The sequence below is a fragment of the Flavobacterium sp. NLM genome, from assembly GCF_002210235.1.
In the GTDB taxonomy this organism is placed as follows: domain Bacteria; phylum Bacteroidota; class Bacteroidia; order Flavobacteriales; family Flavobacteriaceae; genus Flavobacterium; species Flavobacterium panici.
Window position 1 is genome coordinate 1 of sequence record NZ_LIAC01000026.1, and the last position, 49,072, is coordinate 49,072.

At 33.7% G+C, this 49,072-nt stretch carries 43 protein-coding genes and 2 tRNA genes; 27 read left to right on the forward strand and 18 right to left on the reverse strand.

Features of this window, described 5'->3' with window-relative positions; genetic code table 11:
- Positions 1-209: 209 nt before the first annotated feature.
- The gene (rlmN, locus tag APR43_RS23260) at positions 210-1,262 is read right to left on the reverse strand and encodes a 23S rRNA (adenine(2503)-C(2))-methyltransferase RlmN (RefSeq protein WP_053472076.1); all 1,053 of its coding nucleotides are present in this window, start codon (positions 1,260-1,262) and stop codon (positions 210-212) included.
- Between the two features lie 256 nt (positions 1,263-1,518).
- On the opposite strand from rlmN, the gene APR43_RS23265 reads away from it, so the two are divergent.
- From APR43_RS23265 to APR43_RS23295, 7 genes are all read left to right on the forward strand, one after another.
- The gene (locus APR43_RS23265) at positions 1,519-2,106 is read left to right on the forward strand and encodes a YceI family protein (protein WP_053472075.1); all 588 of its coding nucleotides are present in this window, start codon (positions 1,519-1,521) and stop codon (positions 2,104-2,106) included.
- Between the two features lie 256 nt (positions 2,107-2,362).
- Positions 2,363-2,932, forward strand: coding sequence for a YceI family protein (locus tag APR43_RS23270; RefSeq protein WP_240514988.1), 570 nt, complete (start codon positions 2,363-2,365; stop codon positions 2,930-2,932).
- A 5-nt stretch (positions 2,933-2,937) separates the two neighbouring features.
- Positions 2,938-4,341, forward strand: a complete 1,404-nt coding sequence (locus tag APR43_RS23275; RefSeq protein ID WP_053472073.1) for a hypothetical protein — start codon at positions 2,938-2,940, stop codon at positions 4,339-4,341.
- 31 nt (positions 4,342-4,372) lie between these two features.
- Entirely contained in the window at positions 4,373-4,897 is a 525-nt protein-coding gene (locus APR43_RS23280) for a YceI family protein (RefSeq protein WP_235992018.1), read from the forward strand.
- Positions 4,898-5,087: 190 nt separating this feature from the next.
- Positions 5,088-5,486, forward strand: coding sequence for a hypothetical protein (locus APR43_RS23285; RefSeq protein WP_053472071.1), 399 nt, complete (start codon positions 5,088-5,090; stop codon positions 5,484-5,486).
- A 114-nt stretch (positions 5,487-5,600) separates the two neighbouring features.
- On the forward strand, positions 5,601-6,242 hold the full coding sequence (locus tag APR43_RS23290) for an O-methyltransferase (protein ID WP_053472070.1): 642 nt from the start codon (positions 5,601-5,603) through the stop codon (positions 6,240-6,242).
- Between the two features lie 158 nt (positions 6,243-6,400).
- Entirely contained in the window at positions 6,401-7,015 is a 615-nt protein-coding gene (locus tag APR43_RS23295; protein ID WP_371079493.1) for a phytanoyl-CoA dioxygenase family protein, read from the forward strand.
- A gap of 336 nt (positions 7,016-7,351) precedes the next feature.
- Here the strand turns inward: APR43_RS23295 and APR43_RS23300 are convergent, their stop codons facing one another.
- The 7 genes from APR43_RS23300 to APR43_RS23330 all read right to left on the reverse strand — a co-directional run bounded on the left by APR43_RS23300 (position 7,352) and on the right by APR43_RS23330 (position 13,413).
- Positions 7,352-7,915: a phosphatase PAP2 family protein gene (locus APR43_RS23300; RefSeq protein ID WP_053472069.1), complete on the reverse strand. Its 564-nt coding sequence runs from the start codon at positions 7,913-7,915 to the stop codon at positions 7,352-7,354.
- Position 7,916: 1 nt separating this feature from the next.
- A complete protein-coding gene (locus APR43_RS23305; RefSeq protein WP_053472068.1) occupies positions 7,917-8,276 on the reverse strand; it encodes a twin-arginine translocase TatA/TatE family subunit in 360 nt (119 codons plus the stop codon).
- Positions 8,277-8,380: 104 nt separating this feature from the next.
- Positions 8,381-10,618 (reverse strand): M1 family metallopeptidase, encoded by a 2,238-nt coding sequence (locus APR43_RS23310; protein ID WP_053472067.1) that lies wholly within the window; start codon positions 10,616-10,618, stop codon positions 8,381-8,383.
- Between the two features lie 67 nt (positions 10,619-10,685).
- On the reverse strand, positions 10,686-11,192 hold the full coding sequence (locus APR43_RS23315) for a DUF6702 family protein (protein ID WP_053472066.1): 507 nt from the start codon (positions 11,190-11,192) through the stop codon (positions 10,686-10,688).
- Positions 11,192-11,941: a hypothetical protein gene (locus APR43_RS23320; RefSeq protein ID WP_053472065.1), complete on the reverse strand. Its 750-nt coding sequence runs from the start codon at positions 11,939-11,941 to the stop codon at positions 11,192-11,194. Before APR43_RS23320 ends, APR43_RS23315 begins: the two co-directional genes overlap by 1 nt.
- The gene (locus APR43_RS23325; protein WP_053472064.1) at positions 11,931-12,659 is read right to left on the reverse strand and encodes a carboxypeptidase-like regulatory domain-containing protein; all 729 of its coding nucleotides are present in this window, start codon (positions 12,657-12,659) and stop codon (positions 11,931-11,933) included. The genes APR43_RS23320 and APR43_RS23325 overlap by 11 nt, the downstream gene beginning before the upstream one ends.
- Entirely contained in the window at positions 12,646-13,413 is a 768-nt protein-coding gene (locus tag APR43_RS23330; RefSeq protein ID WP_053472063.1) for a carboxypeptidase-like regulatory domain-containing protein, read from the reverse strand. The genes APR43_RS23325 and APR43_RS23330 overlap by 14 nt, the downstream gene beginning before the upstream one ends.
- A gap of 164 nt (positions 13,414-13,577) precedes the next feature.
- Here APR43_RS23330 and pepE point away from each other — a divergent pair, with 164 nt between their 5' ends.
- The gene (gene pepE, locus APR43_RS23335) at positions 13,578-14,285 is read left to right on the forward strand and encodes a dipeptidase PepE (RefSeq protein ID WP_053472062.1); all 708 of its coding nucleotides are present in this window, start codon (positions 13,578-13,580) and stop codon (positions 14,283-14,285) included.
- Positions 14,286-14,417: 132 nt separating this feature from the next.
- On the opposite strand, the gene APR43_RS23340 is transcribed toward pepE, so the two are convergent.
- Positions 14,418-14,490 (reverse strand) — tRNA-Gly (locus APR43_RS23340).
- A gap of 106 nt (positions 14,491-14,596) precedes the next feature.
- Positions 14,597-14,669: transfer RNA gene (locus tag APR43_RS23345), tRNA-Gly, on the reverse strand.
- A gap of 134 nt (positions 14,670-14,803) precedes the next feature.
- Here APR43_RS23345 and APR43_RS23350 point away from each other — a divergent pair.
- Together APR43_RS23350 and APR43_RS23355 are read left to right on the forward strand one after the other, a co-directional pair.
- Positions 14,804-15,241: a GNAT family N-acetyltransferase gene (locus APR43_RS23350; RefSeq protein WP_053472061.1), complete on the forward strand. Its 438-nt coding sequence runs from the start codon at positions 14,804-14,806 to the stop codon at positions 15,239-15,241.
- 1 nt (position 15,242) lies between these two features.
- A complete protein-coding gene (locus tag APR43_RS23355) occupies positions 15,243-16,826 on the forward strand; it encodes a murein L,D-transpeptidase (protein WP_053472060.1) in 1,584 nt (527 codons plus the stop codon).
- On the opposite strand, the gene APR43_RS23360 is transcribed toward APR43_RS23355, so the two are convergent.
- Positions 16,815-17,540, reverse strand: a complete 726-nt coding sequence (locus APR43_RS23360; protein WP_053472059.1) for a murein L,D-transpeptidase catalytic domain family protein — start codon at positions 17,538-17,540, stop codon at positions 16,815-16,817. The two genes, APR43_RS23355 and APR43_RS23360, sit on opposite strands and share 12 nt — an antisense overlap.
- 300 nt (positions 17,541-17,840) lie before the next feature.
- On the opposite strand from APR43_RS23360, the gene APR43_RS23365 reads away from it, so the two are divergent.
- Entirely contained in the window at positions 17,841-20,270 is a 2,430-nt protein-coding gene (locus tag APR43_RS23365; RefSeq protein ID WP_053472058.1) for a DUF5916 domain-containing protein, read from the forward strand.
- 141 nt (positions 20,271-20,411) lie between these two features.
- On the forward strand, positions 20,412-21,929 hold the full coding sequence (gene gpmI, locus APR43_RS23370; RefSeq protein ID WP_053472057.1) for a 2,3-bisphosphoglycerate-independent phosphoglycerate mutase: 1,518 nt from the start codon (positions 20,412-20,414) through the stop codon (positions 21,927-21,929).
- A gap of 180 nt (positions 21,930-22,109) precedes the next feature.
- Here gpmI and APR43_RS23375 read toward each other — a convergent pair whose 3' ends face one another.
- Positions 22,110-23,363, reverse strand: a complete 1,254-nt coding sequence (locus APR43_RS23375; RefSeq protein ID WP_053472056.1) for a DUF445 domain-containing protein — start codon at positions 23,361-23,363, stop codon at positions 22,110-22,112.
- A gap of 255 nt (positions 23,364-23,618) precedes the next feature.
- Here APR43_RS23375 and map point away from each other — a divergent pair, with 255 nt between their 5' ends.
- From map to apaG, 6 genes are all read left to right on the forward strand, one after another.
- Positions 23,619-24,437, forward strand: coding sequence for a type I methionyl aminopeptidase (gene map / locus APR43_RS23380; RefSeq protein WP_053472055.1), 819 nt, complete (start codon positions 23,619-23,621; stop codon positions 24,435-24,437).
- 68 nt (positions 24,438-24,505) lie between these two features.
- The gene (locus tag APR43_RS23385) at positions 24,506-24,910 is read left to right on the forward strand and encodes a GxxExxY protein (RefSeq protein ID WP_053472054.1); all 405 of its coding nucleotides are present in this window, start codon (positions 24,506-24,508) and stop codon (positions 24,908-24,910) included.
- Positions 24,911-24,950: 40 nt separating this feature from the next.
- A complete protein-coding gene (locus tag APR43_RS23390) occupies positions 24,951-25,724 on the forward strand; it encodes a class I SAM-dependent methyltransferase (protein WP_053472053.1) in 774 nt (257 codons plus the stop codon).
- Positions 25,725-25,845: 121 nt separating this feature from the next.
- On the forward strand, positions 25,846-28,746 hold the full coding sequence (locus APR43_RS23395; protein ID WP_053472052.1) for a DEAD/DEAH box helicase: 2,901 nt from the start codon (positions 25,846-25,848) through the stop codon (positions 28,744-28,746).
- A 78-nt stretch (positions 28,747-28,824) separates the two neighbouring features.
- Positions 28,825-30,084, forward strand: a complete 1,260-nt coding sequence (locus APR43_RS23400) for a DUF5103 domain-containing protein (protein WP_053472051.1) — start codon at positions 28,825-28,827, stop codon at positions 30,082-30,084.
- A gap of 79 nt (positions 30,085-30,163) precedes the next feature.
- The gene (apaG, locus tag APR43_RS23405; RefSeq protein ID WP_053472050.1) at positions 30,164-30,550 is read left to right on the forward strand and encodes a Co2+/Mg2+ efflux protein ApaG; all 387 of its coding nucleotides are present in this window, start codon (positions 30,164-30,166) and stop codon (positions 30,548-30,550) included.
- Position 30,551: 1 nt separating this feature from the next.
- On the opposite strand, the gene pdeM is transcribed toward apaG, so the two are convergent.
- The 4 genes from pdeM to APR43_RS23425 all read right to left on the reverse strand — a co-directional run bounded on the left by pdeM (position 30,552) and on the right by APR43_RS23425 (position 36,786).
- Positions 30,552-31,184 carry a ligase-associated DNA damage response endonuclease PdeM gene (gene pdeM / locus APR43_RS23410; protein WP_053472049.1) on the reverse strand — a complete coding sequence of 211 codons (633 nt, stop codon included), beginning with the start codon at positions 31,182-31,184 and terminating at the stop codon, positions 30,552-30,554.
- Between the two features lie 7 nt (positions 31,185-31,191).
- On the reverse strand, positions 31,192-33,651 hold the full coding sequence (locus APR43_RS23415; RefSeq protein WP_053472048.1) for a ligase-associated DNA damage response DEXH box helicase: 2,460 nt from the start codon (positions 33,649-33,651) through the stop codon (positions 31,192-31,194).
- 291 nt (positions 33,652-33,942) lie between these two features.
- On the reverse strand, positions 33,943-35,544 hold the full coding sequence (locus APR43_RS23420) for an ATP-dependent DNA ligase (protein ID WP_053472047.1): 1,602 nt from the start codon (positions 35,542-35,544) through the stop codon (positions 33,943-33,945).
- Positions 35,545-35,724: 180 nt separating this feature from the next.
- Positions 35,725-36,786 (reverse strand): ligase-associated DNA damage response exonuclease, encoded by a 1,062-nt coding sequence (locus tag APR43_RS23425; RefSeq protein ID WP_053472046.1) that lies wholly within the window; start codon positions 36,784-36,786, stop codon positions 35,725-35,727.
- Positions 36,787-36,978: 192 nt separating this feature from the next.
- Between APR43_RS23425 and pruA the strand changes: the two genes are divergently transcribed.
- Together pruA and APR43_RS23435 are read left to right on the forward strand one after the other, a co-directional pair.
- Positions 36,979-38,604 (forward strand): L-glutamate gamma-semialdehyde dehydrogenase, encoded by a 1,626-nt coding sequence (pruA, locus tag APR43_RS23430; protein WP_053472045.1) that lies wholly within the window; start codon positions 36,979-36,981, stop codon positions 38,602-38,604.
- A 320-nt stretch (positions 38,605-38,924) separates the two neighbouring features.
- The gene (locus tag APR43_RS23435; RefSeq protein ID WP_053472044.1) at positions 38,925-39,656 is read left to right on the forward strand and encodes a hypothetical protein; all 732 of its coding nucleotides are present in this window, start codon (positions 38,925-38,927) and stop codon (positions 39,654-39,656) included.
- A 71-nt stretch (positions 39,657-39,727) separates the two neighbouring features.
- Here the strand turns inward: APR43_RS23435 and rsmG are convergent, their stop codons facing one another.
- Complete coding sequence (rsmG, locus tag APR43_RS23440) at positions 39,728-40,357, reverse strand: 16S rRNA (guanine(527)-N(7))-methyltransferase RsmG (protein WP_053472043.1); 630 nt, start codon at positions 40,355-40,357, stop codon at positions 39,728-39,730.
- 107 nt (positions 40,358-40,464) lie between these two features.
- On the opposite strand from rsmG, the gene APR43_RS23445 reads away from it, so the two are divergent.
- Complete coding sequence (locus APR43_RS23445; RefSeq protein ID WP_053472042.1) at positions 40,465-41,562, forward strand: fatty acid desaturase family protein; 1,098 nt, start codon at positions 40,465-40,467, stop codon at positions 41,560-41,562.
- A 72-nt stretch (positions 41,563-41,634) separates the two neighbouring features.
- Positions 41,635-42,825: a pyridoxal phosphate-dependent aminotransferase gene (locus tag APR43_RS23450; RefSeq protein WP_053472041.1), complete on the forward strand. Its 1,191-nt coding sequence runs from the start codon at positions 41,635-41,637 to the stop codon at positions 42,823-42,825.
- A 55-nt stretch (positions 42,826-42,880) separates the two neighbouring features.
- On the opposite strand, the gene APR43_RS23455 is transcribed toward APR43_RS23450, so the two are convergent.
- On the reverse strand, positions 42,881-43,939 hold the full coding sequence (locus APR43_RS23455; protein ID WP_053472127.1) for a serine hydrolase domain-containing protein: 1,059 nt from the start codon (positions 43,937-43,939) through the stop codon (positions 42,881-42,883).
- A 362-nt stretch (positions 43,940-44,301) separates the two neighbouring features.
- On the opposite strand from APR43_RS23455, the gene APR43_RS23460 reads away from it, so the two are divergent.
- From APR43_RS23460 to APR43_RS23480, 5 genes are all read left to right on the forward strand, one after another.
- The gene (locus APR43_RS23460; protein WP_053472040.1) at positions 44,302-44,757 is read left to right on the forward strand and encodes a ferritin-like domain-containing protein; all 456 of its coding nucleotides are present in this window, start codon (positions 44,302-44,304) and stop codon (positions 44,755-44,757) included.
- 120 nt (positions 44,758-44,877) lie between these two features.
- Positions 44,878-45,468 (forward strand): hypothetical protein, encoded by a 591-nt coding sequence (locus APR43_RS23465; RefSeq protein ID WP_053472039.1) that lies wholly within the window; start codon positions 44,878-44,880, stop codon positions 45,466-45,468.
- A 51-nt stretch (positions 45,469-45,519) separates the two neighbouring features.
- Positions 45,520-46,296 carry a hypothetical protein gene (locus APR43_RS23470; RefSeq protein WP_053472038.1) on the forward strand — a complete coding sequence of 259 codons (777 nt, stop codon included), beginning with the start codon at positions 45,520-45,522 and terminating at the stop codon, positions 46,294-46,296.
- A gap of 144 nt (positions 46,297-46,440) precedes the next feature.
- A complete protein-coding gene (locus APR43_RS23475; RefSeq protein WP_053472037.1) occupies positions 46,441-48,315 on the forward strand; it encodes a peptidase U32 family protein in 1,875 nt (624 codons plus the stop codon).
- Positions 48,316-48,804: 489 nt separating this feature from the next.
- On the forward strand, positions 48,805-49,072 hold a 268-nt coding region (locus APR43_RS23480), incomplete at its 3' end, for an IS110 family transposase (protein WP_165767682.1).

Sequence of the window (49,072 nt, forward strand, 5' to 3'; positions counted from 1 at the left end):
TAGCAAAAAATAGCATAATTCGCACCTTTGTCCCGTAGGGACTATACTGCATCCGCTTCTTTATTGGCCAATTGCCCGCAGGCAGCGTCAATATCTTTTCCGCGGCTGCGACGCATCTACCGATCTGTAACTCCTAACGGAGTATATCTCGGAGAGATTAAATATCGATAGCAAAAAATAGCATAATTCGCACCTTTGTCCCGTAGGGACTATACTGCATCCGCTTCTTTATTGGCCAATTGCCCGCAGGCAGCGTCAATATCTTTTCCGCGGCTGCGACGTACTTTTACCACAACTCCAATATTTTCTAACGCTTTTATATAAGCTAAAATAGATTCTTCTGAAGCTTGTTGAAATTCACCGTCATCAATTGGATTGTATTCAATTAAATTGACTTTACACGGCACATATTTACAGAATTTCACTAATGCATCAACCGAAGCTTTATCATCGTTGATTCCTTTCCAAACTACATATTCGTATGAAATTTTGCTTTTGGTTTTTCTGTACCAATATTCTAATGCTTCTCGTAAATCTTTCAAAGGAAAATTTTTACTGAAAGGCATAATCTTCGCGCGAATTTCATCAATTGCCGAATGAAGTGAAACTGCCAGTTTGAATTTCACATCATCATCGGCCATTTTCTTGATCATCTTCGGAATTCCTGATGTCGAAAGCATAATACGCTTTGGCGACATTCCTAATCCTTCTGGCGATGTAACCATATCAATTGCTTTAATGACATTATTATAATTCATTAAAGGTTCGCCCATTCCCATAAAAACAATATTCGAAAGAGGATGATTGTGATACAAACGGCTTTCTTTATCAATTGCTAAAATCTGATCGTAGATTTCTCCCGGTTCCAGATTTCGCATTCTTTTTAAACGTGCAGTTGCGCAGAAATTACAATCTAAACTACACCCAACCTGACTTGAAACACAAGCTGTTGTTCTGGTTTCTGTTGGAATTAAAACAGATTCTACTACTAATCCGTCGTGCAGGCGAACGGCATTTTTTACTGTTCCGTCGCTGCTTCTCTGCATGGTATCAACCTTAATATGATTGATAACAAAATTTTCTTCAAGCATAGAACGTGTTGTTTTGGCAACATTCGTCATATCCTCAAAACTGTGTGCTCCTTTGCTCCAAAGCCATTCATATACTTGATTTCCACGAAAAGCTTTGTCATTATTTGCGACAAAAAAATCTCGTAACTGATCTTTTGATAAGGCTCTTATGTCTTTTTTCTCGATTTGCATGCTGCAAAGTTAATCACTTTTGTTCTTTTTTTCGATTTTTAGATGCATTCTTCGTTTATCCTTTCTTGAATTTTATGCAAAATCCCAACTCAATTTAGCTGTTAAACTCTTACTATAATGATTTAATTAAAGTTTGGGCATGATTTTTATCATTTAATTTCGATTGTCTGCTTGATAATTTTGATCTAAGAAATAAGGTCAGTTCACAACCACTTACAGAAACTTTCCTGATTAAAATTAACAAATACCTATCAAGATGAAAACAATTAAATCAATCCTATTAACAGCAATTTTCACAACAATATCAATACAGCTAAACGCGCAAAGAACTTATACGGTTGTAGATACTAAATCAACTTTTGAAGTTGCCGGAACTTCTACAGTTCACGATTGGACCATGAGATCTACAGAAGGAACTGGTATCGCCAACTTAACGATAAAAGATTCTAAACTTACAGCTATAAACAGCCTAACTATTACCTTATTAGCAGAAAGTTTAAAAAGCAGTAAAACAAGCATGGATCAGGTGGCTTATGAAGCCTTAGATACTGAAACACATAAAACTATTGAATACGTTTTAAAATCTGCTGAAAAAATAAATGAATCAACCTGGATTCTAACCGGGACTTATACTATTGCCGGTGTAAGCAAAGAATACAAAACTCAGATAAAAATAACGGCTGATAATGAAACTTTTATTCTACAGGGTTCTAACCAAATTACTTTTGGCGATTTTGAAATGACGCCTCCAAAAGCGGCTCTTGGTGTTGTTAAAACAGGTAAAGATTTAACTGTGATTTTCAACATCATGTTAAGCCAGATAAATCAGATTTCTGATCTGTAAACGACAATTACATTCTTGAAAATTTAATTTTTGATAAAACCCCGAATCACATTTTTGGGTTATAAATATGCTTTGCAAAAAAATGAAAACGTTGTAGTTTTTAAATACCATTTTAATAAAATTTTAACAATGATTTTTATCATGTATCTCGGTAAAATATAGGAAGATCTTTGATACAAGTTAAAACAGCATTCTTAGTACTAAAGAAAATCGGACGATTTGTTAACTTATTTTTCACAATAAAAACATGACAAAAATGAAAACCAATAAAATAGAATTATTCGCATTTGTAATTGCCCTTTTCGGAATTACTTCAATTGCTACAGCACAAAAATCATATTCTTTAGATGACAAAGCTGCATTTTCAGTTGCAGGAACTTCAACATTGCACGATTGGGAAATGAAGTCGGCTTCAGGAACCGGAACAGCAAACTTTTCAATAGCAAATTCAAAACTTACTGAAATAGAATCCCTATCGGTTACTCTATTGGCAGAAAGTGTGAAAAGCGAGAAAAAAAGCATGGATAAAGTGGCTTACGAAGCTTTAAAAACAGATAAAAACAAAAACATCAAATATGTTTTAAAATCTGCCGAAAAAGTAAATGAAACCACTTGGGAATTGACCGGAACTTACACCATTGCAGGAGTTAGTAAAGTTTATAAAACGACTGTAAAAACAACTGTTACAAAAGATGGTTTAAACATGCAGGGGTCTAACAAAATCACTTTTGCGGAGTTTGGAATGAAAGCGCCAACTGCCATGCTTGGAACTATTAGAACAGGACAGGATTTAACCATAAAATTCAATTTAAACTTTAATTTATAAACGCCATGAAAAAAATTTATATCCTATGTATAACATTAGTCAGCACGTTTGCTGTTAATGCTCAGGTAAGTTTTGGCCATATTCAAAACCAGATTCCACGAAGCCAAAAAGGTATTAATCAATTTGATGTAAAAAAAGATACTGTTGCTTATAAAGGATTAAGTGTCGATATGGGAGCCGCTTTTGCACTTCAATTTCAAGCTTTAAACTCGTTTAACGATCAAAAAAACTTAGCCACGGCGCCAGGTTACAGATTAAATAACTTAGAGAATAATTTCAATTTACCAAATGCAAATTTCACGATTGGGGCTCAATTATATGATGGTGTACGTGTAAACTTAGATGTATATCTGGCTTCCAGACACCACAACGAAACTTGGGTAAAAGGTGGTTATTTGCAAATTGACAAACTTGATTTCATTAAAAAAGATTTCCTTGCTGATTTCATGCAGTATACAACGATCAAAATTGGTCAAATGGAAAACAACTACGGTGATGCACATTTTAGAAGATCTGATAACGGAAATGCGTTTATGAATCCGTTTGTTGGGAATAATATAATGGATGCATTCATTACAGAAATGGGAGCTGAAGTTTATTATAACAGATCAGGCTTTGTAAGCATGATTGGAATAACAAATTCTAAATTAAATCAAAATGTTCAGGAAGTTGTAGCGGCAAATCCTACAGCAGCAAAACCGGATAATAATACAACCATAAGCCCTTCTATTCTTGCAAAATTAGGCTGGGATAAACAAATCAACGACGATTTGAGAATTAGATTAACAGGTTCTTATTATCATACAGCAAATTCTAGCGGAAATTTATATTCTTCTGATAGAGCAGGAAGCCGTTTTTATGGCGTAATGAGTCATTCTGAATATAACATTTATACGCCAAATCCTCTTAATCCTGCAGAGCCTTTTGCAACTCCTATTGCAAACAATTTCGATCCAACTGCCAATAAAGACACTGGAAGGTTTAATCCGGGATACGGAAACTGGGCAACATCATATATGATAAACCCATTTATCAAATATAGAGGTCTTGAGTTTTTTGGAACGTTAGAATTTACTTCTGGAGGAGATTACAAAGGAACAGATGACACTCGTAAAGTAAATCAATATGTTGGTGATTTAGTTTATCGTTTTGGAGAGAATGAAAGATTTTATGTGGGTGGAAAATACAATTTAGTTGACGGAAAATTAGCTAATGCAAATGCTAAAGCAATTCAAATAAACAGGTTTGAGGCTGCTGCAGGATGGTTTATGACCAGAAACGTTTTGGCAAAATTAGAATATGTAGATCAAAACTATAAAAACTTCGCTCAATTTAACGGAGCAACTCCAAACGATCTTTTCGGCGGAAGCTTTAAAGGACTTATGTTCGAAGCAGTAATTTCATTTTGATAAAATGTACAAAAGATTTATTTTTTTAATTATGGGTTTAGCGGCTTTCTTTTTATCAGGAAGTGCTAAACCCACTTTTTTAACAGAAGAGACAACCTTAGTAATAAACAAAATTAAAATAGAAATTACAGGAGCATCAACTGTTGGTAAATACAATTGTTCTAATACTTTTTCAATAAAAGATACGGTTTATATAAATTCAGCTAAAAAAGAAGCTTTTAATACCGAAATCAAAATGTCAAACTTTGACTGCGGCAATAAAATAATGACGAAAGATTTACAGGGAACCGTAAAAGTGAAACAATTTCCAAATAGTACGGTTTGCATTACAGATGTAAAACCAAATGGTAAAAATTACAAATGCAGATTAACCTTTTATATCACCGATAAAACTTTAAAATACAAAGATTTCATTCTGTATAATTCTGATGATAAAATTCAGGGAACGCTAAATTTAAAATTTTCTGATATTGATTTAGAACCGCCCGTAAAAATGGCCGGATTAATTAAAGTAAAAGATGATATTGTGATAAATTTCAGCCTTTACAAAAACTAAAGCTTACTTTTAAAAAGCTTCAGCAAAAAAATTTCTTCAACTTTTCAAAACTGCAAAAATTTGGCACAAGAATTGTCTTGCACTCAAAAGAAAAGTAATCTTACAAAGCGCGCCATAATTTTAAAATTTGTATTTTTATTATTCCACTTTATAACCTTTTAAATTTTATAACCTAAAAAGACAATTTATTATGAAAAAACATTTTTTAAGTTTAGCTGTTGTTGCATTATTAGCTTTGGGATTACAATCTTGCGAGAAGAAAGAACCTAAACCTGCAGATGAAGAATTAACTCTTGGAAACAAAGTTGACTCCTTAACAACAGATATTGAAGAAGTGAAAGACAGCGCTGTAAGCAAAACAGAAGAGGCTGCTGCAAAAGCTAAAGATGCTACTCAAAATGCTGTACAAGATGTAAAAGATGGAGCTAAAAAAGCAGCATCTGATGTTGAAAGTGCAGCTAAGAAAACAGCAACTGATGTAAAAGACGCTACGAAAAAAGGAGCTGAAAAAGTTGAAAATGCTGCAAAAGCTGCAAAAGACGGAACTGTGAAAACAGCTAAAGATGTAAATGAAGCTTTGAAAAAATAATTTTCAAATTAAAACTAAAAACAGAAAGCCATTCGCCTAAACGAATGGTTTTTTTATGCAAAATAGTCAGCGGATATTTTTTGTATTTTTGCATTCAATTACAACAACTACAAGATGCATTTTATATCACAAGAATTAGAAGATTATATCGAGCAGCATTCTGAAAACGAACCAGAATTATTAGCGAAACTTAATAAAGAAACCTACCAAAAAATACTTTTACCGAGAATGTTAAGCGGTCATTTTCAAGGCCGTGTTTTAAGTATGCTTTCTAAATTAATTCGTCCCGTAAATATTCTTGAAATCGGGACTTATACGGGTTATGCTGCGCTTTGTTTATGCGAAGGAATGCAGGAAAACGGACAATTGCATACTATTGATATTAAAGAAGAATTAGTCGATTTTCAGAGAAAGTATTTTGATGCCTCACCTTGGGGAAATCAAATTTTTCAGCATTTAGGCGAAGCCATAGATGTTATCCCAACTCTAGACGTAAAATTTGATTTGGTATTTATTGATGCTGATAAGGAAAATTACCTCAATTATTGGGAAATGATTGTTCCAAAGATGAATAAAGGAGGTATTATTTTATCTGATAATGTTTTGTGGAGCGGAAAAATCCTAGAACCGGTTCACCCAAATGACGTAAGCACAAAAGTACTTTTAGAATATAATCTACATTTAAAAAATGATCCAAGAGTGGAAACGGTTTTATTGCCAATTCGCGATGGATTGACCGTTTCAAGAGTATTATAAAAAATCAATAGCCTCCAGCTTTAGCTGGAGAAACCTATTTAAGAAAAGTCAAGGGCTTTAGCCAAATTAAACACTAGTAGATAATTTGGCTAAAGCCCTTTATTCAATTCTATTTTACCTCCAGCTAAATCTGGAGGCAATTCAACAAGCACCTAATCATGAATTACAGCACCGAAATAAACTTTGAAGGTTTTGCAATAATAAACAATGTTTATACTGAAAATGAAATTGAAAAGCTGATTTCATTAATTGAAAATGTAACCGAAAATGATTCTGAAAATGCTACTTTTAGAAAATCTCAGGATTTATTTGCGATCAGACAATTTCATAAAGAAGTACCTGAAACCTTAGCTTTTATTTTCAATCAAAATTTAAAAGATATTATTGAATCTAATTTTGGAAAAGGATATTTCATTACCAAATCAATTTACTTTGATAAACCTGAAAAATCAAATTGGTTTGTGGCTTATCATCAGGATTTAACTATTTCTGTAGATAAAAAAATTGAAGCCGAAAATTTTGAAAACTGGACTGTAAAACAAAATCAGTTTGCGGTTCAGCCGCCAAAAGAAATTTTAGAAGATAATTTTACGATTAGAATTCATATTGATACCACTACAAAAGACAATGGTGCTTTAAAAGTCATTAATAATTCGCATTCAAAAGGAATTTTAAGAATCGAAAATCTGGATTTTGAAAACGAAACAGAAACAATCTGCGAAGTTGAAAAAGGCGGAATCATGATTATGAAAACTTTATTATTTCACGCTTGAAACAAAACCACAAATAACGAAAGAAGAAGAGTTATTCATATTGAATTCAGCAAACAAGAACTTCCTGACGGATTAGATTGGAGTGAAAGAAAAATTCTTGAAAATAATTAAAACGATTTCATAAGTATTGTAAAATAAAAAATTCAATAGCCTCCAGCTTTAGCTGGAGATAATAAAACCTAAAAAAGAAAAAGGCTTTAGCCAATACCTAGTGTATTTTGGCTAAAGCCTTCTTAATTTTATCAATAGAATCTCCAGCTAAAGCTGGAGGCAATTTATCTAAACTTTATATGAAAAACTTAGAAGCTTAGTATCTTAGAAACTCACAACCTTAGATTATCCCGGAAAATATTGCGGTTTCAACCTTCTGTAAGCTAAAAAGATTAAGAATCCGAAAAGAGCTCCAAAGAAATACCCTGTTAGAATATCACCCGGATAATGTAATCCCAAATAAATTCGGCTATAAGCAAAAATTAAAGGCCATAAGAATAACAAACCAAAATATTTGAAATGACGTTTTAAAACCAAATATAAAAAGGTTGCAACAGCCATTGTGTTTGCAGCATGTCCTGAGAAAAAGCTAAAAGATTTTCTAACCTGAACCACTCTGATAATTGTATTGACATCAGGATCATTACAAGGGCGCAAACGCTGAAAAGTATGTTTAAACAAATTACAAGTCTGATCTGTAAAAGCGATTAAAATTGCGACAAAAAGTAATATATACAAGGTTTGCTTTCCCCCTACTTTTCTATAAATAAGATAAAACAACAGCAAAAAGAATGGTGTCCAATTCAACTGTTCGGTAATAATCAGCCAGAATTTATCATATTTTTCAGAACCTAAACCGTTTAGATATACCAATAAATTGACATCTAATTCTTTTATTTTTTCAAGCATATTATCTTTGGCGTTTTATAGGTCCTGAAAGTGATTCAATATCTTCTTTTACCTGGTCAATTTCTGTGGCAGTTTCACCTAACAGATTACTGGATAAATTAGTAGTATCGCCTAACAAATTAGATTTTGCATCATTAATCTGTGCGTTAATATTACCCGTAATATCAGTCAAAGATTTCGTGTCAAGACCATTGGCCTCTGCACCTTTTTGAATTTCACTTTTTATATCGTTGGTTGCATTTTTTAACTGCGCCATTGCTTTACCCATAGTGCGGGCAATTTCCGGCACCTTATCAGAACCAAAAAGCATTAGTACTATAAACAGTATGAAAACTAATTCTCCTCCTCCTATACCAAACATATCTTTTATTTTTGTTGTGCCACAAAGATATTAAATTTTGAAGCGCACAGTTTTAAAATTTACTTAAAAAAAAAGACTCTTTTCAGAGTCTTTTTCGTTTGTTCTTAGTCAAATTTTGATTTTTGCTCAACCTTTGGCCATGAATTATTTGTTACATCGATATCTGCCGTAAGTAATTTTGGATCTATCTGAATGCTTTTTACAGGTTTTGTAGTCGCATAAACTTTTTTAGCTGTATGATTACTTTTTCTCCAGATTTGAGCTGGATATTGGTAATTATCTTTTGTACCATCTTCATAAGTAATTTCAACAAGAATTGGCATAATCATTCCGCCCGGTTTGTTGAATTCAACTTCATAAAAATATTTAGGCGATTTAATGCTTGCTTTTTCCTCTGCACTAAAAGTCTGATTTACATAATCAGCCAATGGTTTTACATCTTCTAATTTCAAAGCTTTTTTGCTTGAAGCACTAACTTCTGGATTATCTCCCGAAACTAAGTAAACAAAAGGGCCTTTTTCAAATCCAAAACGGCCTTTTCTCACTTTTACATCTTTAATGTCAGCAGTTGGAGTTTCAGAAACATAATATTGTTTTACATCTTTAATTCCAATATCTACAAAATCAGTTGAATAAAACCAGCCTCTAAAAAACCAATCTAAATCTACTGCAGATGCATCTTCCATTGTTCTAAAGAAATCCTCTGGAGTTGGGTGTTTAAATTTCCATCTGTTTGCGTATGTTTTAAACGCATAATCAAACAATTCTCTTCCCATAACTACTTCTCTTAAAATATTAAGACCTGTAGCCGGTTTTCCGTAAGCGTTGTTTCCAAATTGGTGAATCGTTTCAGAGTTAGACATAATTGGCTCTAAAAACTTCTGATCACCGCTCATATAAGGAACAATATTTTTTGCAGGTCCGCGTCTTGAAGGGAAAGTTGGATCTAATTCCTGTTCAGCTAAATATTCTAAAAATGAATTTAAACCTTCATCCATCCAAGTCCATTGACGCTCGTCAGAGTTTACGATCATTGGGAAAAAAGTGTGTCCAACTTCATGAATAATAACACCAATCATTCCGTTTTTAACCTCTTTAGTCGTAACACCGTTTTCATCAGGACGACCAAAATTCCAGCAAATCATTGGATATTCCATTCCCTGATCTTCTGCCGAAACAGAAACCGCTTTAGGATAAGGATAATCAAAAGTATGAGATGAATAACTTTTTAAAGTATGTGCAACTGTAAGTGTTGAAGTTTCTCCCCAAAGCGGGTTTGCTTCTTTTGGATAAACAGATTCTGCCATAACAGTTTTGTTTCCAATTTTTACAGCCATTGCATCGTAAATGAATTTTCTTGAAGAAGCAATTCCAAAATCACGAACATTTTTAGCGCTGAATTTCCATGTTTTTTTCTTTTCAGAAAAACCTTTTTCAGCCGCTTCAGCTTCAGCCTGAGTTACAATAACAACAGGTTTATCAAATGATTTTTGAGCCTGCTCGTAACGTTTAACTTGTTCTGCAGTAAAAACTTCGCTTCTGTTTGTTAACTCTCCTGTTGCATCAATAACGTGATCTGCAGGAACTGTAATATTTACATCAAAGTTTCCGAAAGGAAGAGCAAACTCTCCGCTTCCCCAAAACTGCATATTCTGCCATCCTTCAACATCGTTGTAAACTGCCATTCTAGGATAGAATTGCGCAATTACATATAATTTATTACCATCTTTTTCGAAAAATTCATAACCAGAACGTCCGCCTTCTTTTCTGTAATTGTTGATGTTATACCACCATTTTATAGAAAATGAAATTTTTTCTCCCGGTTTTAAAGGCGCAGCCAAATTGATACGCATCATTGTCTCGTTGATTGTATAAGACATTGGAGTTCCTTTTGCGTCTTTTACCTGTTCGATATTAAAACCGCGCTCTAAATCTTTTTTCAAATATTTAGATGAAAAACCATCAAGAGCTAAAACCTGATTGATTTTTTCTCCTTCAGCTAAAGAAGTCTGTCCATTTGCTCTCGCTTGATTTTGATCTAACTGAACCCATAAATACTCTAAAGTATCTGGTGAATTGTTAGAATATGTGATTGTTTCTGCACCGGTTAATTTTGAATTTTTATCATCTAATTCAACATCAATTTTATAATCTGCCTGCTGTTGGTAATAAGCAGGGCCCGGCGCTCCAGATGCTGTACGAAACATGTTTGGTGTTGCCAGCAAATCGTACATCTGGCTGAACTTATTAGTGTCGTAACTGCCTTTCTGCTTAGGTGTCGCAGCTTTTTCCTGAGCAACTAACATTGCAGGAAAAATTAATAATAATGAAAGCTTTTTCATAAAAGTCTAATGGTAATTTTTGTCAGGGTGTGAAAATAACAATTAAAATATTAATTTAACATATTAATTAATACTTTAACAATTCTTTCCTTGAAGATTCTGTAAAGAGGACACTTCTTTTAGTACCAAATGCTGAAATATGTGTAATATTCTGCTGTTCAGAACTCCAGTCCACAAGTAGAGTATTTGAAATTTCGATCGATTTAAATTTATCGATATCTTTTATTCGCGAATAACAAATTAAAACATCACCGCTTTCTACTTCTTTTGACAAAAAAGTAATTGGTTTTGATTGTCCGTTTATCTTAATAGTGAAATTTTCAGCAAGATATTTTTTTAATAAATCGACATCTGCGGAAGTTTCTTTTTCTGTTCCTACGAAAGTTTTTTTATGGTACTTTTTCTCCAGTGCATTATTCAAATCATCCACAAAAATGCGGGATGTAATTTGAATCATTTTTTTCTCTGCCGCATATTCAACCTGAAAAACACCTACATAAAATTTATGAAAACCAAAGGAAGAAAGCGACAGAAACAATATCCCGATTAAGGGATAAACCAATATTTTTTTCATTATTGAGAGGCATTCACTTTTTTAAATTCAGCATTTTTGTTGATTAAGAAATCGATCAACTCAAATTTTTGATCTTCATTAAGATGTCTTTTGGATTCTGGATCATTAGAACAAAACATCAAAAACAAATCAACTTCGTCTTTTTTCAAACCTAAAGTTTTAGTAAAAAAATCAGGTTTAAAATTGGCTTTAGAATATTCTACAAAGGCAATATCTGTGATTTCTTCTTCTTTTACATCATTTTTAGAAAGAAGTTTTTTAACATCTTTAAAAATTCTAACGAAATCCATTCCGTATTTTATGGTTTGATCAGAATACATTACCGTATTTTTCGCAGTCGAGAGTTTATCATCTTCAAACTGCATATCAACATATTTCTGCGAGTTCTTATCTAACGATTGTACTTTTAAATCCTTACGAACCACCACTTCTTTTAATTCATTACTTACCAAATCTAAAGGAACAGAAAAAAGTATTTGCGCACAGTCTTTTTCAGTCAAAACAATTTTTTTAGACTGAAAAGCCAAACCGGTAAAAACTAAAGTGTCTTTTGGCTGGGCCAAAATATCAAACAATCCGCCCGGACCAATAAAAGTTCTGGATTTTGCATTAATATTCATAACATAACCACTTTCTATAGCAAGTGATTTGTTTGTAACCTGACCGTGCAGCGACCTTCTTAAGCCATTTTGCCCAAGCATTATTTGACAAAATAAGCAAACAACGAATACTCCTAGTTTATTTTTCATTTTCAAGAATTATTAGATATTTTCGAGCTAACTCTGTTATTAAAAACATACTCATTGTTTTATTCTTTGTATTCAAAGATACGGCAAATTCGGCATCATCCACACAATATAATTGAAATCCTTTGATATCATCTGCCGGAATTTTTAATCTTTCGGTATAATAATTTTCATCAAAAAGATACTCAATTTTTCTGAAAAGCATCTCTTTTTTTTCCACATTTACCTCTTTTTTTAACATTGCGGTACGTCCGGAAATTTTATTGAGGATTTTATCTATAGAAGTTGAAGTTGCCGTATAGACTTTTCTTTCTGCAGGCGTATATGTTTTTTGGCCGTGCGGAACAATTCCTAAATTTTCAGTCGTAATTCCATGATTGTCATTTACCTTGACTTCTTTCAACTCAATTTCTTTTGCTGTCATTTTAATCACGAGCAGAGTTAAAGTTAAATCTTCAGCAGAAATTCGACGTTTTAAAGGTTCTAGATTCACTGCCGAAAAAACCAAAACATCGCCTTCTTTAACTGCAATAGAAAATCTTCCGTCGGCATCAGAAATAGTCGAGACTTGTGTAGTGTTATTTATAATATTCACTCCGTCAACCGAAGTAGTTTTTTCGAAGATTTGTCCTAAAATTTCTTTAGAAGGTGCATTTTGCCCAAAACCAATTTGAACAAAAAATAGAATTAAAATTATATGTAGGGTATTATTTAACTTCACTCGCAATTATTTCTTTATACTTTACCGCTAATTCGCCTAGCAAAAATTCGGTCGAAGTTTTATTTTTAGAGTTCAAAATATTCGTAAACTGTTTATTATCGACAGCGTAATATTCAAAACCTTTTACATATTCTGCCGGAATTTTTAAACGATCCACAAAATGTTCCAACGTAAACATTTTCTCTAAAAGTCTCATAAAAAATTCTTTCTGCTCCACTTCCACTTCTTTTTTCAGCATTGCTGTTCGGCCTGAAAAAAAGTTAAAAAGAGGATCTGCAGAAATTGATCCGCCTACCATTCCTGTAGCACTTGCTGTAGCATCTAAAGCTGTAGCGGTACGTAATTTTCTTTCGGCTTCTGTATATGATTTTTGTCCTGCGGGAACAATTCCCAGAGAAACAGCATTTATATTATCGTATCTTTTTACAATAACTTCCTGTAATTGATGCACAACTAAATTCATCTTCACAGTAAAATTCAAATCGGTAAAATTTTCGCAGGCAAGAGAAACCCTATTTTCCTTAAACTGAATTGACGAAAAAATCAACACATCATCTGGTTTTGCCATAATAGAAAAGGCCCCTGATGCATTTGTAGTCGTCATAACCTCAGTTTGAGAATTAACAACATACACTCCTTCCAAATCATTTGTATTCGCCGTAATTTTCCCGTTTATAATCGTACGTTCCTGATTTTGAGACCAGGAATTCTGACTTATAACGGCAACTAAAAAAAATACAATATTCTTTGTCAAAGTGAAAATATTAGGGAATTATTAAAAAGGTAAAAATATCCTAATGTCTTCCAAATTTAGTATTAATGAGTTGGTAAAAATATGTTAATTAAACTCCAATATCTCAATTATATTAGACAGACTTTTTTTAATATCTTTATCAAATAGAATTTGAGTTTAGAATTATGAAAAGCATTATCATCGCCAGCACATCTACCCTGCACGGCGGCAGTTATTTAGATTATTTACTACCTGCGTTACAATTACATTTTAAAAACTGTACCACTATTTTATTTATCCCGTACGCACGTCCTGGCGGAATATCTCACGAAGAATACACCAAAAAAGCAGCAGAAGTTTTTGCTTCTATAAATATTAAACTTCAGGGAATTCATGAATTTGAAAGTCCCGAAAAAGCTATACAAAATGCTGAAGGCTTTTTTACGGGCGGCGGAAACACTTTTTTGCTTGTTTCACAGCTTTATAAAAACAATATTATGCAATTGCTTGCAGAAAAAGTTAAAAGCGGAACTCCTTATTTAGGAACCAGTGCCGGAAGTAATATTTGCGGTTTATCAATGCAGACAACGAATGATATGCCGATTATTTATCCGCCGAGTTTTCAAACTCTAGGATTGATTCCGTTTAATTTAAATCCGCATTATTTAGATCCAGATACAAATTCGCAGCATATGGGCGAAACTCGTGAAACCAGAATTAAAGAATTTCATGCTTTTAATGCCATTCCGGTTTTAGGTTTAAGAGAAGGAAGCTGGCTGGAAGTAAAAGGAGATAAAATAACTTTGAAAGGTTCTTTAAAAGCAAGACTCTTCAAACAAAACCAAACTCCGGAAGAACTCGAACCAGAAAGCGATTTAAGCAGTTTAAAATAAAGTTTTTCACCATATAAGTTATATAAGTTCATTTAAATAAGGCATAGCAAAAAAAACTTACTTTACTTATATAACTTATATGGTGGAAAAAATAAACAAAAAAGCCTCAAACAATGTTTGAGGCTTTTGAAGAGCGAAAGACGAGGCTCGAACTCGCGACAACCAGCTTGGAAGGCTGGAGCTCTACCAACTGAGCTACTTTCGCATTAACAGGGTGCAAATATAAATAATTAATTCTTTTTACAAAACAAAAATCAAAAATTATTTAAGTTTGATAAAAAAACCGAAACGATTAAATTTCGGTTTTTTAGAGCGAAAGACGAGGCTCGAACTCGCGACAACCAGCTTGGAAGGCTGGAGCTCTACCAACTGAGCTACTTTCGCATTGCTGGTGCAAATATAAAAATAAAGTTAAGTTCAAAACAAGCTTTTTGGCAAAAAAAATTAATTAAAATCAACATTTTCTTATAACCTATTTAAAATTAAAAAGTTATAAAATCAATTATTTTTAAAAAATCATGAATATTATTAAAGAAATCCCATCAAAAGAAACTTATATCGTTCGTCAGCCAGTACTAAGACAAGGCAAACCTATCGAAAGCTGCATCTTTGAGGGTGACGATTTAGACACTACACATCATTTCGGATTATTTAATAATGAAGATTTAATAGGAATTATTTCGTTATTCAATAAAATCAATCCTATATTTGCCGAAAAAAGTCAAGCTCAAATTCGAGGGATGGCAGTTTTAGAAACGCATCAGAAAAAAGGATTTGGAGAAGCCTTAGTTAAGCATTGTGAAACCTACTGCAATGACAACAAAGTCGATTTGATTTGGTTTAATGCTAGAACCGCCGCAGTTGGCTTTTACAGAAAAATGGGATACCAGCCCCTAGGTGAACCATTTGATATTAAAGATGTTGGCGAACATTATTTAATGTTTAAAAATTTATAAAATGAGGAAACTTTACTTTCTTTTATTGGTATTAAGTTTAATTAGCTGTAAAAAAGAGGCTCCTAAACCAGCTCCGGTTACAGTAAAAAAAGCACCACCAATTATACTTACTGATGAACGAAAAGTAGAAGTTGATACGGCACTTTTAAGTACTTTTAAGAGTGAAACGCTGAAACAATTTTATACTTCATCTGAAAATAAAACCGTTTGGGGAAACCTAAAAAAGAGGCAATACGTATTATCTCAGTTGGAAAAATCAGAAGAATTAGGGCTTAATCCAGAAGATTATAAAGCTGCGCAGCTGGAAAAATTTGAAAAAAGAATCAGCAGTCTAAACGATGCCGACCTCGCAACGTATGATATTTTACTGACTTATAACTTTGAGAAGTATTTAGAACATTTATATAAAGGAAAACTTGATCCTAAAAAATTGTATACCGATTGGGATTTAGACGAAAAAACATTTGATATTAACAGTGTTTTAATAAATGCTTTTAATAAAAACAAATTAGACAGCATTGTTGAAAATGTTCAGCCTAAATCTATCGTATACAAACAATTACTAAAGTCACTTGAAATTATTAATTCGTTTCCTGATGAAGATATTGCTACTATTGAATCTTTAAAGAAAATTACTTTAAATGATACCAATAATGCGGTAATCAACATTAAAAAGAAACTTTTATTCTGGAAAGACATGACTGGAAAAGACAGTCTTACGGATAAATATGATCAAAAGACTTTCGAATCAATCAAAAAATTTCAGGCAAGACATGGTTTAGCCGATGATGGCGTTATTGGACCGGGAACTATAAGCGCTTTAAATTATTCTAAAGAAAAAAGAAAACAGCAGATTATCGCCAATTTAGAACGCTGGAGATGGTATCCGAATGAATTTGCCGAAAATTATTTTCTGATCAATATTCCGGATTACAGCTTAAATGTTGTCGAAAATCAGGACACCACTTTGGTTCGAAATATTGTGGTAGGAACCAGTAAAAGAAAAACACCCATTATTACATCTGTTTTAAAAACGGTTGTTTTTAATCCAACATGGACTGTTCCGCCAACTATTTTAAAAGAAGATGTTGTTCCGGCAATGAAACGCAACCGAAATTATTTAGCAAAGAAAAACATAACAATTTACGACACATCAGGAAATGTTGTCGATCCGCATGCGTGGAACGAAAACAAACCTAACAATTACAGATATGTTCAAAGTCCGGGTTATAATAACTCATTAGGATTAATGAAGATTTTGTTTCCAAATCACCACAGTGTTTATTTACACGATACTAATCACAGAAATTATTTTGAGCGCAGTAATCGTTCACTAAGTTCTGGCTGCGTACGTGTTGAAAATCCGCTGGAATTGGCTGAACATATTTTAGATGATCCTGAAAGGTTTTCAAAAGTAAAGATAGATACGATAATTGCGTCTAAAAAAACCATGAGTTTTAAAATCACCAAAAAATATGCTTTATATCAATGGTATTGGACGGCTTGGAGCAAAAAAAATCAGCTCATTTTCAGAGCTGATATTTATAATCTTGATTCAGATTTGTATACTAAGTTAAGAAATTAACTTCTCTTCCATCGTAAAGCTTCTTGACGGATGGTAGATATACAAACATGATTTGTCTTTAATAGTCTGGATTATTTCGTCTGTCAATTCAACCGGAAGGGCTGGACAACCTTGGCTTCTGCCTAATCTTTTGTGATCTCTGATAAATGATTCAGAAACATAATCAGCTCCATGCATTACAACTCCTCTTTCGCGGGCGTTGTCGTTTAAACCTCTTTCAAGACCATCTAAACGTAACGAAGCTCCGTGTTTTCCTTGGTAGATTTCGCCTGTTGCATAAAAACCTAAACTACTTTTAAATGAAGAGTTTAAGTTAGAAAATGCCGAAGCAAATTCTTCTCCTGTATTTCTTCCGTGAGCCACTAAAGAGTTAAATAATACCGTATTTGTAGTCATATCAATTACCCAAAGACGTTTGGTGTTTGATGAAAGACTAAAATCAATTAAGGTTAGAATGTTTTTTTGAACAATTCCTCTTTCTTTCAATAGATAAAAACCTTTCACTGCTTCAGTAAAAGTTCTAAGTTCAGGAAGTTTACAATTGTTTGGATTTAATGTATTATAAACATTTTCAATTCTTGCTTCAACAGAAAGGTTTGTTTCAACTTTTGCAATACCTTTTGTTCTTACAGATTTCAATTCGGGAGTGTTTTTTGAATCTTTACCAAAAGATAATAGAAAAAACACCATCAGCGGATAAATTTTGTAAATCATTGAATTTCTTTAGGTTAATAATAAATTTGGGTAAGGCAAAAGTAGAAATTTTTGAAAATACACAAAATAAAACACTGTAAATCAGGCTTTTTTTGTTGAAAATTTAACATTATTAACATAAAAAGTATCTTTCTGTAAGATTTTTTCTCACGCAAAAAATCATAATATTTTGGGTGCTTTTCTTAAAAAAAGGTAAAAAAAGTGGAAATTTTGAAACTAAAACTGTAACAAGTGAAACAAAATGAAGTCTATTATTCTTAAATTAAAGTACTTTTACAATCATTTTTCGCTTAAAATTCCATGAACAAACTTGTTTTTCTAACGTTTCTTTTATCTACTTTTTTGTGTTTCAGTCAAAAAAAGGCATTGCAGGCGAAGTCTATTTCGCAAAACATTTCTATTGACGGAAAACTAGAGGAAAGCGCATGGGAAAATGCCGGAATTGCTTCAGACTTTATAACATTAGAACCTGATAACGGAAAAGCTGCTCCGGAGAATAAAAAATCTACTGTCAAAGTTTTATATGATAATGACGCCATTTATATTGGCGCTATGATGTATGATGATGAACCTGATAAAATTTTAAAAGAGATTTCGCAGCGTGATAATTTTGGAACTGCAGATATTTTTGGTGTCTTTATAAATGGTTTTAATGACGGCCAACAGGATTTTATGTTTTACGTCTCGGCAGCTGATGTTCAGGCAGATTGTATTATGACCGATTCAAATGGTGAAGATTATTCCTGGGATGCTGTTTGGATCAGCAAAGCTTCGATTACCGAAAACGGATGGGTTGTTGAAATAAAAATTCCATATTCTGCCTTACGTTTTTCACAGGAAAACAAACAAACCTGGGGAATTAATTTTTTTAGAGAAGTAAAACGTACCCGTTATAAATATACATGGAACTTTGTCGATAAAAAAATTGGAACTTTTACGCAGCAAGCCGGAACTTTAGAAGGAATTGAAAATATAAAACCTCCTACCCGATTATTTTTTATGCCTTATGCATCTTATTATTTGAATGCTGGAGAAGGACAAAAAACATACGGAACTGTAAAAGGCGGAATGGACATTAAATACGGAATCACGGACGCTTTTACTGTTGATGCTATTTTAATTCCGGATTTTGGACAGACCAAATACGACGATCAGATTTTGAATTTAGGTCCGTTTGAGCAGCAATTCAATGAAAACAGAGCTTTTTTTACCGAAGGAACTGATTTATTCAACAAAGGAAATATGTTTTATTCGAGGAGAATTGGCGGCAAACCTTCTGTTGAACCAGATTTAAAAGACAATGAAGAAGTTATTGAAACGGTACAAAACGTTAATCTTATTAATGCTTTAAAACTTTCGGGAAGAACTAAAAACGGTTTGGGAGTGGGAATTTTAAATGCGGTTACCGAAAAAACTTTTGCGACAATAAAAGATACTATTTCCGGCGAAACCAGACGTGAGGTTGTAGAACCGCTTACAAACTATAATGTTTTAGTTCTGGATCAGCGTTTTAGAAAAAATTCATCGGTTACGTTTATCAATACAAATGTTACTCGAAACGGTCATTATAAAGATGCCAATGTAACAGGTTTAGCGTGGGATTTAAATACTAAAGCCAATACTTACAGCTTGTTTGGAAATGTAAAATACAGTACTATAAATGATAAAGAAGATACAAACGGTGTTTTCTCAACTGTGGGATTTGCAGAAACAAGTGGTAAATACCGCTATAGTTTAGGTACCGATTTTGTTTCTAAAGATTTTGACCCGAATGATTTGGGAATTAATTTCTATACCAATTATTACAATTTTTACGGAAATGCGAATTACAGGATTCTAAACCCAACGAAGCTTTTTAATAGTTTTAGAATTGATTATGAAATGTATTCTGAATTCAATAAAGACTCCGGAAAAGTTCAGGCAAACCGAATTGAAGCCGAAGTAAATTTAAGTACCGTAAAAAATAATTATTACGGAGCAGGACTTTCTGTTTCTCCATTAGAATCTCATGATTATTACGAACCAAGAGCAGACAATCGATATGTTATAATTCCGAGAAAATTTGATTTTTGGGGAAGCATTTCGACAAATTACAACCATAAATTTGCTATCGATATTAATCCGTCATTATCTGTTGCTGATGAACCCGGAAGAGCCGCTTATGGCACCGACATTAGTCCGAGATATCGTTTTAATGATAAACTTTTACTGGTTTATACTTTTAGTTTTCTTAAAAGAAACAATAACAAAGGTTATATCGACGGTTATGACGACGACGATAATGAAAGCACTCCCGAAACTGTTGTTTTTGCTAATCGTGACGTTATCACATACGCCAATACTATATCAGGAAAATACGCCATTAACAGCACTATGACACTTAATTTAGCTGTTCGACAATATTGGTCTTCTGCAGAAAATAAAGATATTTTGAAGCTTGAAGCAGATGGAACTCTGGATCCGTATCCGCAATATACCGAAAACAAAAATTCAAGTTTTTATTCCTGGAATGCCGATTTATCTTATTCATGGTGGTTTGCGCCCGGAAGTCAGCTTTCGGCTTTATACAGAAATAATGCTTCTAATTTTGAACGTATTATCGATAAGGATTTCAAACACAACGTAACGAGTTTATTGACTAACGACGCCTTAAAACACATTTTTTCTGTTAGTGTAAAATATTTTATAGACTATAACGCTGTCAAAAATAAGGTTAGAAAAAGAGCTTAGCGTGAATTAATTTTAAAAAATAAAGAGTTCTATAATTAATTTAGTATTTTTTGTTACACTTCATTTTATTAAACATAAATGTAATAAAGCTTTCTCTCCAAATTTTAGAAATGGCTTATCTTTGTAAAAAACAAAAATGTAATGAACAAAAAAGTTATCCTTATGATTTTAGACGGTTGGGGAAAATCTCCTGACCCTAAAGTATCTGCAATAGACAATGCAAATGTTCCTTTTATAAATAGTCTTTACAAAAATTACCCAAGCGCTCAATTGCGTACTGACGGATTAAACGTAGGTTTACCTGAAGGTCAAATGGGAAATAGTGAAGTTGGGCACATGAACCTTGGTGCCGGAAGGATTGTATATCAGGATTTAGCAAAAATTAATTTAGCTGTAGCTCACAAAACACTTGCTAAAGAACAAGTGTTAATCGATGCTTTTACTTACGCTAAAAACAACAATAAAAAAGTACACTTTTTAGGATTAGTTTCTGATGGAGGTGTTCACTCTCATACTTCTCACTTACGTGGATTAATCGACGCTTCGCAAGAGTATGGTTTAGATCAGGTCTATATTCACGCTTTTACAGACGGACGTGACGTTGACCCGAAATCCGGAGCAAAGTACATTCATGATTTAGATGAATATATTAAAGATACTCCGGTAAAAATTGCTTCTATCGTTGGTCGTTATTATGCAATGGACCGTGATAAACGTTGGGAACGTGTAAAACTAGCTTACGATTTAGTAGTAAACGGAGTTGGAATTCCATCTACAAACGCTGTAGCAAGTGTTCTTGACAGTTATGCACACGATGTTACTGACGAATTTATCGAGCCGGTTGTAATTGTAAATGAAGAACAAAAACCTTTGGCAACTATTATTGAAGGCGATGTTGTCATCTTCTTTAACTTTAGAACAGACAGAGGACGTGAACTTACTGAAGCACTTTCTCAACATGATTTCCACGAGCAAAACATGCACAAGTTAAACTTGTATTATGTAACGCTTACGAACTACGACGAAACGTATCAAAACGTAAAAGTCGTTTACAATAAAGATAATATCACGGAAACGCTTGGTGAAGTTTTAGAAAAAGCGGGCAAAAAACAAATTCGTATTGCTGAAACGGAGAAATATCCACACGTAACTTTCTTCTTTTCAGGCGGAAGAGAAACTCCTTTTGAAGGTGAATCAAGAATTTTGAGAAATTCTCCAAAAGTTGCAACTTACGATTTACAGCCAGAAATGAGTGCTTACGAACTTGCTGATGCTCTTGTTCCTGAATTGAACAAAGGCGAAGTTGATTTCGTTTGTTTAAACTTTGCAAACGGAGACATGGTTGGACACACAGGAATTATGAGTGCTGCAATTAAAGCTTGTGAAGCAGTTGACGCTTGCGCGAAAAAAGTAATCGATGCTGCTCTTGCAAACGACTACACGACAATCGTAATTGCTGATCACGGAAACTGCGAAACAATGATCAATCCTGACGGAAGCCCAAATACTGCACACACAACAAACCCAGTACCGATTATTTTAGTTGACAAACAATTGAAAAATATTCAGGATGGTGTTCTTGGCGACATCGCTCCTACTATTTTAGAATTAATGGGAGTCCAGCAGCCAAACGCAATGACTTGTCATTCGTTATTATAAAAACTAATTTTTTATATAAAAAAGGGACTAATTTTAAAATTAGTCCCTTTTGTTTTTAAGCATTTTTGTCATTTCGAGGAACGAGAAATCTCCGTAAGTAGCTCTACAAAGATTGACGACATTAGGAACGGAGCTTCTTGCGGAGATTTCTCGTTCCTCGAAATGACAAGATTGTGTATATTACATTATAAAATAATGATACAATTGTTCAACACCATAAATCACAAGTCCGATAATCCCTCCTACCAAAGTTCCGTTGATTCTGATGTATTGAAGATCTTTTCCTATTTCTAGTTCTAATTTTTCCGAAACTTCTTTTCCGTCCCAGCTTTTTACGGTTGATGAAATTAAATCTCCAATTACCTTTTTATTGTTTAGAAGAACAGATAGCAAATCATTTTTGATAAAATTATTGATTTTGTCAATCATAATGGTGTCTTCTTTAATACCATTTCCAAAAGTTTGAATTAAACCCGAAACACTATTTTTAATGGAAGATTCATCGCCTTTGTTCAAATCATTGGTTATCGAAAGTTTTATTTCATCCCAAATTCCGTTGATGTAATCCTGAACTTCTTTTTTTCCGGCAAAACTCAAAATCATATCGTTGATTTTAATTCGCATTTCTTCGGAGTTTTTGACTTTCTCCAAAAAATTAAAAATATACTCATCAATCTTTTGGCGCACTGCGCTGTCAGGTTTTTTAGCTTCGTTTAAAAAATCCTGTAAACCATTAAAAACACCTTCGGTAATACTTTTATCGGCCAGTCCAAAGCTTAAAAACGGAGTCGATGCTTTTACTTTTTGTCTGATTAAATCTTTATTATTAGTCAATTCGCTGCTCATTACTTCCAGAAGATTTGTCAGCATTTGATTTTTTAAATCCCCTTTTTGCAAAGGTTCTAAAGCAACTGCAACCCAGTCACCGAAGTTTATTCCTTCCAGTTTTTCTTTAAATTGAACCTGAATAAATCTTTTCACATCTTCATCTTTTATGGTTCTCAAAATTCCGGGAATAAGATTTACCGCCACAACATTCGCAATTTTATCTGCATTTTCTTCCTCTGAAAGCCATTCTGAAGCTTTTGTAGCAAAGTTGAATTCATCGAGTTTAATTTCCAGTTTTTCCCGATTCAGAAATTCTTCTGAAACAAAATTCCCGAGATTTTCTCCAATTTCATTTTTCTTCGTCGGAATAATAGCTGTATGCCAAATCGGAATCCCAAGCGGGTGGCGAAATAAAGCCACGACCGCAAACCAATCGGCAATTCCCCCAACCATTGCCGCTTCGCTAAAAGCCTGCAGTATTGGAATTTTAAAATAAATAGCAATTATAAAAAGAAGCACCGCAAAACCCAAAAGCGCCAAAGCACTTGCCTGCATTTTCCTTAAAGCTTTTATTTTAACTATATCTTGATCTGTAGCAGTTTCCATGATAATCACATTTTACTACTAATTTATGGCTTTTTTCTGAGATATTAAATTAAAAGCACAGCTGATCGTAATGAAAGGGTTTGCCACGAATTACACAAATTTTCACGAATTACTTTGTCTTTAAAAATTATTCCAAATTTAGAATTCGTGCTAATTGGTGAAATTCGTGGCGAAAAAACCTAATTCGCGGCGAAAAAAATTACTCAAAAAATAATATTAAAAATTGTACTTTTGCGAACTGAAAATCTGAAAAATATGATTATCCAAAAAACGAGAGAGGAAATCGAATTAATGCGCGAAAGTGCTTTGATCGTATCGAAAACATTAGGAATGATTGCTTCTGAAATTAAAGAAGGAGTTACTACATTATATCTGGACAAATTAGCCGAAGAATTCATTCGTGATCACGGTGCAGTTCCTAGCTTTTTAGGATTGTACGGTTTCCCGAATTCACTTTGTATGAGTCCGAATTCTCAGGTTGTACACGGGATTCCGAATAATACACCTTTACAAAGTGGTGATGTAATTTCTGTAGACTGCGGTGCGTTCAAAAACGGATATCATGGAGATCACGCTTATAGTTTCGAAATTGGAGAAGTTGCGCCAGAAGTTAAAAAACTTTTGCAGATAACTAAAGAATCTCTTTACGTTGGAATTAGAGAATTTAAAGCCGGAAATCGCGTAGAAGATGTTGGAAATGCGATTCAAAAATATACAGAATCTCACGGTTATGGTGTGGTTCGCGAATTGGTTGGACATGGTTTAGGACAAAAAATGCATGAAGAGCCTGAAATGCCAAACTACGGAAAACGCGGCCGCGGAAAACTTTTTGTTGAAGGAATGGTGGTTGCAATTGAACCTATGATTAACATGGGAACAAGAAACATCAAACAACATAAAGACGGCTGGACAATCACAACTGCTGACGGAAAAGCAAGTGCGCATTTCGAACATGATGTAGCGCTAATCGATGGTAAACCGGAACTATTATCGACTTTCCAATACATCTACAAAGCTTTAGGAATCGAAAGCAATGAAGAAGACGAATTTAGAAAAGTGCCGTTGGTATTATAGTTATTCCGCAAAGATTCACAAAGATATACGCCAAGATTCACAAAATTATTTATTTTACAAGCCTTTAAATGTTTGAAGAAAACAATGAATCTCGTAATAGATTAGACGCAATTACATATAAAATTATTGGTTTAGCGATTGAAGTTCACAAACAGCTTGGTCCTGGTTTATTAGAATCAGCTTATCAAGAATGTTTATATTATGAAATAGTAAATGCCGGCTTGACTGTTGAACGACAAAAAGTTTTACCCATAATTTATAAAGACATAAAACTAGATCATGGATATCGAATTGATTTATTAATCGAAAACACGATTGTCATTGAATTAAAAACTGTCGAAGCTTTTACCGATGTACATTTTGCGCAAATAATAACCTATCTGAAACTTGGAAATTATCCATTAGGATTGCTCATTAATTTTGATTCAAAAATATTAAAAAACAACATAAAAAGATTTATAAACACTTTGTGAAACTCTGTGTCTCCTTTGTGTAACTCTGCGAAACAGCCCCATGAAAAAACTTTTTAAATTAGTACTTAATACAATCCCGCGTCCTTTATTAATTCGTTTGAGTTATGTAGCGCGTCCTATTTTAGCTTTATCATTAAAAGGAAGTAGATTTACTGATCCTATTGACGGAAAAAGTTTTAGATCTTTTCTTCCTTACGGATACGGAAAACAACGTAACAATGTACTTTCGCCAAGTACACTTTCGTTAGAAAGACACCGCTTACTTTGGCTGTATTTAAACGATCAGACTGATTTTTTTACAGCACCTAAAAAAGTACTTCATTTTGCTCCGGAGCAAGCTTTTTATAAAAGATTTCGCAAGCAGAAAAACCTGGATTACACGACAACCGATTTATTTTCGCCTTTGGCAGATGTAAAAGCAGATATCTGTAATTTACCATTTAAAGACAACGAATATGATGTGATTTTATGCAATCACGTTTTAGAACATATTCCGGATGACACAAAAGCGATGCAGGAATTATTCCGCGTTTTAAAACCGGGCGGAATGGCGATTTTGCAGATTCCACAAGATTTAAACCGTGAAGTTACTTTCGCAGATGATTCAATTACAGACCAAAAAGAGCGTGCTAAAATATTTGGACAATACGATCACGTTCGTATTTACGGACGCGACTATTTCGACAAATTAAGAAGCATTGGTTTTATTGTAATTGAAGAAGATTACACCAATAAAATTGCACCAGAATTAGTAGAAAAATACTGTTTGGCAAAAGGCGAGATTATTCCGCTTTGCTTTAAACAGGAAAACTAATTTTTTCACGATATAAGTGATATAAGTTCATTTTAAAAGAGTTTTCAAATTATTGATATTTTGAAAACTCTTTATTTTTTTGCCCAATAACTAATTTACAAGCCAACCAAATCCCTAAACCTTGGAACCTACAAAATCATTTCAGTTCTGTTTTGACATCAGTTTTGAAAAAAATCTGAATGTTTATATTCCAACATCCTACATCGTTGAGAATACCGATGAAATCAAATATCTGGACAAAAAAGCAACCGCCGGAATAATTCAAAGTTTCGGAATTGTTTTTGACGATTTAGATTCGAATACAAAAAAAATACTGACTGCCTGCGAGTCTTTAAAACCTGAATTCATATTCAAAAAATTCAGTGCTAAAATCAAATCAGCAAAAACCATTGCTGATTTGCAAAAGGATTCTAAAATTGAGTTTGCCATTCGTCAGCATTTAAAATTAAATCTGTCTTCTTTTTACAGTTTAATTGTTGAAGGACAATTTCCGTTGTCAATAAATATTGGACCCGAAAAAGATTTTTACCGTTCGAGAGTTGATATTAGTCCGCTTTATTTTGAACCTCAAATTCAATTTGACAAACACGCCGAAGGAATTACGTATACCCTTTCTTTAAAAGAAAATGAAACAGCTTTTTTACCAATGGAAAGCAATGTTGATATCCTTTTGGATGAGCCGGGCTGGTTAATTATCAATAAAAAATTAGGTCAGTTAACAGCCCTTAATGCTAAAAAACTGATGCCTTTTTTAAAGAAAAAATCAATCGAAATACCTTCAAAATTAGTTGATGATTACTTTAAGAATTTCATTCCCGAAATAGCTAAAAAAATTGATATCGAAGCAACAGGTTTTGAAATTGAACAGCGTGATGAAATTACTTCCTGCACGATTCAGCCGGTTTACGATTTCTTTAAAAACTGTTATTACCTCAACCTTTATTTTGATTATAACGGCTATTCATTTGACGGAAGTAAAACAAAGAAAACACATTCGTTTGTAGATTTTAGTGTTGCAAATGAACCTAAAATCATTCAGTTTAAACGAAATGCTGATGAAAATTTGTATGTCGATAAATTAACCGAAATTGGTTTAATAAAAATCAAAAACGAGTTATTTGGATTAAATTCTGAGGCTGAAACTTCAGATCCTTATATCAACATTCAATTGATAATTGACAATAAAGAAAAGCTGGAAAGTTTAGGTTTTAACATTCAAAATTTAAAGCTGGAAAGCAAAGAAATTGTTACTTCAAACCATACCGTTTCTGCGTCAAAAGATACAAACGGAGATTGGTTTGACATCAAAATTATCATTACCATTGGATCGTATACAATTAATTTCAGCGAAATTATTCCGAATATAAAAAGCAAAGAAAGACTCTTTCCGCTGCCTGATGGAAACTATTTTTTGATTCCATTAGAATGGTTCAGCAAATACAGTTCGCTGGCAAAACTCGGAAAAATAGAAAGCGGCACTTTACTTTTACGCAAAAGTAATTTCACTGCCCTTGATGCTATTGCCGAAATCAAAGATGATGTAACTTATAAAGCTGAATATGTGGCTTCTGATTTATTAAAAGCAACTTTGCGACCTTATCAAATTGACGGTGTAAAATGGCTTTTAGGGCATTTTAATTCGAATTTAGGTGCGTGTCTTGCCGATGATATGGGACTTGGGAAGACGTTACAGACTTTAGCTGTTTTGGTTGCCGTTCAGGAACAATTAGGATTTACGACTAAAACTACCAATTTTGATTTATTTGCAAACGAAACTACTGTAGAAAGAGAACCGCTTAAAACTTTGATTGTTTTACCTTCTTCATTGGTTTTTAACTGGTACAACGAATCTGCAAAGTTCACTCCGCATTTTTCGAAAATGCAATATGTGGGGAATGACCGAAAACAATTAGTCGCAAGACTAGCAACAACTGATTTAATTTTTACCAGTTACAGCATCGTTCATCGTGATATTTCAATTTTAGAAAAATATGATTTTCGTTATTTGATTTTGGACGAAAGTCAATACATCAAAAATAAAAATTCTAAGATTTTTAAAGCCATAAACAAAATAAGTACGGGTCATAAAATTGCTTTAAGTGGTACGCCAATTGAAAATTCGCTTGACGATTTATGGTCGCAAATGCAGTTTATAAATCCGGATATTTTGGGAACTTATAATTTCTTTGCAGAAAATTTTAAAATTCCGATTGAGAAAAAGCAAAATGAAGATGTTTTATCTGAATTAAAAAACTTGGTTCAGCCTTATATTTTACGACGAACCAAGGAACAGGTTTTAAAAGATTTACCTGAATTATCAGAGCAGATTTATTATTGTGAAATGGACCCTGAACAGGAAAAATTATATGAACAGGAAAAATCAAAAGCGCGTAACTTTTTATTAAAAATGGATGGCTCAAGTCCTGACAAAATCAGCATTATTAATACGCTGATGAAGTTAAGACAATTGAGTAACCACCCGAAAATGGTAGATCAGGAATCTGAAATTGATTCGGGAAAATATATTGCGGTTACTAATTATCTCGAAAATTTAGTCAAAGCAAAACAGAAAGTAATCATTTTCAGTTCGTTTGTTACCAATTTGAATTTTTATACAGATTGGTGCAAAGAAAACAAAATAACCTATTGCGAAATTACAGGTGAAACTCCTGCCAGCAAAAGAGAGCAACAGGTAAAACTGTTTCAGGAAAAAGAAGAGCCTTTATTGTTTTTTATTTCGCTAAAAGCGGGAGGCGTTGGTTTGAATATTACAAAAGCTTCTTATGTTTTATTTTTAGATCCGTGGTGGAATCCTTTTGCAGAAAAACAAGGAGTTGGAAGGGCGCACCGAATTGGACAGCTGAATAAAGTAAACGTTGTTCGTTTTATTTCAAAAAATACGGTAGAAGAAAAAATCATTAAACTGCAGGAAAATAAAAAGCTTTTATCTGATTCTCTTTTAGAGGAAAGCTATATAAATGATGAGATCGAAGCTAATTTAGAATACATTTTAAATTCTTAATAAATCGCTTCATCCAATAAATGGCATCTTATTACGTTTAATAAAATTGTTATATTTACAATCTTACAACATAATAAGATGCCAAAATTTTTATATCAAAGTTTGCTTTTGTTTTTTGTTTTTACTTTCGCGAAAGCTCAGGAAATACAAACTGAAGTAGTTCCTCCATACAATATCAAAACCGTTACTTTTGTTCAGAATGGCAATAATGTTGTTCCGATATTTGAATTGAATTCTACATTTGAATTTCAGTTTGATGATTTATTTGGTAACGAAGCCAATTATTATTTTGAAATCACACATTGCGATTATAACTGGAAACCAACTGATATTCCGAAAACAGATTATTTAAGAGGTTTTGACGGCCAGAGAATTACAGATTATTCGAACTCATTTAATACACTTCAGGTTTATTCACATTACCGACTGGCGTTTCCAAATCAATTTACAACGCAATTAAGATTGTCCGGAAATTACATCCTGAAAATTTTAAATGAAGATAAAGAAGTTATTTTCTCCCGAAAATTCATTTTATACGAAGATCATTGTACGGTGGCGGCACAGGTAAAAAGAACCCGAAACCTCAGCAATATTGACTACAAACAGAATTTGGATTTTTCGATTGTTTCAAATGATATTACATTTCAAACTCCAATTCAAAATGTAAAAGTTCTTTTATTACAAAACGGAAATTTCAACACTGCCATTAAAAATATTCCACCGCAATATACCATTGGAAATCAACTGGTTTATAAGTATGATGGGGAAACGCAATTTTGGGGCGGAAATGAATTTTTATATTTTGAAAATAAAGACATTCGTGCAGCAAATAATAACGTAGGACGAGTGGGCGCTAACAACGATATTTACAATGCTTATTTGTATACCAATGCAGCAAGAGGAAATCAGATTTATACCAATTATCAGGACGTAAACGGTAATTTTGTGGTGAAAAACATAAATGGTTCAGACAACAGTATTGAAGCTGATTATGCCTGGGTTTATTTCACGCTTTCGGCTCCGGCTTTCAGGCTTAACAAAGATATTTATGTTACAGGAATGTTCAATAATTACAGCTTATCGCCAGAATACAAACTGGATTATAATACAGATAAAGCCGTTTTTGAAAAAGCAATAATGATCAAACAAGGTTTTACTAATTTTCAATACACCGTTGCCGATAAAAAAGGCAATATAGATAATGAAAATGCCGTTGATGGTAATTTTTATCAAACAGAAAATGAGTATACTATATTAGTTTATTACAGAGAAAGTACAGATCGTTATCAAAGAGTTATTGGAAAAGGCAATGCAAACTCCATAAACATAGTTAATTAAAACATTGTTAAGGTTTTAGGTTTCCTAGTTTTTTTTCGTAGCTTTGTGCCTATAACTCACACAGATTTACTAGGTTAATATGGTTTCTCAAATTACACGAGGCATAAAAATATCGGTTCTAACTAGTTTTGAAGGCACTTACTTCAAGAACTACAAGATTCACTTTGCTTTTAGTTACGTAGTTACAATCGAAAATTATAGTAAAGATTCTGTTCAGCTAACTTCACGCCACTGGGAAATCCACGACTCATTAAACGATTTAGATATTGTTGATGGTGAAGGCGTTATAGGCAAAAAACCTGTTTTAAAACCAGGTGAAAATCACACTTACAGCTCTGGTTGTTTATTATCATCTCCTTACGGTGCTATGAAAGGTCATTTTAATATGATCAATTTCACTACAACTAAAACTTTCAAAGTAATTGTACCTACTTTTAGAATGTGTGCTCCTTTTGCATTGAATTAATTCAGCGTTTTATTTCTATTACTTCTTCTTTTGTAATGGCATATACTTGGTCATTTTCTTCGGGAATTAGATAAAAATTTCCTGTGAATTCTCCAAAAGAAGGAAAAATCATTTGATGCGGTTTTCTAAAAAAACAGGATAAACTTAAAAACTGTCTGCCCAAACCTTTTAGTTTTATTCCGGGATGAATGTGTCCGCAAAAATTAAAAAAGTTTTCTCGTGTTGTAGGATGATGCGTTAATAGAAAATCATCGATTATCAATTCTTCGTAAATTTCGATATTTAAATCGGCGTAGTTTTTTTTTGAAATAATATCATGATTCCCTTCCACTAGAATAATCTGCTGAGAAACCGTTTTAGTCCAATCAGCAAAAAAATCCCATTCGTTATTGATTTTACTGTGGAATAAATCTCCAAGAAAAATAATCGTTTCAGAATCAAATAGATTTAACACTTCATTTAATCTTGCAAAATTTTCCAAAACCGCTTTCTCCGGAATTGCCATTCCGTGTTTTCTAAAATGCGCAATTTTCCCCAAATGTAAATCAGAGATTAAGAGCATCTTCTTTTCTTCCCAAAAAGCAGCTCCGGATTGATGCAAAACGAAATTTTGATTGTTAATATTGATCTTCATATTGTAATTATTTCATGTAACTCGCTGTCATTTTTTTAATTCTTTCCTGTAATGTTTCGCTGGATATTTTTTCACGTAAACGATCTGTAATTATAGGAAAACTAAATGGCGTTGGCTTTTTGCATTGTTTCCAGACAATCGTCTGATTATTTATTCTTTCCATGGCCTGAATTAAACGTCCTTCTTCTAACTGATGTTCAAAGGTTTCGATAAAAGCCTGCTGTAATAATAAATTATCGGGTTCGTAATCCCTAAAAACTTCAAAAAGCAATTGCGATCCGCTTTGTAAATGTTTTGTTTTAACTGGTTTTCCGGGCATTCCGGTAAAAACTAAACCCGCGATTACAGCAATATCACGAAATTTTCGACGCGCCATTTCGGTTGCGTTTAAGCTTTTCTGCAAATCATGATGAACATATTCTGTAGTAAACAAATTATTATCAAAAACAGACTGCATATCAATTTCCTGATCAGAAAGCAATTCAAATCCGTAATCATTATACGCCAGCGAAAAAGTAATTGGTGACAATAAACTGATTCTATAGGAAATTAAACTAGCCATTGCTTCATGAACATATCGGCCTTCAAAAGGATAAAAAATCGCATGAAAACCTTCGCGTGTTTTAAAAGTTTCTATTAAAAATTCGTCATTATTAGGTACAATACTTTCTTTTCTTTGTCTGTCAAAAATAGGTTTCAAAGCTTTTAATTCGGGAGTTAAATGATCTGTGTTTGCGGCGTATAATTCTTCCCGAAGCAATTCACTCATTTGCGCCGATAACGTCATTCGTCCTCCCATCCAGCTTACCACTCGTGCAGTTTTTTTAGGATCGGCTTTTCGAACTAAAACCTGCATATTTTTAATTTGAAATAATTCAAGCCGCCTTCCGGCAAAAGTAAAAACATCGCCTCGCTGTAATTTTGAAGAAAACCATTCTTCCACAGTTCCAATAAATCCTCCACTTAAAAATTTCACATTCAAAACGGCGTCGCCCACAATTGTTCCCATTTGCATTCTGTGATGCATGGCAATAAAACGGCTGTTGATTTTATAACGTCCGTCTTCTTCAATTTCTACTTTTTTGAATTCATCATAAGCTTGCAAACTCTGGCTTCCGTTGGTTATGAAATTCAAAATCCAGTTCCAGTTTTCTTTGGTTATATTTTGATAACAAAATGTTGTTTTAACTTCTTCATAAATTTCATCAGGAAAAAATCCGTCAGAAACTGCGAGTGTATTTAAATATTGCACTAAAACATCCCAGCTGTTTAAATACGGCATTCGGTCTTCGACAACGGTTTGGGCAACTGCTTTTTTTAATGCCGAAGCTTCGATTAATTCCATCGCATGTGTGGCGAGAAAGTAAATCACACTTTCCTTTCCCGGCTGGTGTCCGCTTCTTCCTGCTCTCTGTAAAAATCTTGCAACTCCTTTTGGTCCGCCAACCTGAATTATGGTTTCAACAGGTGCAAAATCGACACCAAGATCTAAACTCGAAGTACAAACCACGACTTTTAATTCTTCGTTTCTAATTGCGTCTTCAACCCACAAACGAGTTTCTCTACTGATACTTCCGTGATGCATCGCCATTTCTCCAGCAAATTCCGGATATTTTTCTAAAATAGCCTGAAACCAAATTTCGCAAGCTGAACGTACATTGGTAAAAATTAAAGTTGTTTTACTCTTTCGGATGATTTTTGCAACCTCATCAATTAAATGCAAACCCATGTGCCCACGCCACGGATAGGTTTCCATTTTTTCAGGCAGAATCGATTCTATCTTTATTTTTTTATTGATATGTGCTTTTATCAAAACGGAGTTTTTATAGGCTTCCGTATCATGACCTAACAAAACTTCTTGCGCTAATTCGAGATTTCCAATTGTTGCCGAAATTCCCCAAATTCGCATTTTGGGCGCAATTGTTTTTAATCTCGAAAGCGCTAATTCCATTTGCACGCCTCGTTTGGTTCCCATTAATTCGTGCCATTCATCAACTACGATGGCACCGCAATTGGCGAAGGTTTTTTCGTATTGTTTTGATGCTAAAAGAAGCTGTAAACTTTCAGGCGTTGTAATTAAAAGATCGGGCATTTTGTTTTTCTGCTTTGCTCTTTCGCTCTGCGAAGTATCTCCGGAACGGATTCCAACGGTTAACGGCAGATCTAAATCTGTAATAATTCGTTCTGCTGCTTGTTTTATTTCTACAGATAGTGCACGTAATGGCGTAATCCAGATTGCTTTTAATCCGGATCTGTGTTTAGTTTTATAATCAGGATTTTTTTTAATATAATCGAGAACTACAGGAAACCACAAAGCATAGGTTTTCCCGCTTCCGGTTGGCGCGTTTAATAAACCGTTTTTTCCCTGCAAAAAAGCAGTCCAGGTTTGCGTCTGGAATGGAAAAGATTTCCAACCCTGACTTTTAAACCAGTTTTCGGCTAATACATATAATTCGTCCCTGTTCATTTATTATATTTTGAATATTAGAATAATGCCACAGATTTTAATGATTAAAAATGATTTTTTTTGCCACGAATTTCACGAATTTTCACAAATCATTGTGTGAAAATTAATTCGTGAAAATTTGTGGAATTCGTGGCGGTAATTTTAACACATAGAAACATAGTTACTAAAACTGCATAAATGCGTTTCACTTGCATTAACAAACATAGCTATGTTTGAAAATCTAGATTTTTTTTAAACTCTTTTTTTAGCAATAAAATCTATGTTTCTATGTGTTTAAAAATTGTCAACGTATTATGAAATCATATTTTTTAAATCTTCAATAGAATTTGCTTCTTCTATTTTTTTGTCTTGTCGCCATCTCAAAATTCTTGGAAATCTTGTTGCGATTCCGCTTTTATGTCTTTTGGAAAGCGAAATGCCTTCGAAACCAATTTCAAAAACCAATTGTGGCGTTACGCTTCGAACGGGGCCAAAACGTTCTAAAGTATTCTTTTTTATAAAATCATCCACTTTTCTGAATTCGGCATCGGTTAAACCGGAATAGGCTTTTGCGAAAGTGACGAGTTCTTTTTCTCCGTTTTCATTGTTTTGCCAAAGCGCAAAAGTATAATCGGTAAATAAATTCGAGCGTCGTCCGTGTCCTCGCATGGCGTAAGTTAGAACGGCATCAATTACTAAAGGCTCTATTTTCCATTTCCACCAATCACCTTTTTTTCTTCCAACTTGGTACGGCGAAGTATTTCGTTTTAACATCAAACCTTCGCTTTTCATTTCGCGGGCGCGTTCTCTTTCTTTTGCTACATCTTCCCAAGAAGTTAACGAAACCCTTTCTGAAATCCGAAAAGAACGGGTTTGGTCTTTTATATCATCATATAAATCTTCCAGTAATTTTCTTCTTTCTATATACGGTAAATTTCGAATATCTTTTCCTTCCCATTCTAAAATATCATACGCTTTAAGAATTACGGGCACTTTTTCCAGCAGATTTGCCGATATGGTTTTTCGTCCAATTCTTGCTTGTAAATCATTAAAAGTTCCGATTTCATTTTCGGGAAAAGCTAAGATTTCTGCATCGATTACAGTTCCGTTTGGAATAATGCCTACAAAAGATTTAAACTCAGGATATTTATCGGTAACCAGCTCCTCGCCTCTTGACCAAACGTAAATTTCATCATCTCGAATAATGGTTTGCGAACGTATTCCATCCCATTTATGTTCGATGGACCAATCTTCGGGATTTCCTAAATCTTCGACATCACCTTCAATTGGATACGCGAGATAAAACGGATAAGGTTTTGATAAATAATCGGAACTTTTTTCATCGAGAATCAATTCCTGAAATGTAATAGTATTGGGATTCCAATTTCCCATTAATTTATAAGCCAAAGCATCTTCATCAACATCTTCTGCTTTGGATAAAGCACGTGTCATTAATTTTTGGCTTACGCCGATTCTGAAGCTTCCGGTAATTAATTTGGTAAAAACGAAACGTTCGTAATAATTCAACGCCATCCAGTTTTCATGCAGATATTCCTTTTTCTCTGGATCGGTTTTCTTTTTTAAGGCGATGATTTCCTGTAGAAACTCGGTTAAACTTTTATCGGAATGTTTTTTTGTACTTGGAATTATCAAAGCAATAGTTTCGGCCAAATCGCCCACAATATGATAACTTTCCTCAAAAAGCCATAACGGAATATTCGCCAATTCATTTGCCCAAAGTCGCAATAAAGTCGTATTAACCGGTCTTGCCGGACGACGATGCGAAAGAATCGCAATAGTCCATACTTTATCTTCCGGCGATGCATTTTTAAAATACGTCGTCAAAGCATCGACTTTTACGTTTGTCTTGTTTGAACTGTCTAATGTTTTTATAAGTTGGGCGAAATTTTTCATTTACATCATACTATTTTAAACTCATTGTGTATAGTTTTTAAACACATAGAAACATAGGTTTTATTGCTAAAAAAAGAGTTTAGAAAAAATCTAGATTTTCACACATAGCTATGTTTGTTTAGAAAAAATGAAATGCCTTTAACCACAAAGAAAAACTATGTTACTATGTGTTAAAATTTTTCATTGCAAATTTTCAGAAATAATCGAAGTTTCATTTTGATCTATTTCGGTTTCTTTTTCTTCTTTTTCCATTTCTGCTGCTTCACCTTCATATTGTGTTTTTTCGGTTCTGGCATCGTAACCTAATTCCCTTAAATATTTGGCAAAAATATCAGTATAACCATGCGTACAAATTACTCTTTCTGCACCCGTTGCTTTGACGCTTTCTAATAAAGAATGCCAGTCGCAGTGATCGCTTAAAACGAAACCTTTATCAATGGCACGTCGGCGTCTTGCACCTCTAAATGCCATCCATCCGCTTGCTGAACCAGTTACAAAAGGTGTCATTTTTCTAATCCAGATACTTCCGTGTGCACTTGGCGGAGCAAGAACAATATTTCCTAAAAGGGCTTCTCTTTTGGTTTCTCTGGTTATTAATTCAGTTGGTGGAAAATAAACCATCGGACGTAAAACATTTGTCATGTTTTCGATGGCGCCGTGCGTATATATTTTTCCAATATCAGTGTCTAAATATTTTAAAAGGCGTTGGGCTTTTCCTAAAGAATATCCAAAGAGAATTGAAGTTCTGCCTTCGGCTTTATTTTCTGCCCACCAATTATTGATTTCTGTAATAACTTCAGCTTGCGGCGTCCAATTGAAAGCGGGAAGTCCGAAAGTACATTCGGTTATAAAAGTGTCGCATTTTACAACTTCATACGGAGTTGAAATTCCGTCGTCTTCCGTTTTATAATCTCCGGTAAAAACCCAGACTTCACCTTTGTGTTCTACTCTAATCTGCGAACTACCTATAATATGTCCGGCAGGATGAAGGGAAAATTTTACATTATTGATTACAAAGGTTTCTCCCCATTCTTTTCCGGTAACATTTATTTCTCCCAAACGATGTCGGATTATGGGAATATTGGTATGATGTGTAATATAATTTTGATGTCCCCAGCGCGAGTGATCGGCATGTCCGTGTGTGATTATGGCGTTTTTTACAGGACGCCACGGATCAAGATAAACATCTGCCTGCTGGCAGTAAATACCTTTGTCATTAAAAGCTAAAAGGGGGATTTTCATAATAGTATAGTTAAAGTATTCTTTTCAGAAGTAACTCAAATTTAAAACTTTATGCAAAGACCTGTTTTACAACTTCATGCAATTAGTTTATTAAATTACAACTTTTTAATATTGTATTGTGATATAATCAAATTATCATTTGTACTTTTGTAGAAAATTAAACAATTCGTAAATTTTAAAACAATTTATCCCATGTTAAAAGGATTCTTTCATGTACCAAAAGCGGTAAACGAACCTGTAAAAGGCTACGCACCGAACTCACCAGAAAAAGCAGCTGTTCAGGCAGCTTACACTACAATGTGGAACTCTCAAATTGATGTTCCTTTATATATTGGAAGCGAAGAAATCAAAACTGGAAACACAAGAAATATTACAGCTCCTCATGATCACAAACACATTGTTGGAAAATATCATTTAGCTGAAAAACAACATATCGAAAAAGCGATTGCAAATGCTCTTGAATCAAGAAAAGCATGGGCAAACATGGCATGGGAACAACGTGCTGCTATTTTCTTAAAAGCTGCTGAATTAATCGCTGGTCCTTACAGAGCGCGTATTAATGCTGCAACTATGATTGGTCAATCTAAAAATATTCATCAGGCAGAAATTGATGCTTCTTGTGAATTAATTGACTTTTTACGTTACAATGTTGAGTTCATGACTCAAATCTACAACGATCAGCCAAAATCAGATTCTACTGTTTGGAACCGTTTAGAATACAGACCTCTTGAAGGTTTTGTTTACGCTATTACTCCTTTCAACTTTACTGCTATTGCTGCAAACTTGCCTGCAAGTGCTGCTATGATGGGTAACGTTGTGGTTTGGAAACCAAGTGACAGCCAAGTATTTTCTGCAAAAGTTATTATTGATGTTTTCAAAGAAGCTGGAGTTCCAGACGGGGTTATAAACGTTGTTTTTGGAGATGCTTTAATGATTACAGATACTGTTTTAGCCAGCCGTGATTTTGCTGGTGTTCACTTTACAGGTTCAACTCACGTATTTAAAGATATCTGGGCTAAAATTGGAGCAAACATTCACCATTATAAAACATATCCAAGAATCGTTGGAGAAACTGGTGGTAAAGATTTTATCATTGCACACCCAAGCGCAAACGTAAAACAAGTTGTTACGGGTATTACTCGTGGAGCTTTTGAATTTCAAGGTCAAAAATGTTCTGCAGCTTCAAGAGCTTATATTCCGCAAAGTTTATGGCCAGCTGTAAAAGAACAATTAATTGCTGATGTAAAATCTATGAAAATGGGTTCTCCGGAAGATTTCGGAAACTTTATTACTGCAGTTATTCACGAAGGTTCTTTTGACAAATTAGCTAGTTATATTGATCAGGCTAAAAAAGATGCTGATGCTGAAATCATCATTGGTGGAAATTACGATAAATCTAAAGGTTACTTTATTGAGCCAACCGTTATTGTAACTACAAACCCAAAATATACTACAATGGAAACCGAATTATTCGGACCAGTAATCACGATTTATGTTTACGAAGATGCTAAATGGGAAGAAGCTTTAGAATTAGTTGATACTACTTCTGAATATGCTTTAACTGGAGCTGTTTTCAGCCAGGATCGTTATGCTATTGAAGTAGCGACTACGAAATTGCAAAATGCTGCTGGTAACTTCTACATTAATGATAAACCAACCGGAGCAGTTGTTGGAATGCAGCCTTTTGGTGGCGCAAGAGCTTCTGGAACTAACGACAAAGCGGGTTCTGCATTGAACTTATTACGTTGGGCTTCTCCAAGAACTATTAAAGAAACTTTTGTAACTCCAGAAGATTACAGATATCCTTTCTTAGGTTAATTTTTTGTTTCAAGTTTCAGGTTTCAAGTTTGAGACCTATTCATATAAAAAGCCGAATCTTTTTCAAGATTCGGCTTTTGCTATTTTAGATACTTCTGATAATAATAAAGTTATTATTAAAGCTGTATGAGTCTTATATACAAGACAATTTTAAAAATTGTAGTACTTTTCTTATATATCTAATTATCAACAATATACGCTGTGAAAAAAACATATTTTGATATTTTAAAAACTTCTTGTTCCATTCTAAAAAGACACATCACTCTAAATTTGTCCCTGTAAAAAATTACAAGTTATACAAGATAAACAACTAAAAAAATATGAGAAATTTAAACAATGTTCCACAGGTAATTTCAGAAGCAAAAAGTATTGGACATCCTATTAATTTTAAATGGACAAAAAAGAAAATAGATCAACTATTAGATCCTATTGAAGGCAATGATGCATTAGAGTGTGTATTAATGCAAATTAACCATAAAGCGTCTGTAGGTTTAACTGCCGCTTTATTAGAATGGGTTTATTGGCGTTTTACAGGTTATACACAATATACATCAGATACACAAAAACGTATTGAAGCACTTTGGTGTTCCATTAACGATCGCGAACAAACAAATCCTTTGTTATTTGACTGCAATCTTGACATACCTGCTTCCGGGGCTGTTAACGGAGCTTTATGGATTGCTTTAATGAATGTGAGAATGGTTGATGTAAAATATAGAAAAGGATCTTACCTGCTTCAAAGCGAACTTGTAGGTTTGACATTACTAGCCAGACACATAACCCCAAAAAAGAAAACATTTGATAAATGGTTCGAGAAAACAATTGCCGAACTAATTCGTTTATATCCTTGTCAATACAGCTATGATAATCTTGATGAAACTGATGAAGCAATTTACGATTCTTCAAACGAACCGGTTTTATGCAGAGAATTATTTTTTGATACTGAGTTTAAATACTCTGTAGAAGCATCAGAAAATGCCATTCATAACTTTATTGATAATTTAGACATAAAAGCAAATCCTTTTCTGGATTTTTCCAGGAGAGCATCTTAGTAGTAAAAACTATTAATTCAAAAAATAACCCGAAAAGAAATTCTTTACGGGTTATTTACTTTAAGTATAACTTAAGGCTTAAACTTTAAAGGAAGATGAACCACTTTTTTAGTTTCAAAAAATTCATCATCAAATATTGCTGCTAAATCATACAAAGTTGCACTTGGAAAATCTTTTAATTCTTCGGCCAGGTCGCCGCCCTTTAAATATAAAATTCCATTTTTTAAAGTATGCTTATGCTGTTTTTTAATTTTATCATGAATCCACGAAACAAAATCCGGCATATTGGTTACGGCACGGCTTACGATAAAATCGAAATCGCCTTTTACCAATTCAGCACGTTTTTGTTCAGCTTTTACGTTCTTTAATTCTAATGCATCAACAACACCCTGAACTACTTTTATCTTTTTAGCAATAACATCAATTAAATAAAAACGGGTTTCCGGAAAAAGAATCGCTAATGGGATTCCGGGAAAACCGCCGCCGGTTCCAACATCCAGAACTGTCGCTCCGGTTTCGAACTTCATAATTTTAGCAATTCCTAAAGAATGTAAAATGTGTTTTGTATATAAGGAATCAATGTCTTTACGCGAAATCACATTGATTTTTTCATTCCAATCGTGGTATAAAAAGTCTAATTTTTGAAATTGTTCTATTTGAAGATCGGTCAAATCAGGAAAATATTTCAATATCTCATCCATTGCAGTAAATTTTTAACAAAAGTACTACTTTACGATTGAAATATTTAACTCAATTTTGCAAATTGAGAATTTATAATAATTACCTTTGAAAACTATTTAAAACAATTATGAATAACACTGCTCCAACTTTTGCTAGGCAAGACAATCTGAAGTTTTTCAGAACACTTAACTCACGGGTAAACAATTACTTTAAGGAGAATAACATTCAGAAAACAGGAAACTGGAAGTTACACTTAAAAGCCGTTATTCTATTCGCCGTTTTTTTAACTCCTTATTTTTTAATTCTTACCTTAAATATGCCTTTCTGGGTAATGCTGCTTTTATCAATCGTCATTGGCGTAGGGATGGCAGGCGTTGGAATGAACGTAATGCACGATGGAAATCATGGTTCATACTCTAACAAAAGCTGGATCAATAAATTCATGGGCGGAACTATTTATGTTCTTGCCGGAAACGTTTACAACTGGCAGGTTCAGCACAATGTGCTTCACCATACTTATACCAATATTCCCGGACACGACGAAGATTTAGATGCCGGAAGAATTATCCGTTTTACAGAACATGCAGAATGGCATAGTTTTCACCGTTTTCAACATTATTACTCTGTTTTCTTATACGGTTTATTGACTTTCAATTGGGCGATTACTACCGATTTTAAGCAAATGAGAAATTATCTGAAAAGAAAATTATCTTACGGTGAACCAAAAAGTCCAAAAATTCTTTGGACAACATTAATTATTACAAAAGTAATTTACATTTCAATCTGGATTGTTTTACCAATACTTATTGGAATTACATGGTGGAAAGTGCTTCTAGGATTTTTCGTAATGCACTACACAGCCGGATTAATCTTAAGTGTTGTATTTCAATTAGCACACGTTGTTGATCACACTACAAATCCATCTCCAAATGAATTGGGAGAAATGGACAATACATGGGCAGTTCACCAATTGTATACCACAACTAATTTTGCGCCAAAAAATGCAATTGTAAACTGGTACACTGGCGGATTAAACCACCAAATCGAACATCATATTTTTCCAAATATCAGTCACATTCACTATGGCAAAATTGCAAAAATCGTAAAGGAAACTGCAAAAGAATGTAATTTACCATATTACGAATACAAAACAATGAGAAGTGCTATTGCAGCTCACTTCAAACATTTGCGTGACTTAGGAATGAAACCTGAATTATCTGTTTAAACTAAAAAAAATCTATTAATAATTAACCATCCTTAAATAGCGCAACAATTAAGGACATTCAAAATTTTTATAATGAACCATATTCTTTCGGACAGAATCAACAATCTTGCGACTTCGCAGACATTGGCAATGGCAGCTTTAGCTCGCGAATTAAAAGCACAAGGAAAAGACATTATCAGTTTAAGTTTGGGTGAACCAGATTTCAATACACCAGACTTTATCAAAGAAGCTGCAAAAAAAGCAATCGACGATAATTACAGTACATATTCTCCTGTTGATGGATATCAGGATTTAAAAGAAGCTATCTGCAGAAAATTCAAAAGAGACAATGATTTAGAGTACAAACCATCTCAAATCGTAGTTTCTACAGGAGCAAAACAATCTTTATACAACATTGCACAAGTAATGTTAAATGATGGTGACGAAGTTATTTTACCAGCACCATACTGGGTTTCTTATTTCGAAATCGTAAAACTTTCTGGCGGAGTTCCGGTTGAAGTTCCAACTTCTGTAGAAACAGATTTCAAAATTACTCCAGAGCAATTAGAAGCTGCAATTACACCAAAAACAAAAATGATGTGGTTCTCTTCTCCTTGTAATCCTTCAGGATCTGTTTACAGCAGAGAAGAATTAACAGCACTTGCAAAAGTTTTAGAAAAACACCCAAATATTTACGTAGTTGCCGATGAAATTTATGAGCACATCAATTTCTCAGGAACTTTCTGCAGTATAGGTTCTATCCCGGGAATGTTAGAAAAAACAATCACAGTAAACGGAGTTGCAAAAGCATTTGCAATGACAGGATACAGAATTGGATATATTGGAGCTCCGGAATTTATCGCAAAAGCGTGTACAAAAATTCAGGGACAAGTAACATCTGGAGCAAACTCTGTGGCACAAAGAGCTACAATTACTGCAGTAGATGCTGACCCAAGCGTATTAAATGAAATGGTTCAGGCTTTCCACGGTCGTAGAGACTTAGTTGTGGGATTATTAAAAGAAATCCCGGGAGTAAAAATCAACGTTCCAGAAGGTGCATTCTACGTATTCCCAGACGTTTCTTCTTTCTTCGGAAAAACATTAAAAGGAACTGAAATAAAAGATGCAAACGACGTTTCAATGTATCTTTTGGCAGAAGCAAACGTTGCAACAGTAACTGGAGACGCTTTCGGAAATCCAAATTGTATCCGTTTCTCTTATGCAACAAGCAACGATATTTTAAAAGAAGCATTACGCAGAATCAAAGAAGCTCTGACTGTTTAATTAGCTTATATAATTATGAAGTAAAAAGGGTGTTTTAAAAACACCCTTTTTTTGTTTAGTCAATTAAAAGGGCAGCAATATCTTTTGTAATTGAAGTTGGAGAATTACATTCACAATTACTCAAACCAACCACATAAACCTGTTCTGTTGGCTCATAAACTCCCATAGATTTAAAACCGAAAATACTTCCGCCATGTTCACGGATTATTTTGTTTTTCACCTTTTCTAAATGCCAGCCGTATCCATAATCAATATTTGTCCCGTTATTTAGTTTATAATTCGTAAAAGCTTTTTCTGTATAAGCCGGATTTAATAATATATTGGTATTTATTGCATTTTGCCATTTCAGCAAATCATCAACATTGGACATTATCGATCCCGAAGCATACGGAATAGAAAAACTAATATAATTTGCATTTATATAACCATTCTTGTCACGATAACCAGATACCCTGTTTTTAATAATTTTATCATGACTTGCATAATAACTATTCTCCATTCCTGCTTTCTTAAAAATATTTTGAGTTATGAATTCCTCATAAGTCTTTCCTGATACGATTTCAATTATATAACCCAAAAGCACATATCCCGAATTGCAATATTTATATTGTTCGCCGGGTTTAAAATCAATAGGTTCATTCTTAAAAAAATCTACTAATTCTTTAGGCGATAAATCCTGTCTGGCAATATCTTTAATCGATTTCATACTCGTAAAATCTTTAATTCCTGAAGTATGTGTAAGCAAATGATGCAGTGTAATCACATTTCCATTCGTTGGATAATCCGGAATAAACTTCGTAATTTCATCATCAAGCTTCAGTTTTCCCTGTTCAGCAAGCATTAAAACAGAAACAGCCGTAAATTGTTTGGTCATCGAACCAATTTCAAAAACAAATTCAGGCTTCATTTTAATATTCATTTCTAAATCAGCCATTCCAAAAGCTTTTCTATACACTACTTTCCCTTTCTTAACTGCAAGAAAAACAGCTCCTGGGTTTTCAGGTTTAAACTTTGAAGTAATTAAACTATCTATTTTAGTTTCTAAATTCTGAGCCGACAAACCCGAACAAGCCATTATAAACAGAACAATAAACGATTTTAAGATTGTTTTCATTTTGTGATGATTTAGTTTGATTGATAAAGCTTTGACGGCATCAATCAATTAAAGGTTACAAAAAATAAGTTTCTATAATTTTTGGGCGTGCCCCTCCGGTCGGGCTATCCGTTACAAGTCCTCGTCTCGTCAAAAGACGAGACTGCGGGCTTTTCACTACTATCCCTCACGCAAAACGGAAACGACACAATTCATTTTCAAAAGAAAAAATCAGCTGAATCTGCTAAATCTGCGAGAACAAAAAAAATAAACTTTCAAAATTCCCATTCCACAATATTGTAAAACACCACATATAATCCTGTAAAACATAACACTTTATAAATCGCCAACTTTGTAATGTATTAATTTAAAAACTATTAGTCATGATACATACAGATGAAACCACAAAAGAAACAGTGAAAACTTTAGAAGGATTAATTTCAATTCTTGAAGATGGAAAACTAGGATATACAAACGCTGCAGAGCATGTAGAAAATTTAGCCATTAAAGCTGATTTTCTGGAATATGCCCGCGAAAGAGCTTTATTTATTGTAGAGCTACAAGACGAAATCAATAAACTTGGAAAATCAACAGATACATCAGGCGGCGGACCACTAGGAGCTTTACATAGAACATGGATTGATATCAAATCATCTTTCACAGGTGGTGATACCGAAGCTATTATAAACGCTTGTATTACCGGAGAAGAAGCTGCTATCGAAAAATATAAAAAAGCGCTCGAAGAAAATGAATTAGAACACAGTCAGGTTTTTATTGTTTCAAAACAATTAAACAGCATTCAAAATACTTTATCGCAAATTAAAATGAAAGCAAGCTAATCGATTGGTTCATGCTTTTTTAAAACCGCCTGGTCTTCGGATTGGGTGGTTTTTTTTTATATATAAAATTGAAAAATAAAACTTATTTTCGCCGGTGCCAAATTAATAAATCAAAAAATTATGACCTTAAGTTTACGTGGTTTTATAACCATTTTATTTTTCATCTTATTTTCGTCTTATTCAAAAGCCCAAACAGAAGGTAATTCTATTAAAGCATCCATAGGTTTTGGATCCAGCGCTTCTTATTACATCGAAGATTATGGAAGCCAGGAAGAAGTAGATGTTATGGGAGGCGGCCTCTATCTTCAAGGTGAATATATTATAGGATTAAAATCATGGTTTAGCGTAAGACCTTATGCTGGTGCCATTTTTGAATCTGTAGACAAAGATCAAAATATACAAAACCAACCTCAGTATAAAGTAACAACTAATGCTTTTTTACTGGGAGGAAAAGTTCGCATTTGTGCACCTATTCCATGGGTCGCTCCATTTATTGAAGGTGGTATTGGAACTTCGATAGGTAAATTCCAAACATTTACGCCCAACGTTAATTTTAATAAAAGCGATGTATTGCTGCATATTCCATTTAGTATTGGATTGGCAGTAGGCAGACATAACAATTTTGAAATTGGTATTTCCGGCTACTTTCATCCGGCTGCAAAACAGTCAACAGCAGTGTTTGCATTAGGGTATAACTTTCCATTAGATTAATCACATATAAACACGAGTCAAAAATTTATCGTTATTTTTTATAATTAAATTATGAAAAGGCATCTCACTATTATTACTTTTTTCTTAACTATTATTATCTATTCACAAAGCACTTTAAGTGCTTTAAATTTCAGGAAAAATGATAATTTTCATTCACCAAAATTAGTTTCAGAAACCACAACATATACTACTTTTTATAATTCAAATAACACAATTGAGCATACAAAAGAAATAACTTCATACAATTCTCAAAATAATGAAATAACAGAACTTAGATATGATAATGACGATAACTTAAAACAGCGACTTATCAGAATTTATGATAGTACAGGGACTCAATGTATTGGAAGGAAGCTTGAAAATTGGCACAGATATCTAGGACATACTGTCGAAACCGCATCATACAATTTCGATTCGAATGGTTATTTAATAAATGTTACTGATAAGGATCAAAATGGAAATATTTTTCGAAAAACAGATATAACAAATAATGAAAAAGGAGATCCTCTTGAACTTATAGGATATTTAAAAGATAAAATTGTTGGAGTAGAAAAAAGCAAATATGATTACGAAAAAAATGAAGTAACTATTGAGTATTATAACAGTAATGATGAACTCATTAGTTCCCAAACAACTATTATTGATTCACATAAAATTAATTCGGAAAATATTGTAAACGAATATGGGGATATAGTCAAATCTCCAACATATGAAATGGAAATTAAATATGATAAATTTGGTAACTGGATTAAAAAAAAGTATTCACAAATTAAAAATGGAAGACTTATAAAAAAATCAGAAACATCTAGAACTATTAAATATCTTTAATATTTTTTATCTCTTTAAGCAGCATCATTCCATATTAAGTTAACAAATTCAAAAAAATCCCTTCATCATTAGCAAACTCAAATAATTTATAAGACCTTTGCACACTTTTTTTCGGGAATACCACAAAAGTCTAAAGTTTTAGAAATGAAGAAGAAAATCGAAATATTAGCTCCTGCTAAAGATTTAATTGGAGGGATGGCAGCCATAAACAGTGGTGCTGATGCAGTATATATTGGTGCGCCGCAATTTGGTGCACGTTCTAATGCCAACAACTCTATTGAAGATGTTGCCGCTTTGGTACAATATGCGCATTTATTTAATGCTCAGGTTTTTGTCGTTATGAATACCATTTTATACGACAATGAATTAGAGACTTGCCGCCAAATGATTTGGGAATTATACGAGATTGGTGTTGACGCCCTGATTATTCAAGATATGGCGATTATGGAAATGGAGCTTCCTCCTATAGTACTTCACGCAAGTACGCAAGCCAACAATCGTGATGCCGATAAAATTAAATTCCTGAAAGATGCCGGGATTAAACGTGTGGTTTTAGCACGTGAATTAAACCTGCATCAAATTAAAACGATTTACGATCACGCTGATGTTGAATTAGAATTTTTCGTAACCGGAGCTTTATGTGTTTCTTTTAGCGGAAACTGTTATATGAGTGTGGCAAACGGAGAACGCAGCGCTAACCGTGGTTCTTGCGCACAAAACTGCCGTTTACCTTATAACTTAATCGACGGAAACGGAGAAACTTTAATCAAAAACAGCCACTTACTTTCTATAAAAGATTTAGATATTTCAGATCAAATTCCGAATTTAATTGAAGCCGGAATCGTTTCTTTTAAAATTGAAGGACGATTGAAAGATGTGGTTTACGTAAAAAACAACGTTTCTTATTTACGTCAAAAACTAGACAGCTTTTTAGAAGGCGAAGGAAGCGAAAAATATAGGAAAGCTTCTTCCGGAACTTGTACTTATACTTTTGACTCTTCTTTAAGCAGAACCTTTAATCGTGGTTATACGGACTATTTCGTGAACGAAAGACACAGCTCGATTGGTTCTTGGGAAAGCCCAAAATCAAAAGGACAATATATTGGTAAATTAATCAGAACAGTTGGAAACGCTTACGAAATCGAAAACGGTGAGCTATTAAACAACGGTGACGGACTTTGTTTCATCAACGAAAATAACGAAGCCGACGGAATTTACGTAAACAAAGCCGAAAACGGAAAAATTTACCCGAACGTTCTAAAAGAAGTAAAAGACGGAACTTTCATCTACAGAAATAACGACGCCGCTTTCATCAAAATTGTAGAAAGAGAAGATAGCGCTGTTCGTAAATTAAGTACAACTCTATTACTTACTGAAACTGAAAATGGTTTCGAATTAATCGCAACAGACGAAGACGGAAACGTAAGCATAGTTAATTTAGAACATGCTAAAGAGCAGACAAAAACTGGCGAATCAATAGAAGAAAACATCAAAACACAATTGGCAAAAACAGGTTTTACACCTTATACTGCTGACGAAATTAACATTATGTTTTCTCAAAACTGGTTCCTTCCTATTTCAAAAATCAACGAAATGCGAAGAACTGTTTACGATCAGTTAACCGAAATTCGTTTGGCAAATTACAAACGTGAGGAACACCAAATGGTAAAAACGTCACATCCGTATCCTGAAACTAAATTGGATTTCATGTACAATGTTTCGAACAAAACAGCTCGTAAATTCTACGAACGTCACGGTGTAACCGAAATCGAAAAAGCATTTGAATTACAATGGGATCCAGGAAAATCTCGTGTAATGACAACGAAATATTGCATCAAATACGAATTAAAAAAATGTCCGATACACCAAAAAGATATAGTTGGTGTCAAGGTAAAAGAACCTTTAGTTTTAAAACAAGGTGAACTTGAATACAAACTAAAATTCAATTGCAAACCTTGCGAAATGGAAATCTGGGAAAAAGATGCTGAATTTGAAATTGAAGAAGATCATTTTCATTAATATACAAACCGATACTTTTAAAAGAAGTATCGGTTTTTTATTTTGGGCGTGCCCCTCCGGGTCGGGCTATCCGTTGCAAGTCCTCGCACTTCCTTCGTCAGGCTGTGGGCTTTCCACTTCTATCCCTCACGCAAACGTGTTAATAAGATCTTGTACGATTATATTTTTCCACAATCTTGTCATTCCGAGGAACGAGGAATCTCCGCGAGTAACTCCGTTCCAATAAGCCAATCTTTGTCGAGCTACTTACGGAGATTCCTCGTTCCTCCTTTAGATTTGTTTTTTGAATTTTTAAGTAAATTTATGATTGAGAAAGGAAGCAAAAGTGAACTATTCGTTCCTCCGAGTTTGTGGCTCATATCTTGATTAAGACTTTAGCTTCCTTTTCATCAAAGACTCAGATAGAAATTTGGGCTAGAGACCCGTTATCAAGGAGTTGAGCTTATGATGAATTTCTCAAATCATTTGTTGAATCGTAAAAGCAAAGTTATGAAAAACATTATTATTGGCATTGATATCAGCAGTAAGACTTTAGATATCTGTATTAAAGAAGAATCATTAAATTACTATTCTATTGAGAATAACGTTCAGGCTATAAAGCGTTTTTTTAAAAGATATTCAAATGAAAATGTAATTGTAGCCATGGAAAATACGGGCAGATATAATTGGAATTTGTTTGAAGCATTGGAAAAATTCAACTTTAAAGTTTATGTGATATCGGCTCTGCATATAAAAAAAAGCATAGGTCTTGTCAGAG

Excerpts from the sequence above, each read along its gene's own strand:
- rlmN (WP_053472076.1), bottom strand. The coding sequence starts at position 1,262 with ATGCAAATCGAGAAAAAAGACATAAGAGCCTTATCAAAAGATCAGTTA.
- APR43_RS23265 (WP_053472075.1), top strand. The coding sequence starts at position 1,519 with ATGAAAACAATTAAATCAATCCTATTAACAGCAATTTTCACAACAATA.
- APR43_RS23270 (WP_240514988.1), top strand. The coding sequence starts at position 2,363 with ATGAAAACCAATAAAATAGAATTATTCGCATTTGTAATTGCCCTTTTC.
- APR43_RS23275 (WP_053472073.1), top strand. The coding sequence starts at position 2,938 with ATGAAAAAAATTTATATCCTATGTATAACATTAGTCAGCACGTTTGCT.
- APR43_RS23280 (WP_235992018.1), top strand. The coding sequence starts at position 4,373 with ATGGGTTTAGCGGCTTTCTTTTTATCAGGAAGTGCTAAACCCACTTTT.
- APR43_RS23285 (WP_053472071.1), top strand. The coding sequence starts at position 5,088 with ATGAAAAAACATTTTTTAAGTTTAGCTGTTGTTGCATTATTAGCTTTG.
- APR43_RS23290 (WP_053472070.1), top strand. The coding sequence starts at position 5,601 with ATGCATTTTATATCACAAGAATTAGAAGATTATATCGAGCAGCATTCT.
- APR43_RS23295 (WP_371079493.1), top strand. The coding sequence starts at position 6,401 with ATGAATTACAGCACCGAAATAAACTTTGAAGGTTTTGCAATAATAAAC.
- APR43_RS23300 (WP_053472069.1), bottom strand. The coding sequence starts at position 7,915 with ATGCTTGAAAAAATAAAAGAATTAGATGTCAATTTATTGGTATATCTA.
- APR43_RS23305 (WP_053472068.1), bottom strand. The coding sequence starts at position 8,276 with ATGTTTGGTATAGGAGGAGGAGAATTAGTTTTCATACTGTTTATAGTA.
- APR43_RS23310 (WP_053472067.1), bottom strand. The coding sequence starts at position 10,618 with ATGAAAAAGCTTTCATTATTATTAATTTTTCCTGCAATGTTAGTTGCT.
- APR43_RS23315 (WP_053472066.1), bottom strand. The coding sequence starts at position 11,192 with ATGAAAAAAATATTGGTTTATCCCTTAATCGGGATATTGTTTCTGTCG.
- APR43_RS23320 (WP_053472065.1), bottom strand. The coding sequence starts at position 11,941 with ATGAAAAATAAACTAGGAGTATTCGTTGTTTGCTTATTTTGTCAAATA.
- pepE (WP_053472062.1), top strand. The coding sequence starts at position 13,578 with ATGAAAAGCATTATCATCGCCAGCACATCTACCCTGCACGGCGGCAGT.
- APR43_RS23350 (WP_053472061.1), top strand. The coding sequence starts at position 14,804 with ATGAATATTATTAAAGAAATCCCATCAAAAGAAACTTATATCGTTCGT.
- APR43_RS23355 (WP_053472060.1), top strand. The coding sequence starts at position 15,243 with ATGAGGAAACTTTACTTTCTTTTATTGGTATTAAGTTTAATTAGCTGT.
- APR43_RS23360 (WP_053472059.1), bottom strand. The coding sequence starts at position 17,540 with ATGATTTACAAAATTTATCCGCTGATGGTGTTTTTTCTATTATCTTTT.
- APR43_RS23365 (WP_053472058.1), top strand. The coding sequence starts at position 17,841 with ATGAACAAACTTGTTTTTCTAACGTTTCTTTTATCTACTTTTTTGTGT.
- gpmI (WP_053472057.1), top strand. The coding sequence starts at position 20,412 with ATGAACAAAAAAGTTATCCTTATGATTTTAGACGGTTGGGGAAAATCT.
- APR43_RS23375 (WP_053472056.1), bottom strand. The coding sequence starts at position 23,363 with ATGGAAACTGCTACAGATCAAGATATAGTTAAAATAAAAGCTTTAAGG.
- map (WP_053472055.1), top strand. The coding sequence starts at position 23,619 with ATGATTATCCAAAAAACGAGAGAGGAAATCGAATTAATGCGCGAAAGT.
- APR43_RS23385 (WP_053472054.1), top strand. The coding sequence starts at position 24,506 with ATGTTTGAAGAAAACAATGAATCTCGTAATAGATTAGACGCAATTACA.
- APR43_RS23390 (WP_053472053.1), top strand. The coding sequence starts at position 24,951 with ATGAAAAAACTTTTTAAATTAGTACTTAATACAATCCCGCGTCCTTTA.
- APR43_RS23400 (WP_053472051.1), top strand. The coding sequence starts at position 28,825 with ATGCCAAAATTTTTATATCAAAGTTTGCTTTTGTTTTTTGTTTTTACT.
- apaG (WP_053472050.1), top strand. The coding sequence starts at position 30,164 with ATGGTTTCTCAAATTACACGAGGCATAAAAATATCGGTTCTAACTAGT.
- pdeM (WP_053472049.1), bottom strand. The coding sequence starts at position 31,184 with ATGAAGATCAATATTAACAATCAAAATTTCGTTTTGCATCAATCCGGA.
- APR43_RS23415 (WP_053472048.1), bottom strand. The coding sequence starts at position 33,651 with ATGAACAGGGACGAATTATATGTATTAGCCGAAAACTGGTTTAAAAGT.
- APR43_RS23420 (WP_053472047.1), bottom strand. The coding sequence starts at position 35,544 with ATGAAAAATTTCGCCCAACTTATAAAAACATTAGACAGTTCAAACAAG.
- APR43_RS23425 (WP_053472046.1), bottom strand. The coding sequence starts at position 36,786 with ATGAAAATCCCCCTTTTAGCTTTTAATGACAAAGGTATTTACTGCCAG.
- pruA (WP_053472045.1), top strand. The coding sequence starts at position 36,979 with ATGTTAAAAGGATTCTTTCATGTACCAAAAGCGGTAAACGAACCTGTA.
- APR43_RS23435 (WP_053472044.1), top strand. The coding sequence starts at position 38,925 with ATGAGAAATTTAAACAATGTTCCACAGGTAATTTCAGAAGCAAAAAGT.
- rsmG (WP_053472043.1), bottom strand. The coding sequence starts at position 40,357 with ATGGATGAGATATTGAAATATTTTCCTGATTTGACCGATCTTCAAATA.
- APR43_RS23445 (WP_053472042.1), top strand. The coding sequence starts at position 40,465 with ATGAATAACACTGCTCCAACTTTTGCTAGGCAAGACAATCTGAAGTTT.
- APR43_RS23450 (WP_053472041.1), top strand. The coding sequence starts at position 41,635 with ATGAACCATATTCTTTCGGACAGAATCAACAATCTTGCGACTTCGCAG.
- APR43_RS23455 (WP_053472127.1), bottom strand. The coding sequence starts at position 43,939 with ATGAAAACAATCTTAAAATCGTTTATTGTTCTGTTTATAATGGCTTGT.
- APR43_RS23460 (WP_053472040.1), top strand. The coding sequence starts at position 44,302 with ATGATACATACAGATGAAACCACAAAAGAAACAGTGAAAACTTTAGAA.
- APR43_RS23465 (WP_053472039.1), top strand. The coding sequence starts at position 44,878 with ATGACCTTAAGTTTACGTGGTTTTATAACCATTTTATTTTTCATCTTA.
- APR43_RS23470 (WP_053472038.1), top strand. The coding sequence starts at position 45,520 with ATGAAAAGGCATCTCACTATTATTACTTTTTTCTTAACTATTATTATC.
- APR43_RS23475 (WP_053472037.1), top strand. The coding sequence starts at position 46,441 with ATGAAGAAGAAAATCGAAATATTAGCTCCTGCTAAAGATTTAATTGGA.